The organism is Ensifer sp. 1H6 (assembly GCF_001976035.1).
Taxonomy (GTDB): Bacteria; Pseudomonadota; Alphaproteobacteria; order Rhizobiales; family Rhizobiaceae; genus Ensifer; species Ensifer canadensis.
The window spans coordinates 56,335-114,005 of the sequence record NZ_MOAI01000019.1 but is presented as its reverse complement, the minus strand read 5'-3'; the positions used below and the strand labels follow the sequence as shown (position 1 = coordinate 114,005).

At 59.2% G+C, this 57,671-nt stretch carries 44 protein-coding genes and 8 pseudogenes (2 of these 52 only partly in view); 29 read left to right on the top strand and 23 right to left on the bottom strand.

What is annotated here, in order from left to right; all coding sequences use genetic code 11:
- The 7 genes and pseudogenes from BKP54_RS21875 to BKP54_RS21845 all read left to right on the top strand — a co-directional run.
- A protein-coding gene (locus tag BKP54_RS21875; protein ID WP_084814921.1) for a glycoside hydrolase family 99-like domain-containing protein crosses the window boundary here: on the top strand, nt 1–4,472 show its 3' portion. It extends 946 nt beyond the left edge of the window; the window shows 4,472 of its 5,418 coding nt (coding positions 947–5,418); its start codon lies beyond the left edge, outside the window; it ends in the stop codon at nt 4,470–4,472.
- Between the two features lie 129 nt (nt 4,473–4,601).
- Nucleotides 4,602–4,947: pseudogene (locus BKP54_RS36115) on the top strand (IS3 family transposase); the annotation flags it as partial.
- Between the two features lie 43 nt (nt 4,948–4,990).
- Nucleotides 4,991–5,210 (top strand): annotated as a pseudogene (locus tag BKP54_RS36680) (transposase); the annotation flags it as partial.
- Between the two features lie 120 nt (nt 5,211–5,330).
- Nucleotides 5,331–5,570, top strand: a pseudogene (locus BKP54_RS21860) (transposase); the annotation flags it as partial.
- A gap of 293 nt (nt 5,571–5,863) precedes the next feature.
- Nucleotides 5,864–7,546, top strand: coding sequence for a M10 family metallopeptidase (locus tag BKP54_RS21855; RefSeq protein WP_084814919.1), 1,683 nt, complete (start codon nt 5,864–5,866; stop codon nt 7,544–7,546).
- A 38-nt stretch (nt 7,547–7,584) separates the two neighbouring features.
- Nucleotides 7,585–9,297: a type I secretion system permease/ATPase gene (locus BKP54_RS21850; protein WP_084814918.1), complete on the top strand. Its 1,713-nt coding sequence runs from the start codon at nt 7,585–7,587 to the stop codon at nt 9,295–9,297.
- A gap of 44 nt (nt 9,298–9,341) precedes the next feature.
- Nucleotides 9,342–10,604, top strand: coding sequence for an HlyD family type I secretion periplasmic adaptor subunit (locus BKP54_RS21845; RefSeq protein ID WP_245317880.1), 1,263 nt, complete (start codon nt 9,342–9,344; stop codon nt 10,602–10,604).
- Nucleotides 10,605–10,950: 346 nt separating this feature from the next.
- On the opposite strand, the pseudogene BKP54_RS21840 reads toward BKP54_RS21845, so the two are convergent.
- Nucleotides 10,951–11,371, bottom strand: a pseudogene (locus tag BKP54_RS21840) (IS66 family transposase zinc-finger binding domain-containing protein); the annotation flags it as partial.
- Nucleotides 11,372–11,443: 72 nt separating this feature from the next.
- Nucleotides 11,444–11,620, bottom strand: coding sequence for a transposase (locus BKP54_RS35670; protein ID WP_143347941.1), 177 nt, complete (start codon nt 11,618–11,620; stop codon nt 11,444–11,446).
- 484 nt (nt 11,621–12,104) lie between these two features.
- Between BKP54_RS35670 and BKP54_RS21835 the strand changes: the two genes are divergently transcribed.
- Both BKP54_RS21835 and BKP54_RS21830 read left to right on the top strand, forming a co-directional pair.
- A complete protein-coding gene (locus BKP54_RS21835; RefSeq protein ID WP_084814917.1) occupies nt 12,105–12,563 on the top strand; it encodes a helix-turn-helix domain-containing protein in 459 nt (152 codons plus the stop codon).
- A gap of 292 nt (nt 12,564–12,855) precedes the next feature.
- Complete coding sequence (locus BKP54_RS21830) at nt 12,856–14,925, top strand: recombinase family protein (protein ID WP_084814916.1); 2,070 nt, start codon at nt 12,856–12,858, stop codon at nt 14,923–14,925.
- Nucleotides 14,926–15,448: 523 nt separating this feature from the next.
- On the opposite strand, the gene cysN is transcribed toward BKP54_RS21830, so the two are convergent.
- The 6 genes from cysN to BKP54_RS21795 form a co-directional block, all read right to left on the bottom strand.
- Entirely contained in the window at nt 15,449–17,347 is a 1,899-nt protein-coding gene (cysN, locus tag BKP54_RS21820) for a sulfate adenylyltransferase subunit CysN (RefSeq protein ID WP_084814914.1), read from the bottom strand.
- Nucleotides 17,334–18,239, bottom strand: coding sequence for a sulfate adenylyltransferase subunit CysD (cysD, locus tag BKP54_RS21815; RefSeq protein ID WP_084814913.1), 906 nt, complete (start codon nt 18,237–18,239; stop codon nt 17,334–17,336). The genes cysN and cysD overlap by 14 nt, the downstream gene beginning before the upstream one ends.
- Nucleotides 18,240–18,424: 185 nt before the next feature.
- Nucleotides 18,425–20,563 carry a methylmalonyl-CoA mutase gene (scpA, locus tag BKP54_RS21810; protein ID WP_084814912.1) on the bottom strand — a complete coding sequence of 713 codons (2,139 nt, stop codon included), beginning with the start codon at nt 20,561–20,563 and terminating at the stop codon, nt 18,425–18,427.
- Between the two features lie 178 nt (nt 20,564–20,741).
- On the bottom strand, nt 20,742–22,745 hold the full coding sequence (locus BKP54_RS21805) for an acetyl/propionyl/methylcrotonyl-CoA carboxylase subunit alpha (RefSeq protein WP_084814911.1): 2,004 nt from the start codon (nt 22,743–22,745) through the stop codon (nt 20,742–20,744).
- Nucleotides 22,746–22,775: 30 nt separating this feature from the next.
- Entirely contained in the window at nt 22,776–23,066 is a 291-nt protein-coding gene (locus tag BKP54_RS21800) for a hypothetical protein (RefSeq protein WP_084814939.1), read from the bottom strand.
- Nucleotides 23,067–23,077: 11 nt separating this feature from the next.
- Nucleotides 23,078–24,610, bottom strand: coding sequence for an acyl-CoA carboxylase subunit beta (locus BKP54_RS21795; protein ID WP_084814910.1), 1,533 nt, complete (start codon nt 24,608–24,610; stop codon nt 23,078–23,080).
- Between the two features lie 141 nt (nt 24,611–24,751).
- On the opposite strand from BKP54_RS21795, the gene BKP54_RS21790 reads away from it, so the two are divergent.
- From BKP54_RS21790 to mmsB, 4 genes and pseudogenes are all read left to right on the top strand, one after another.
- A complete protein-coding gene (locus BKP54_RS21790) occupies nt 24,752–26,170 on the top strand; it encodes an XRE family transcriptional regulator (RefSeq protein WP_057218849.1) in 1,419 nt (472 codons plus the stop codon).
- Nucleotides 26,171–26,291: 121 nt separating this feature from the next.
- Nucleotides 26,292–27,433, top strand: a pseudogene (locus BKP54_RS21785) (isobutyryl-CoA dehydrogenase).
- A 12-nt stretch (nt 27,434–27,445) separates the two neighbouring features.
- The gene (locus BKP54_RS21780) at nt 27,446–28,510 is read left to right on the top strand and encodes an enoyl-CoA hydratase/isomerase family protein (protein ID WP_084814909.1); all 1,065 of its coding nucleotides are present in this window, start codon (nt 27,446–27,448) and stop codon (nt 28,508–28,510) included.
- 55 nt (nt 28,511–28,565) lie between these two features.
- A complete protein-coding gene (mmsB, locus tag BKP54_RS21775; protein WP_084814908.1) occupies nt 28,566–29,462 on the top strand; it encodes a 3-hydroxyisobutyrate dehydrogenase in 897 nt (298 codons plus the stop codon).
- Between the two features lie 71 nt (nt 29,463–29,533).
- Here the strand turns inward: mmsB and BKP54_RS21770 are convergent, their stop codons facing one another.
- Nucleotides 29,534–29,944, bottom strand: a complete 411-nt coding sequence (locus BKP54_RS21770) for a 4-oxalocrotonate tautomerase family protein (protein WP_084814907.1) — start codon at nt 29,942–29,944, stop codon at nt 29,534–29,536.
- Between the two features lie 105 nt (nt 29,945–30,049).
- On the opposite strand from BKP54_RS21770, the gene BKP54_RS21765 reads away from it, so the two are divergent.
- Nucleotides 30,050–30,913 carry a LysR substrate-binding domain-containing protein gene (locus BKP54_RS21765; RefSeq protein WP_084814906.1) on the top strand — a complete coding sequence of 288 codons (864 nt, stop codon included), beginning with the start codon at nt 30,050–30,052 and terminating at the stop codon, nt 30,911–30,913.
- 22 nt (nt 30,914–30,935) lie between these two features.
- Here the strand turns inward: BKP54_RS21765 and BKP54_RS21760 are convergent, their stop codons facing one another.
- Entirely contained in the window at nt 30,936–31,685 is a 750-nt protein-coding gene (locus BKP54_RS21760) for an SDR family oxidoreductase (protein ID WP_084814905.1), read from the bottom strand.
- Nucleotides 31,686–31,968: 283 nt separating this feature from the next.
- Between BKP54_RS21760 and BKP54_RS36675 the strand changes: the two are divergent.
- From BKP54_RS36675 to BKP54_RS21735, 5 genes and pseudogenes are all read left to right on the top strand, one after another.
- Nucleotides 31,969–32,637: pseudogene (locus BKP54_RS36675) on the top strand (tyrosine-type recombinase/integrase); the annotation flags it as partial.
- A 264-nt stretch (nt 32,638–32,901) separates the two neighbouring features.
- Nucleotides 32,902–33,465 (top strand): type IV toxin-antitoxin system AbiEi family antitoxin domain-containing protein, encoded by a 564-nt coding sequence (locus tag BKP54_RS21750; protein ID WP_084814904.1) that lies wholly within the window; start codon nt 32,902–32,904, stop codon nt 33,463–33,465.
- Nucleotides 33,455–34,359: pseudogene (locus tag BKP54_RS21745) on the top strand (nucleotidyl transferase AbiEii/AbiGii toxin family protein). The gene BKP54_RS21750 and the pseudogene BKP54_RS21745 overlap by 11 nt, the downstream one beginning before the upstream one ends.
- A gap of 718 nt (nt 34,360–35,077) precedes the next feature.
- Entirely contained in the window at nt 35,078–35,455 is a 378-nt protein-coding gene (locus BKP54_RS21740) for a helix-turn-helix transcriptional regulator (protein ID WP_084814903.1), read from the top strand.
- Nucleotides 35,449–35,697 (top strand): HipA N-terminal domain-containing protein, encoded by a 249-nt coding sequence (locus BKP54_RS21735; RefSeq protein ID WP_348626756.1) that lies wholly within the window; start codon nt 35,449–35,451, stop codon nt 35,695–35,697. Before BKP54_RS21740 ends, BKP54_RS21735 begins: the two co-directional genes overlap by 7 nt.
- A gap of 833 nt (nt 35,698–36,530) precedes the next feature.
- On the opposite strand, the gene BKP54_RS21730 is transcribed toward BKP54_RS21735, so the two are convergent.
- From BKP54_RS21730 to BKP54_RS21720, 3 genes are read right to left on the bottom strand one after another with little or no spacing between them, the layout of a single operon-like run.
- On the bottom strand, nt 36,531–37,310 hold the full coding sequence (locus tag BKP54_RS21730; RefSeq protein WP_158071717.1) for a methyltransferase domain-containing protein: 780 nt from the start codon (nt 37,308–37,310) through the stop codon (nt 36,531–36,533).
- Nucleotides 37,303–38,664, bottom strand: a complete 1,362-nt coding sequence (locus tag BKP54_RS21725; RefSeq protein ID WP_084814901.1) for an FAD-dependent oxidoreductase — start codon at nt 38,662–38,664, stop codon at nt 37,303–37,305. Before BKP54_RS21725 ends, BKP54_RS21730 begins: the two co-directional genes overlap by 8 nt.
- A 33-nt stretch (nt 38,665–38,697) precedes the next feature.
- Nucleotides 38,698–39,696, bottom strand: a complete 999-nt coding sequence (locus tag BKP54_RS21720) for a GNAT family N-acetyltransferase (RefSeq protein WP_084814900.1) — start codon at nt 39,694–39,696, stop codon at nt 38,698–38,700.
- A gap of 361 nt (nt 39,697–40,057) precedes the next feature.
- On the opposite strand from BKP54_RS21720, the gene BKP54_RS21715 reads away from it, so the two are divergent.
- From BKP54_RS21715 to BKP54_RS21705, 3 genes are all read left to right on the top strand, one after another.
- Nucleotides 40,058–41,101: a Gfo/Idh/MocA family oxidoreductase gene (locus BKP54_RS21715; protein ID WP_084814899.1), complete on the top strand. Its 1,044-nt coding sequence runs from the start codon at nt 40,058–40,060 to the stop codon at nt 41,099–41,101.
- Between the two features lie 108 nt (nt 41,102–41,209).
- Entirely contained in the window at nt 41,210–42,340 is a 1,131-nt protein-coding gene (locus tag BKP54_RS21710; protein WP_084814898.1) for a DegT/DnrJ/EryC1/StrS family aminotransferase, read from the top strand.
- Nucleotides 42,330–43,970, top strand: coding sequence for a glycosyltransferase (locus tag BKP54_RS21705; RefSeq protein ID WP_084814897.1), 1,641 nt, complete (start codon nt 42,330–42,332; stop codon nt 43,968–43,970). The genes BKP54_RS21710 and BKP54_RS21705 overlap by 11 nt, the downstream gene beginning before the upstream one ends.
- A 367-nt stretch (nt 43,971–44,337) precedes the next feature.
- Here the strand turns inward: BKP54_RS21705 and BKP54_RS21695 are convergent, their stop codons facing one another.
- From BKP54_RS21695 to BKP54_RS21685, 3 genes are all read right to left on the bottom strand, one after another.
- Nucleotides 44,338–45,114 carry an ABC transporter substrate-binding protein gene (locus BKP54_RS21695; RefSeq protein ID WP_084814895.1) on the bottom strand — a complete coding sequence of 259 codons (777 nt, stop codon included), beginning with the start codon at nt 45,112–45,114 and terminating at the stop codon, nt 44,338–44,340.
- A gap of 130 nt (nt 45,115–45,244) precedes the next feature.
- On the bottom strand, nt 45,245–45,640 hold the full coding sequence (locus BKP54_RS21690) for a VOC family protein (RefSeq protein WP_084814894.1): 396 nt from the start codon (nt 45,638–45,640) through the stop codon (nt 45,245–45,247).
- A gap of 91 nt (nt 45,641–45,731) precedes the next feature.
- The gene (locus BKP54_RS21685; protein ID WP_084814893.1) at nt 45,732–46,640 is read right to left on the bottom strand and encodes a DMT family transporter; all 909 of its coding nucleotides are present in this window, start codon (nt 46,638–46,640) and stop codon (nt 45,732–45,734) included.
- Nucleotides 46,641–47,089: 449 nt separating this feature from the next.
- Between BKP54_RS21685 and BKP54_RS21680 the strand changes: the two genes are divergently transcribed.
- Both BKP54_RS21680 and BKP54_RS21675 read left to right on the top strand, forming a co-directional pair.
- The gene (locus BKP54_RS21680; protein ID WP_084814892.1) at nt 47,090–48,193 is read left to right on the top strand and encodes a DUF475 domain-containing protein; all 1,104 of its coding nucleotides are present in this window, start codon (nt 47,090–47,092) and stop codon (nt 48,191–48,193) included.
- Between the two features lie 116 nt (nt 48,194–48,309).
- A complete protein-coding gene (locus BKP54_RS21675) occupies nt 48,310–48,582 on the top strand; it encodes a hypothetical protein (protein ID WP_057223157.1) in 273 nt (90 codons plus the stop codon).
- A 202-nt stretch (nt 48,583–48,784) separates the two neighbouring features.
- Here the strand turns inward: BKP54_RS21675 and BKP54_RS35280 are convergent, their stop codons facing one another.
- The 5 genes from BKP54_RS35280 to BKP54_RS21655 form a co-directional block, all read right to left on the bottom strand.
- Complete coding sequence (locus BKP54_RS35280; protein ID WP_107028344.1) at nt 48,785–48,952, bottom strand: hypothetical protein; 168 nt, start codon at nt 48,950–48,952, stop codon at nt 48,785–48,787.
- Nucleotides 48,953–49,206: 254 nt separating this feature from the next.
- Complete coding sequence (locus tag BKP54_RS21670; RefSeq protein WP_084814891.1) at nt 49,207–50,724, bottom strand: tripartite tricarboxylate transporter permease; 1,518 nt, start codon at nt 50,722–50,724, stop codon at nt 49,207–49,209.
- Nucleotides 50,725–50,738: 14 nt separating this feature from the next.
- Nucleotides 50,739–51,230, bottom strand: a complete 492-nt coding sequence (locus BKP54_RS21665) for a tripartite tricarboxylate transporter TctB family protein (RefSeq protein ID WP_084814890.1) — start codon at nt 51,228–51,230, stop codon at nt 50,739–50,741.
- The gene (locus tag BKP54_RS21660; protein ID WP_084814889.1) at nt 51,227–52,171 is read right to left on the bottom strand and encodes a tripartite tricarboxylate transporter substrate binding protein; all 945 of its coding nucleotides are present in this window, start codon (nt 52,169–52,171) and stop codon (nt 51,227–51,229) included. The genes BKP54_RS21665 and BKP54_RS21660 overlap by 4 nt, the downstream gene beginning before the upstream one ends.
- Nucleotides 52,172–52,623: 452 nt before the next feature.
- Nucleotides 52,624–53,421, bottom strand: a complete 798-nt coding sequence (locus BKP54_RS21655) for an NAD(P)H-dependent oxidoreductase (RefSeq protein WP_084814888.1) — start codon at nt 53,419–53,421, stop codon at nt 52,624–52,626.
- A gap of 94 nt (nt 53,422–53,515) precedes the next feature.
- Between BKP54_RS21655 and BKP54_RS21650 the strand changes: the two genes are divergently transcribed.
- Entirely contained in the window at nt 53,516–54,430 is a 915-nt protein-coding gene (locus tag BKP54_RS21650; protein ID WP_084814887.1) for a LysR family transcriptional regulator, read from the top strand.
- A gap of 105 nt (nt 54,431–54,535) precedes the next feature.
- Here BKP54_RS21650 and BKP54_RS21645 read toward each other — a convergent pair.
- Nucleotides 54,536–54,742: pseudogene (locus BKP54_RS21645) on the bottom strand (ABC transporter substrate-binding protein); the annotation flags it as partial.
- Nucleotides 54,743–55,005: 263 nt separating this feature from the next.
- Between BKP54_RS21645 and BKP54_RS21640 the strand changes: the two are divergent.
- Together BKP54_RS21640 and BKP54_RS21635 are read left to right on the top strand one after the other, a co-directional pair.
- The gene (locus BKP54_RS21640) at nt 55,006–55,248 is read left to right on the top strand and encodes a type II toxin-antitoxin system Phd/YefM family antitoxin (RefSeq protein WP_084814886.1); all 243 of its coding nucleotides are present in this window, start codon (nt 55,006–55,008) and stop codon (nt 55,246–55,248) included.
- Entirely contained in the window at nt 55,248–55,703 is a 456-nt protein-coding gene (locus tag BKP54_RS21635; protein WP_084814885.1) for a type II toxin-antitoxin system VapC family toxin, read from the top strand. Before BKP54_RS21640 ends, BKP54_RS21635 begins: the two co-directional genes overlap by 1 nt.
- A 125-nt stretch (nt 55,704–55,828) precedes the next feature.
- Here BKP54_RS21635 and BKP54_RS21630 read toward each other — a convergent pair whose 3' ends face one another.
- Entirely contained in the window at nt 55,829–56,896 is a 1,068-nt protein-coding gene (locus BKP54_RS21630) for an ABC transporter substrate-binding protein (protein WP_057218798.1), read from the bottom strand.
- 77 nt (nt 56,897–56,973) lie between these two features.
- On the opposite strand from BKP54_RS21630, the gene BKP54_RS21625 reads away from it, so the two are divergent.
- Complete coding sequence (locus tag BKP54_RS21625; protein WP_025429021.1) at nt 56,974–57,651, top strand: response regulator transcription factor; 678 nt, start codon at nt 56,974–56,976, stop codon at nt 57,649–57,651.
- On the top strand, nt 57,648–57,671 hold the 5' portion of the coding sequence (locus BKP54_RS21620) for a sensor histidine kinase (RefSeq protein ID WP_084814884.1). Its footprint extends 1,356 nt past the window's final position; the window shows 24 of its 1,380 coding nt (coding positions 1–24); it begins with the start codon at nt 57,648–57,650; its stop codon lies beyond the right edge, outside the window. The genes BKP54_RS21625 and BKP54_RS21620 overlap by 4 nt, the downstream gene beginning before the upstream one ends.

Below are 57,671 nucleotides of genomic sequence, written 5' to 3'. Positions count from 1 at the left end.
CCTCAGGAATCGAAAGAGCGGGTAATGAGCTGCTGGCCAGCAGGGATGAAATCAACGCTCTGAACATTCATCTGCATCACGTCGTCACCTCAAAGGACACAGAGATTGCGGCGTTGGGGGACACTTGCGCGGCGCTTCAATCGGATTTGCAGCATCACGAGTCCGAAAACGTCGATCTACATGGAAAGGTGGCTGAACTCTCCAAAACGAAAGGGGCGGAAATTGCAGCATTGCAGGACACTCTTGCCACCCAGCAGCGTCATCTTGAGAGTCTCAAATCCGAGAATACTGGTCTGCATGGACAGCTTGTTGATCTCGCTGCTGCAAAGGATAACCAGATTGACGTGCTTCAGCAGGTTTGCGCGAAACATCAAGCAGAAAGTCAAGCCTATCAATCAAAGAACGCTACTCTCCAGACGCAACTGACGGAGCTTTTCATGTCTCGTTTTCAAGCTAGGCCGACGTCTAGAGCTTCTGCCCTTTCGCGTTTCTTTGGGGCGTCGGCCCGGCGCCCGTCACGCGCGGACTTGGCAACAATTCGGGGGAGTGGTCTCTTTGATGCCACATTTTACCTAACCCGCAACCCCGATGTCGCCGCGGCGAACGTTGATCCAGTGGTACACTATCTCTCCCATGGCTGGCGTGAGGGTCGCGATCCTTCCGTTCATTTCAGTACAATAGGCTATCTCGCCGCATATCCGGACGTCGCCGCCAAAGAATTGAACCCGCTGCTCCACTACTACAAATACGGCAGAGAAGAGAGGCGCGGCACGGGAGGCGTATCCGCGCAACATGATCTAGAGAATGCCGCCGACGTTCGGATCATCGGAGAAAGTAATCTCTTTGATGCAGAGTTCTACCTTGCCCACAATCCTGATGTGGTTGCGGCCAAAATAGATCCCGTGATCCATTATGTTACAAGTGGCTGGCACGAGGGGCGCGATCCCTCTGCTCGCTTCAAGACCACGCGCTATCTGGCTGAGAACCCGGATGTATCGGTCGCCGGCATCAACCCACTCGCTCATTATATTCGGTTCGGACAGAGTGAGGGGCGAGCCTTAGCAAGCGATCAGATTGTCGGCGGGGCACCAAGCATCGAAACATTCGCACCTCGCTCACCTCCAAGCAACGATCGACCGGAAAAGGACATAAGAGAGGAGATTTCGGCCATAGAAGCATCGGGGCTTTTCGATGAAGGCTTCTATGTGTCAATGTATCCGGAGCTGAATATCGAGCCGGGGACGGCAGTTGAACACTACTGCCGACAAGGCTGGCTGGAAGGCCGCAACCCTTCCGATGATTTCGACACTAAGTTTTATCTGGAAAAATACGCCGACATACGCAACGGCTCGGTGAATCCCTTCTTTCACTATGTCGTGGCAGGGACCACAGAGTCTCGCTTGCCTCGCCAGGAAACTGCTGGGCACTACGAGGATGATACTCGCTTCGGCTCGATAGAGACTGACATAAAGCTGCTTGCTTTCTACGTCACCCCGAAATGGGAAGCTGTGCAACGGGCTCGACCGAAATTTCCCGGCCACATTCAACCAGTAAAGCCGCTTCAGGACGGCAGTTATTTTGGCGTCTCCGATGCGGAGACCTTGCGCAAACAGGTGAGCATCGCAAAGGCACATGGGCTTTACGGCTACTGTTTCGAGGTTCCTTCCACCCGCACAAAGAGGCGAGCATCAGCACCTGTAACTACCCTGATGAAGCATCGGGATATAGACATAAATTTCGCGGTAATTCAGCCTGTTGACGCTTCAATTGATTTGGGGGAGGTTGCCGCCGCACTGTCCCGATATTTCCTTGATCGGCGCTATGTTCATGTAGGCAGCCGACCGCTGCTGATTGTTGATTTGCCCAGCGACTATATTAGCTGCCTGGACACGATTTCAGCAATATCTGAAAGAATATCTAAGCATACTGCGGTCAAGCCCTTCATCTTGGCGCGCCCGCTGACGACTGAGCCTCATAAAGCGATGACGGAGTCACTCGCTCACGTGTGCGATGGAGTGCTGGACTCGCCCCTGCGGCCCAAGAATGGCGGGGCAGGTGGTTTCGCGACGAAAACACGCGGTTCGGTAGCAACGGTTCCCTACAACATAGCCGCTCAGAACGGAATGTCGCGTGCGCAAAGTGCCTCGATTTCCGACTATCCGATGTTCCCATGTGTTAGCCTGCCAAAAGATGACAGCGGAGAAGACGTGGAAAGACCGGTAGTCCATACCGGCTTCGATCCGCAAACGTATCGGCGGTGGCTTGATGCGGCGTTCGCCGCTGCACGAAACGCACATGCTCGCGATCGGCGATTCGTGTTCATCGACTCGTGGAACAACTGGAGTGGTGGAACTTACCTGGAGGCAAGCGACACGCAAGGCTTCCTCCGCCTCAACGAAACCACCAGGGCATTGACCGGCCTGGCATCACAACAATTCATGCCTAAGGTGACGGTCATCGTCCCAAACTATAACCATGAAAAATACCTGCGGAAACGCCTGACCAGCATATACGAACAGAGTTACACAAATATTGAAGTCATCTTGATGGACGACAAGTCTTCGGACAGAAGCCGTGAAGTTCTTGATGAATATCACGAGATGTATCCAGATCTGACTCGCAAATTATACAATGAAAAGAATACCGGAAGCCCGTTTCGTCAATGGGCTCGAGGTATCGGCGAGGCCACTGGTGACCTCATATGGATAGCTGAGAGCGACGACTTCTGTGACCGTGACTTTCTCAGCAATCTGGTTGGTGCCTTCAGCGATGAAGCGGTGATGCTTGCCTATGGGAAATCAGTATTCGTAGATCAAAATCAGTCCACGCTACCCCACTTCTTTGAGAATTACGTAGGCGAACTTGAGTGCCGCGACCAATGGAACGGCCCCTATACGAATACCTCATACAATGAGGTGCGATGCGCGCTGGGTTTGAAAAACACGATACCCAACGCCAGTGGAGTGCTATTCCGGACGCCAAAGGAGATATCGCTCCTCTCTGACGATGAATGGCTGTCCATGCGCGTGGCGGGCGATTGGGTATTCTATCTCCACATTCTGCGAGGTGGCAAAATTGCCTACCGACCCGACGCGATTAACTTTTTCCGCCGATACGAAGGAAGTACAGCAGAGGCGACATACCGAAAGGAGATCTTTTACCGTGAGGTCGGCATTGCCAACCGCACCGTGGCCGCTCTTTACGACGTGCCCATGGAAGTTTTGGCACGTTGCAGAGAAAACTACCGCTACTTCTATAGGATCAAAGTGGGGAATGACGATGCACAGTTTGAGAGGTGGTACAATTTCGACAGCGTTTTGAAGGCACGTGAATCCCGGATGGGAAACATCCTAATTCCCACCATGGGATTTTCGCCGGGGGGAGCCGAAATTCTGCCGATCAGACTGGCGAACGAGTTCAAGCGCCAAGGTTACTCAGTGCTTTTCCTAAACGTCGGCTTCTATCCGTTTACGAGCGGCATACGCAAGCTGCTTCGCAACGACATACCTTTGGCAAACGTGTCAGACACCATGCTCAAGAATGTCATCGAGGAATATGGCATCGAAATATTGAACTCACATCAGTGGCATTTCCAGAAATTGCCAATGGCGTATGCTGACATGTTTGATGACCTCAAAGTACATGTCGCAGCGCTGCATGGAATGATCGAACATAACGAGGCATTCGAGACGACTGATGAGCAGCTATTAGCAGCGAATGAGAACGTCACCACTTGGGTCTATACTGCAGATAAAAACATCGTACCTTTCAAGAATTGCGGGATCCTTGATGAACAGAAATTCCGAAAACTTCCAAACGGGATGGAGCCGCCTGTCGTTGTCCCTGTATCAAGAAGCGAACTCGGTATTCCCGACGATGCGTTTGTCCTTTGCTGCGTGAGCCGGGCAATACCGGATAAAGGCTGGGAAGAGTGCGTGGAAGCCGTTGGTATTGCCCGTTCCATCAGCGGTTGTGACATTCGCCTCATCTTGGTGGGGAATGGGCCGATCTATGATGAGTATTCGCAAAAGCCTGCTCCCGACTATGTTTATCCAGTTGGCTTCAGCAAGGATTCGATCGGGTACTACGCGGCATCGGATATGGGGATTATGCTCAGCCGGTTTAAATCGGAAAGTTTTCCCCTCACAATTGTCGACTGCCTTTTTGCAGGTAAGCCTTACATCGGTACAAATGTCGGCGAGATCCCCAATATGCTCACGATAGATGACGTGGATGTCGGTACAGTAATAAAGCTGAATAACTGGAAAATTCCGGTCGAAGATGTTGCGCAGGAGATCGCTGATTTTGCCTCAAATCCGGATCGGTACCAATTAGCTTTGAAAGCTGTACCTGCGGCTGCAAATCGCTATAGAATAGATAACGTCGCATCCCAATATATAAATCAATTTCGGGCGGATATGGGCGGAGATACTATCGGGAAGCGGAAAGTGCTGCAACAGCGTGAACTTTGACTTAATTTGGATTTTCGGCGGGAGTTTGGAGAAACCGGTTGCGAGGCACCGCGATGGCCGGCTAGACGCCTTATTTCAATGCTGGGGTAATCCTCCCGCGCATTAACGGGGTTCAAAAGTAGAACTTTCTCGTTTTGCAAATGGCGAGCTAAGTATGGCGGCATGGATGCGTCGATGATCAGCCAGATGAGGGCTCTGCAGGTTGAGAACCGACGACTCGCGGCCATCTCAACGCCGGGAGATGGCCGGGAAGGCAGTGGCGCTACGCGGGGTGAGCATTGCGCTCGCCTGCCGCACCTTTGGTGTCGGCGAGACTGCTATCGCTACAGTGCGAAGCGGACGACGAGAACGAGCAGATCGCCGATCTGCTGATCGGACGATCGGACTGACACGGGCAAAGAAAGGCTGGGGCTTCGGCCGGTGCTTCCTTTTCCTGCGCAATGTTCGGGGTCATCGCTGGAACAAAAATCGGCTCACCGGACGCTCACCTTTGACATTTAACGTTGAGATCGCTGAATTTGGATCAGCAGCTTGAAGCTTGGCACACAGAGAACGAGGCCAGTCGCAGGCTCGCGCGGATCCCCGGCCTTGGCATCGTCGCAGCCACGGCTGTTGCCGCCACCGTTACCGAGGCGGAACAATTCCGTTCAGGCAGGCAGTTTGCCGCTTGGCTCGGCCCGACGCAGCAACAGTATTCGACCGGGGGCAAAACACAGCAACACAGCTCGGCGGCATCTCTAAGCGGGAGACCGATACTTGCGCAGATTGCTTGTTGTCGGCACGACCGCCGTCATCCGTCATCCGTCACACAAAGAACAAGGCAACACCGCTGCGACCTCGACCGGAATGAACTGTGGAACAGATGGCCCGGGAAAAGCTGGCTCACCGCGTCGGATCCAGGCAGGGCTGCCGACGGAAGCAACGATGGCACATTTTCTGGTCTCCAAATATGCCGATCAAACGCCGCTCAATCGACAGGCACGAATCATGAGCCACCAAGGCATTGATCTCGACCGCCCCACGCTTGCCGACAGGTTCAGTCGCGCAGCCTATCAACTGCATCCTGTGTTCAATGCGCTGATCGCCGACCCGAAGCGCTAGTCGTGAGCCGGAAGCTACACCGTGCTGTAGCATTTCGGGAATGGACTTGATCTGCGACTCAGGGTTAAAAAGTCGGAAATGCAACCAAGAGGGTACTTCAAGCTGCTTTAAACTATTCGATGGGCTCTCAATGAGAGCTTGTCCACACCATGTTGGATCGGCCCGGCTACCTTCGACTTAGTAACCATACGATCACCCTTGACTGCGCCGAGGACTTATAGAACTCGTTGGCCCCATTACTGCGTTTCTATATCTAGCCCCTCAATTTTGTAACGATTTGGAGTTCCACAATGCCGATTGGTCCATTTTTCAATAACGATCAGATTTCGTGGCAACTTACAGATGGCCATTGGCAAGCTGATGGACTGGCGCGTCATGCGTTCGCGCTTTCGGCCGGCAGGACGATCACCGTCGATATGACGGGTTTGACCACCGCTGGGCAGCAATTGGCCCAATGGGCTCTCGATGCCTGGACTGAGGTGAGCGGGATCACTTTCCTCCACGTTTCGACCGGTGCTTCCATCAAGCTTGATGATGCATGGGCAGGAGCATTCACCACGCCTTACTACTCTGGCAACACAACGACTTCTGCGATAGTTAACATCTCAACCGACTGGCTCAATTCGTATGGTACCGGTCGAGACACCTATTCGATGCAAACGTACGTCCACGAGATTGGCCATGCACTCGGGCTTGGCCACGCAGGCAACTATGACGGCAATGCAACCTACGGCGTCGACAATCTGTTTTCGAATGACTCATGGCAAGCCACGGTCATGTCGTACTTCAGCCAAGACGACAACCCCACGACCAATGCCTCGTTTGCCTATGTAGTCACGCCTATGATCGCTGACATTATCGCGATCCAAGATCTCTACGGGCCGGCAGCTTCGCATATCGGGAACGACACTTACGCTTTCCAGGATTCGTTTGGGGTCAATAATACCGCCAGAACCATTTTTGATACGAATGGTATTGACACCTTCGACTTCACCAACGCTTCGCAACCGCAGTTCATTGATATCCGTCCAGAACATTACTCAGATGTTGGCGGCCTGTTCGGAAATCTGGGCATTGCTCGAGGCACCATTATCGAAAACGTCATCGGCGGCAGATCGGCTGACGGGATCATCGGAAATTCTGCAGACAACTGGTTTGACGGGCAGGGCGGAAACGATCTCATATTCGGCGAGGGTGGCCGCGACAATGCTAACTACAATGTTGCCCAGTCGGACGCCTTTGTTTTTCAGTTTGTTGAAGGAGCAGTCGTCTCTTCTGCTTACGGAAACGATATTCTCGTCGATGTCGAGACATTAAGTTTCACTGACGGCGCAAAGGGGCTCGATTTGGCAGGAAGCGGGCATTCCATTCTGGACTATGCCGCGTCGTACGCTGATCTCGCCGCCGGCTACGGTACAGACGAGAACGCGCTCTTCCTGCACTTTGCAGACCATGGCCTAGCAGAGGGCAGGACGATTACATTCGACTCCCAGCTCTATCTTGGAGCCTATGCAGATCTGAGGGCTGGCTATCGCACTGACCTGACCTCTGCGGCCGCGCACTTCATTGAGCACGGCAAGAGTGAGGGCCGTTCCGACGATGCCTTCAGTTCGCTGGAATATATCGCGTCTTATGGCGATCTGATCGTTGGGTTCGGCGCCAACGCCTCTAGGGGGCTTTCTCACTTCAAGCAGAATGGTTTTTATGAAGGGCGTGGCGACAATTTCAACGGGTTGACCTATATCGCCTCGCATTCAGACCTGATTGTTGGATTTAGCGACAATGCTGCTGTCGGCACTGAGCATTACATTGAGAATGGATACTATGAAGGGCGCCAATCCACCTTTGACGCCTACTCGTATCTTCATGCTCAAGGTAACGGAGACTTGCTAGCCTACTTCGGGGGTGACTTCGATGGTGCCACCCGTCACTACATCGACCATGGGTTCTACGAGGGGCGGTTCTTCGTCTAGCCGTCCTTCAGTTCAGCCGCCGACGTAGGGTTTGACGCGTGCCATCCAAAACTGTTGATCGCCGACGACCACTGGTCGCCGCCGCCTTAGGTTCAACCCACCGGGCTTTCGTTGGTGTGGCGGCACTTAGTGCCGTCACCAACCTTCTGATGCTTACCGGCCCCTTGTACATGATGCAGGTCTATGACCGAGTCCTCGCAAGCCGAAGCGTGCCGACGTTGGTAGCATTGTCGATTCTCGCGATCGGTCTTTACCTGTTCCTTGGTTTACTCGAAGTGTTGCGCGCGCGCATCCTGACGCAGATCGGCCAGAGGTTTGAGGAACAACTCGGCGGCCCGACCTTCGACGCGGTGCTCAAGCTGCCGCTTTGCATGTCGAAGAAGGAGGCGATCTCGCAGCCGCTGCGTGATCTTGATCGAATACGGCAATTCATGAGCGGACAGGGCCCGATCGCCCTTTGTGACATGCCGTGGCTGCCGGTCTATCTGGCGATCCTGTTTCTGTTCCACTCCTACCTGGGCTGGCTGGCTGTCGCCGGGGCTGTGGTTCTGATCGTGCTCACGCTCGCCAGCGAGTTTGTGCTGCGCGCGCCCATGCAGCGTCTCGCCCAGTTGGCGTCTTCCAGGGCGGAATTCATCGAGGCCGGGCGCCGCAATGCCGAGGCGCTCCGAGCAATGGGCATGACGGGCGTCTATTCGGACAAATGGCATGCGGCCAACACCGGCTATGTAGACGAACAGCGGCGCACGAGCGATGCGATCAGCAGCTTTGCCACCACATCCAAGATCTTCCGCTTGGGATTGCAATCGGCGGTGCTAGCGCTTGGTGCTTGGTTGGCGATCTACCAGCTTGCCTCACCCGGGGCGATGATCGCATCATCGATCTTGACGTCCCGGGCGCTCGCACCCATCGAGCAAGCGATCAGCCAATGGCGTGGGTTCCTGAACGCGCGTCAGGCACGACGCCGGCTCGAGGACATCCTTGGCACGTTTGCCGAAGGACGCCAGCCGATGCCGTTGCCAAGCCCGAAGCGCACGCTCGATGTTTCCGGTCTTACCGTTCTTGCTCCGGGTACAACCGCGCCGCTAGTGTGTGACATATCCTTCGCTCTTTCCGCCGGCAAGGGCCTCGGCATTATTGGCCCGAGCGGATCGGGAAAGTCGACCCTGGCGCGGGCGCTGGTCGGCGTCTGGTCGCCTGCGCGCGGAGCCATTCGCCTTGATGGGGCCGAACTCGACAACTGGAATCCGGAGGCACTCGGCGCTTCGATCGGCTATCTGCCTCAGGGCGTTGAACTGTTCGACGGCACCATCGCCGAGAACATCAGCCGCTTTGCCGACGCTGCCGACCCGGCGGCGATCATCGAAGCGGCAACACAGGCGGGCGTGCACGCGCTCGTTCTTTCGATGCCAGATGGCTACGATACGCGCATCGGCGCGGCTGGCGCAATCCTCTCGGCCGGCCAGCGCCAGCGCATAGGTCTTGCCCGAGCGCTCTATGGTAAGCCGTTCCTGATCGTACTCGACGAACCGAATGCCAGCCTCGATGCCGAGGGTGAAGCGGGCCTGACCGGTGCGATCATCGCGGCCCGTCAGGCCGGATCAATCGTGGTCGTCATCGCTCATCGCCCCAGTGCGCTTGCAGCGGTCGATCAGGTCCTGGTCATGGCAAAGGGCGGCATAGTCGCCTTCGGTCCTCGTGACGAGGTCCTGCGCAAAACGACCGTGCGCGCAGTCCCGGAGAGTGCATGATGACGGATCAAAAGAGCAAGGCGTCGCGGGCGATCCGACGTTACATGTTGATCTCCGGCGTTTCCGTCGCCGTCCTTCTCCTTGGCGCCGGCGGCTGGGCAGCGACCAGCACGATTTCGGGTGCGGTCGTTGCCATGGGGACAGTAGTCGTCGAGGGCAACGTCAAGCACGTCCAGCACCGGGAAGGTGGCATTGTTGGTGAGATCCGGGTGCGCGACGGCAACCGTGTGAAGGCAGGACAGCTGCTAGTTCGGCTTGACGATACGATCACCCGCGCCAACCTTGCCATGGTCAGCAAGCAGATCGATCAACTGACTGCGCGATCGATGCGGCTGACGGCCGAGCGTGACAACGCGGCTCAGGTCACGGTCCCCGAGGAACTGAAGATGCGCCTCGAGCAGCCGGAGATCGCCGACTACGTTCAATCCGAACGCGCGCTGTTTGTTGCCCGCCGAGAGACGATTGAAGGGCAGAAAGCACAGCTGCAGCAGCGCATCGGCCAGTTGCAGCAGGAAGCCGATGGACTGACTGCGCGTCGGTCGGCCAAGGACGATGAGTTGCGCCTGATCGAACAGGAGCTTGCCGGGATCACGACCCTGCACGAGAAGGGGTTGATGCCGTTCTCGCGCCTTGCTGAGCTTCAGCGCGTGCGCGCGCAGCTTTCGGGCGAGCGTGGGCAGCTCACCGCGGAGATTGCGCGTGCAGCCACACGCCGGACAGAAACCGAGCTGCAGATCCTGCAGCTCGACCAGGATCGCCGCTCCGAAGTGCTGACCGAGCTGCGCGACGTCGACAACAAGCTGGCAGAGCTCACGGAGCAACTGGTGGCGGCGAGCGACCAGTTGAAACGTATCGACCTGCTCGCGCCACAAGACGGCATCGTCCACGAATTAGCTGTGCATACCGTCGGCGGCGTGATCTCCCCAGGGGAAACGATCATGCAGGTCGTGCCGGTCAATGACAGCCTGGTCGTCGAGGCCAAAGTGCAACTAGCAGACATCGACCAACTCCATATCGGCCAAGCGGTGGTCTTACGCTTCTCCGCTTTCAATCAACGCACGACGCCGGAGATCAGCGGCACGATCACGACGATCGCGGCCAACCTCAGCAACGACCCGCAAACGGGCGAGGTCTGGTACAGCGCGCGGATCAAAATTCCCAAGCCGGAGCTCGAGCGGCTTGGAGAGCTAGCGCTTCACGCCGGCATGCCGGTCGAGGCCTTCATCCAGACCGGCGAGCGCACCGCCTTGTCCTATCTCGTCAAACCACTGGCCGACCAGATCACCAGAGCAATGCGGGAGGAGTAGAGGGTGATTCCGATAGGGGGCGAAATAACACCCTCATGAACGATTTACGCTTTTCGGACGCTTTTGAAGTAGCCCCATAAATACCCGTGTGTGGACACCCCTCCGGGAATGCAAGCTGCCGGGTTCACGTCATTCTGCATCGAAAGGCCACCGACGATGTAACGGTTGCCATCAGGCAGCCCTTCCAATCAAGTGCGTTTCAGAAGGGCCAAGGACACCGCGTTCTTCTCGGCGAGTGGCCGGGAGCCACTGTAGCCGTCGACTTGGAGTACGCCGATAAAGTCGTCAGGATGGGTCATCGCCCGCTCGGCCGCTCGGCCTTGCGGTCCGGCGCGTGCAAGGGTAGAGCTTGGACGATGACGTCCTCGCAGGCACGGCAGGCATATTCGGCTGGCGAACGATAACACGCGGAACTGGGCGGGAACGATGTCGAGCTTCTCGCTGAAATCCTCGCCGATCCGGTGAGGCGGATGTTGGCAGCAGGGGTGTCAAATGGGTTGGAAGCGAACCTCGATTGCTCCGTCGTCTTGCCGCCCGCGCCCGACGCTCCGAGATAGAGGCTCGCACCGTTTCCTCTTCGATCTGCTCGGCCTCTTCAAGGCCAAGCAGGAGCTGGTCCTCGGGTAAGGTCTCGGCTCGGCGGCCGAAGCGGTGGCGCTGCAACTCCTTGATGGTTGGCCGCAGCCGCTTGTTCCCGCCTCGCGCGAAAGCACCGTCGCCTTCAGCGTCTCCAGGTCGTCGGGAAGCTCGGCCGCCGTCATCGCAATGAGGCGCGGCAAAGCATATTCTTGGGCGCAAGGGCAGTGCCCGAACGCCCCGGGTTCAATTGGTCGCGGCCCTCAGTGGGGTGCTACAGGAACACGCTTCGGCTCCCTGGCGTGGACGCGTTTCCAATCCAGCCCCTCGAACAGCGCCGAGAATCCGAGAATTGCGCCGCGGTCAGATGCATGATGCATGACGCCATCCTGCATCTTCAGCCAGCGGAACTCGCCTTCCTCGAGCCGCTTGTACCTCATCTGAGAATGCAGCCCCGACCAGCGCAGGTCAGCAGTTAGTGCGGGTCATGCACCCGTTTCATCCCCTTTATGGACAACAGCTTCCTTGCGTCGGCGAGCGAGCTAACTCGCAGGGCAAACGTTTGCTGTTGCAGACCGAGGATGCCACCGTTTGGTCCGTTCCCCCGCAATGGACTGACCTTGTGAGCCCAGATCCTGAAGTTGTCATGGGTAACGGACGGCCGCTCTTGCGGGTCGCCGACTTAATGGAATTGGCCGCCTTGGTGGAGCGCCTTTCCAGAGCACGATGATGTGCAGGAGTTGTAAAGACAAATATGCCGCACATGTAAAGCTGATTATGCCGCATAGGTCCTATTTTGATGGAGTTATCACCGCAATTACAAGGGATGCATGATGCTAAACCATGAGGATTACCTTGACGAGACGGCAAAACGCGTCATAATTAACATTACGATTACGTCGCTTCATGTCCTCGGAGCCATCGATGTCTGCGAAGTACGACAGCAAGCGCGCAAAGACGGATGTCCTCATCGAAGAGGGTACGTTCAATCCCACCCCCGAGAAGGTGCGCGATCCAAAGTTTCGGGGCAGCGAGTTCTTCGATCCGCACGACGCCGTGCAGGTCAAATACGAGATGCTGCGTCGCGTCTCCATCGACAAGGTGTCGGTGACGGAGGCCTCCGACGAGTATGGCGTTTCCAGGCCGACTTACTACCAGGCCAAGGTGAACTTCGATATGGCCGGCATTGCCGGACTGGTGCCGACAAAGCCGGGGCCGGGCCCCCACAAGATCGACGACAAGGTCGTGGCATTTCTGCAGGCCCAGCTCGCTCCAGGAGAACCCGTTCGCGCCCGGGAACTTGCCAAGCTGCTCCGCCAGGAACTCGACATCGAGCTTCATCCCAGATCGATCGAGCGGGTTCTAAAAAAAAGCGGCAGGTAAACCTTGCCGCGACGGCGGCATGCCCGATCCTACCGTCGACCATCGCGTCCCAGTACGAGGTCTTGCGCAAGGCTGCTCTCGGCGCAGCGCTGCCGCTTATGGCCCGTAGCGGCCTGATGCTCTTTTTGCGCCGGGGTATGTGGGGATGGGCTCAGACGCTGACCGCAACAGCAATCACCCCGCGAGAGCAGAATTACCCATCGTCAATTGCTTGGCCGCTGCACCGCGGACACAGCGCCGTCGTTCACGTCCTTGCGACAATCGCCATGAGCATCAACGATCGGAGATCACGATGAATGTACATCTCAAAGTCCAGCCTCATCACCTCGAACGCAGCGCCTACCTCTACATCCGCCAATCTTCGATGCGGCAAGTCATCGACAATACCGAGAGCGCCATGCGGCAATATGCGCTTCGCGGGCGCGCTATCGCCCTTGGTTGGCGTGAGGAGCAGATTATCGTCATCGATAACGATCAAGGTGAATCCGGCGCATCGGCGGTCTGGCGTGAGGGATTTCAGCGGCTGGTCAGTGATGTCGGCATGGGACACGCCGGGATCGTCATGGGCCTGGAGGTCTCCCGTCTGGCGCGCAACAATGCCGACTGGCAGCGTTTGCTGGAGATCTGCGCCCTTGCCGACACCCTGATCCTCGACGAGGACGGCGTCTACGATCCGGCAAGTTTCAACGACCGCCTCTTGCTGGGCCTGAAGGGAACGATGAGTGAAGCCGAACTGCATGTGATCAAGGCAAGGCTGCGCGGCGGCATCCTCAACAATGCGCGGCGCGGCGAGTTCCGCTGCCCCCTGCCAACCGGGCTGGTCTATGACCACTCCGGCAATGTGGCACTTGAACCAGACATGCAAGTCAGAGAGACGATCGTCCATTTCTTCGAGACGTTCTCTCGCGTTGGATCCGCCTCCCAGACCGTCAAGGCCTTTCGTCAGGAAGGCATTCTCTTTCCCTCACGCCTGCACGACAGCCAGACGGTTTTTCGGCCACTGACGCCTTCGACGGCGATGCGTGTGCTGCACAATCCACGTTACGCCGGAGCCTATGCCTATGGCCGCCGCCGCTATCGACGCACCATTGATGGCAAGAGGATTGTGCGTGAACAAGATAATGATGATTGGACGGCATGTATTCCAGATGCCCATCCCGGCTACATCAGTTGGGAGCAGCATCAGGAGAACCTGAGGATTCTGAAGTCAAACATCTGCCATAAATGGAACGCGGCGGTCGCATCACCGCCGCGGGAAGGCCCGGCGCTGCTGCAGGGGCGCGCCGTGTGTGGGCAATGCGGCAGGCATTTTCACATGCGCTACGCTGCCCGACGTGGTCGGCAGGAAGCCTGGTACGTTTGTGATCGCGCCCGTACCAATCGCGGTGAACCCCTATGCCAGGCGATCGCTGCACCTCCTGTTGACGAAGCCATCGGCATGCTGATCGCCGAGCAGATGACGCCGGCAGCCATCGAACTGGCGATTGAAGTCCGCAAAGAGATCGAAGCGCGACATGAAGAGGCGGACCGGCTGCGCTGTCGCGCAATCGAGCGCGCGCAAACGGAGGCCGATCTCGCCCAGCGCCGTTTCATGCTCGTCGATCCCAATAACCGCCTCGTCGCCGACACGCTCGAAGGCGAATGGAACGAGAAGCTCCGCATCTTGGCTAATGCCCGCGAAGAGCGCGAGCGCGGCCGGGAGCACGATCAATTCATCCTCGATAAGGCCGTCCACGAGCGGTTGGTCGCAATGACGGCGGACTTCAAAAAACTCTGGACCAACCCAGAGACCCCGAACCGCGAACGAAAGCGCTTGCTTGCCCACATCATTGAGGACGTCACCCTCCTCAAACTACCGAAGAGAGGCACAACCAAGGCTCATATTCGCTTCAAAGGCGGCAAAACCCAGACACTCGTCACCATCAGCCCAAAATCGCCCAGCCAGCAGGTCAAGACGAACCCCGACATCATTGCACTGATCGATAAACTCCTCGACGATCATATTTTTTCCGAGATCGCCGACATTCTCAACGATCAGGGATACCGTCCGGGCTCGGTGACGCGCCGTGACCAGCGCAACGCCCGCTTCACAACCAAACGCGTCACCTATCTTGTTCGCGAATACAAGCTGAGATCACGCTATGACCGGCTCCGGGATCGTGGGATGTTGACAAAGAAGGAGGCGGCTGCACACCTCAATATCCATGAACATACCCTCGCCAGATGGGCTGAACATGGCCTCGTCACCAGCCATGCCTACAACGGACACTACTACCTGTACGAGCTTCCGAAGACAGATTTACCGCAAAAGCAATGCAGTCGATGGAACCAGCTCGTCGATCGCGTCGCCGCGCGTCAGTAAAATGCCAGCCAAGCCAAAACCTTCAACTGAATGCGAAAGAGAGATGCAGTATGAATGCAGATCGTTGGCGACGAAGCACATGCCGGTGCGATCCCAAAAGATCAGCTTGATCCGGTCGGTCCGCTTTGTACGGAAGACATAGACCTTGCCGCAGAATGGAGCCTCCCATTTCCGCCTTTACCAGCGTAGCCAGCCCTTCCACCCCCTTCGGGAAGTCGACCGACCTGGTGGCAATCATCAGCCGGAGGGCACTCGACGGCCCGATCACGCATTGGCCTCAGCGCTTGGATGACCGCTGCGATCGGCGCTACATCGATGCCAGCCGTAATTCTGATCGTTGCTTGGCCAATTTCCAGTTCGATCGCCGCTCACGGGGACGCGGTCTTGGGTGCTATCTTCCGGGGCGGCCCAGCCGCAATGGTAACGCAGCGCAGCCCGCCGCTATCACCCACATAACCGCAACCAACACCGTTGAAGCGAATTCAACGCTAGCTAAAATTTTGTGGAGACAGTGGGACCTGGGTCAGACCTGCTCCAGATAGCATTGGATATTAACGGCAATTTCCACCGCATTGACGCCGAGCGTATTTACATGAAACTCCGGATTTTCTGGTGGTTCATAGGGAGAATCTATGCCCGTAAAATTGCGAATTTGACCCGAGAAAGCCTTTTTGTAGAGGCCTTTGGGATCTCGGCGGACACATTCTTCCAGTGGCGTGTCAACGAAAATCTCGATGAATTCGCCAGGTTCCATCAGGTCGCGCGCCAGTTGACGCTCGGACCTGAACGGAGAAATGAATGCCACGATGACAATCAGCCCGGCGTCTGCCATCAATTTTGCAACTTCTGCCACTCGGCGGATATTCTCGACGCGATCAGCCTCCGTGAAGCCTAGGTCGCGGTTCAGGCCATGACGCAAGTTGTCCCCATCGAGTAGAATTGTGTGCCGACCATTGGCATGCAGCAGTTTCTCGAGATGATTGGCAATAGTGGATTTGCCCGACCCCGAAAGACCCGTGAGCCAGAGAACAGCAGGTTTTTGCCCCAGGAGTTCGGATCTGGAGCGCTTGCTCACCTCCAATGCCTGCCAATGGATATTTTCAGCGCGCCTCAGGGGGAAGTCGATCATTCCCGCGCCGACCGTCTTGTTAGAAAACGGATCGATGAGGATAAAGCCACCGGTAGCCCGATTGTCCCGGTAGCTGTCAAAAGCTATGGGCAAATGCAGCGAAAAGTTGCAGACGCCGAATTCATTCATCCTGAGAGATGAGGCCGCAGATTTAACGAGACTTGGTATGTCTATACTATATTTTAGGCTGCTGACATTGGCCGTGGTATTGTCGCATTCCGTCTTGAGAATATAATTCCTTCCGGGAAGGAGGGGTGTGTGGTCAAACCATATCACCTGAGCCTGAAATTGATCGGAGACGCTTGGGTAGTCATCGGGTGGGGAGAGAATGTTGCCCCGTGAGACATCGACCTGTTCGGTGAGAACGAGAGTAACGGCTTGCCCCTCACGCGCTTCCGCGAGATAGCCGTCCATTGTCACAATCTCCTTCACGCTAGACAAACTCCCGGATTTTGCGACTCTTACGAGATCTCCGACGCGAATGCTTCCTGACGCGATCTGTCCCGCAACACCCCGGAATTCCATGTTTGGTCTGCAGATATACTGAACTGGAAACCTAAATGGGCGTTCAAGACCATCATGGTCAATGGGAATGGTTTCCAACCGCTCAAGAAGCGTGGGACCGAGGTACCATGGCATCCGTTCTGAACGTAGGGTTACGTTATCGCCAAAGCGTGCGGAAAGAGGGATTGATTTTATCGTGGCAAAATCGAGATCTTTGCAAAACGATTCGTAACTTTCGGAAATTCTGTCAAATATATCCTGATCGAAATCGACCAGATCCATTTTGTTGACGGCAAGGATAACATGCTTAACCCCGAGCATCGATGCAATGCAGGAATGTCTGAGAGTTTGCGTTAAAATCCCTCGACGTGCGTCTACAAGTAGGATGCCAAGATCCGCAGTCGAGGCTCCTGTCGCCATATTGCGGGTGTATTCTTCATGGCCCGGAGTGTCTGCCACGATAAATTTGCGCTTGCTCGTGGAAAAATAGCGATAGGCGACATCTATTGTGATGCCTTGCTCGCGCTCGGCTTCCAACCCGTCAACCAGCAGTGCCATATCGAGGTCTTCGCCGGTTGTGCCATACCTAGCGTTTTCATTTTTCAGTGCCGCGAGTTGATCCTCGAAAATCTGCTTCGTCTCGTATAGAAGCCGACCTACCAAAGTGGACTTGCCATCATCAACCGAGCCGCAGGTGAGAAATCTTAAAAGGGATTTCTCGTCTTGGTTGAGGATGAACTCGTAAAATTTGCTCTGTTTACTGGGCCCGATTCCATTAAAAATATCCATCTTTTTTCTTCTTCTCCATCGAACCGGCCTGATCCTTGTCGATAATGCGCCCTTGACGCTCAGAGGTTCGGGAAACCAGCATCTCGGCGATTATTTCTTCGACCGTTTCGGCAGTCGACTCAATCGCGCCTGTCAACGGGTAGCATCCAAGCGTACGGAAACGGACAGTCCTTTCCTCAATGACGTCTTCGGCGCCGACGGGCATGCGTTGATCATCTACCAAAATCCACATGCCGTCTCGTTTGACGACGGAGCGCGGTTTTGCGAAATAGAGCGGCACCAAAGGGATATTCTCTTTTAGAATATATTGCCAAATGTCGAGTTCTGTCCAATTTGACAGAGGAAAGACACGGATTGATTCTGCTGGCGCAATCCGCGTGTTGTAAACCTTCCACAATTCGGGGCGCTGGTTCTGCGGATCCCACGCATGTTGACTGTTGCGAAAGGAAAAGACGCGTTCCTTTGCCCGCGACTTTTCTTCATCACGCCTGGCGCCTCCGAAAACGGCGTCAAAACGGTGTTTGTCGAGAGCCTGACGCAAAGCCAACGTTTTCATCACATGCGTATGGCGGCTTGAGCCATCGGTGAACGGATTGATTTTTTGCGTGATACCGTCTGGATTAATGTGGACCAAGAGGTTTAGGTCCAATTCCTTGGCGATACGGTCACGGAATTCGATCATCTCATGGAATTTCCACATTGTATCTACATGCAGCAATGGGAATGGCAAAGGGGCCGGATGGAATGCCTTCATTGCCAACCGTAACAGAACCGAGGAATCCTTTCCGATCGAATACAAGATAACCGGCTTGGTGAAGCTGGCAGCGACTTCCCTGAAGATGTGTATGGATTCAGCCTCAAGCCGTTCTAGATGAGTCAGTCTCAAAATCATTTCCTCTCTGCGGCGCGAAAAGCCGGGAATGATATTATTCACGTCCTGCTCGACTACTCCGTCTATTAATGCTGCGCCTTATCAAGGTCTAGATCTCAGGCTGGATGTCCAAGGCCGGGCGTAACGACAACCGTCGAGGCAAAACGAGCAATGCCATCGCAGCTTCGTTCGCGGCCATCGCGGTATCAAATGTTCCGCCGCTTACCCTCGATCAGGTCGAGCACCGCGCGGGCGGCATCGAGCACATTGGTGCCGGGGCCGAAGACGGCGGACACGCCATTGTCCATCAGATACTCGTAATCCTGCCGCGGGATGACGCCGCCGCAGATGACGATGATATCCTCGCCGCCGCGCTTTTTCAGCGCATCGGCAAGCTGCGGCATCAGGGTCTTGTGGCCGGCGGCAAGCGATGACACGCCGATGACGTTGACCTTGCTGGCAAGCGCCATGTCGGCCGCCTCTTCGGGGGTCTGGAACAGCGGGCCGGCCAGAACGTCGAAGCCGATATCGCCAAAGGCCGAAGCGATCACCTTGGCCCCCCGGTCGTGGCCATCTTGGCCGAGCTTTGCCACCATGATCTTCGGCTTGCGGCCGAGCTTGTCCGAGACCTCGCCCAGCCGTTCGGTGAGCACGGCAAGTTCAGGCTCACCCTCATAGGCCTTGCCATAGATCTTGCTGACCACCTTGGGTGTTGCGGCATGGTCGCCGAACGCCGCGCGCATCGCGTCGGATATCTCGCCGACGGTTGCCCGGGCACGGGCCGCCTCGACCGCGGCGGTCAACAGATTGCCGTCGCCGGTGCGGGCAAATTCGGTAATAGTGGCCAGTGTCTTTGCCACATCCTGCGAGTTGCGCCGACGCTTGGTTTCCTCGATCCGGCGGATCTGGGCGGCACGCACGGCGGTATTGTCGATCTCCAGGATGTCGATCGGCTCTTCGTTGTCGAGACGGTATTTGTTGACGCCGACGATCACTTCTTCGCCCTTGTCGACCGCCGCCTGCCGGCGGGTGGCCGCCTCTTCAATCAGCCGTTTCGGCAGTCCGGCATTGACCGCCTCGGTCATGCCGCCCATCGCCTCGATCTTTTCGATCAGCGCCCAGGCTTTTTCCGCCAGCTCGTTGGTGAGGCTCTCGACGTAATAGGAGCCCGCCAGCGGATCGACGACCTTGGTGACGCCCGTCTCATGTTGCAGGATCAGCTGGGTATTGCGGGCGATGCGCGCCGAAAACTCTGTCGGCAGCGCAATCGCCTCGTCGAAGGAATTGGTGTGCAGCGACTGGGTGCCGCCAAGGGCTGCCGACATCGCCTCGAAGGCGGTGCGGATGATGTTGTTGTACGGATCCTGCTCCTGCAGCGAAACGCCCGATGTCTGGCAATGGGTGCGCAGCATCAGTGACGACGGCTTCTTCGGCTCGAACTCCGTCATGATCCGCGTCCACAGCAGCCGTGCTGCGCGAAGCTTGGCGGCCTCCATGAAGAAGTTCATGCCGATGGCGAAGAAGAAGGAGAGGCGACCGGCGAACTCGTCGACGTTCAGGCCCTTGGCAAGGGCGGCGCGCACGTATTCGCGGCCATCGGCGAGCGTGAAGGCGAGCTCCTGCACCAGCGTCGCGCCCGCCTCCTGCATGTGATAGCCCGAGATCGAGATCGAGTTGAACTTCGGCATCTCCTTTGCCGTATACTCGATGATATCGGCAACGATGCGCATCGAGGGTTCCGGCGGGTAGATATAGGTGTTGCGGACCATGAACTCCTTGAGGATGTCGTTCTGGATGGTCCCCGACAGCTTGTCGCGTGAAACGCCCTGTTCCTCGCCGGCGACGATGAAGGAGGCGAGGATCGGGATCACAGCACCGTTCATGGTCATCGACACCGACATTTCCTCCAGCGGAATGCCATCGAACAGGATCTTCATGTCCTCGACGCTGTCGATCGCCACACCCGCCTTGCCGACATCGCCCTCGACGCGCGGGTGATCGCTGTCGTAACCGCGGTGGGTGGCAAGGTCGAAGGCGACAGAAAGGCCCTTCTGGCCGGCAGCGAGGTTCTTGCGATAAAAGGCGTTCGAGGCTTCTGCCGTCGAGAATCCCGCATATTGCCGGATCGTCCAGGGCCGGCCGGCATACATTGTCGCGCGCGGGCCGCGCAGGAAAGGCGCGAAGCCCGGTAGGGAACCAAGGTGGCCGATGCCGTCGAGATCGTCAGCCGTGTAGAGCGGCTTGACGGCGATGCCTTCCGGCGTCTGCCAGGTAAGATTTTCCGGCGCCGTCTTGAGTTCGCGCTCGGCGAGGTTTTCCCAATCTTTCACGGTCTTATCGCTCATCGGTAACTCCTTGGCCCAAAGGGCACCTTTCGGACCTCATCCCAGTGCCTGTCACAGGGATCCAGTCACGCGAAGTTCTTCGCGTGAAGAAATGATCTCGTGCACCGCGCACGCGGCGCTGCTGGATTCCTGCGACAAGCACAGGAATGAGGGTGAGGACTTGATTGCTTGGCAACCATCATTCGAATTCCATGATCAATTCGTCGACCGCGAGGCTTGCGCCGGCGGTAACGGCCACGCGCTTGACGGTCGCGCGCTTCTCGGCGCGCAGGATGTTCTCCATCTTCATCGCCTCGACAATTGCCAGCGACTGGCCCGCTTCCACGGTATCGCCGGCCTTGACCGAGACCGAGGTGATGACGCCGGGCATCGGGCAGAGCAGCATCCTGGAGGTGTCAGGCGGCAGCTTCTTCGGCATGAGTTTGGCAAGCTCGGCGACGCGCGGGCTCCTGACCCGGGCAATCACGTCGATGCCACGCCAGCGCAGCCTGATCGCCGTACCCGTCAGTTCCACCTTTACGCTCATCGGCTGATTGTCGATGTTGAAGGTGGCGAGCGTGCGGCCCGGCGTCCAGTCGCCGGCAATCGAGGCGGAGGTGCCGTCTTCAAAGCGGACATAGGCGCCGTCGGCCGAAGCGCCTGACGTCAACGCAAAGTCCATGTCGGCAAGATTGACCACCCAATCGTAGCCGACGATGCGACGATGATTGCCGATGGTGCCGGAAATCTGGCTGGCGCGTTCCTGCAGGACCTGGTTGATCGAGACGGCGATCGCCGCCAGCTTGCGCGCCGACGCTTCATCCGGCGTCACGCCATGGAAACCGTCGGCGAATTCCTCGGCGATATAGGCGGTCGTCAGGCGGCCGTCGCGGAAGCGCTGCTGCTGCATCACGGCGGAGAGGAACGGCAGGTTGTGACCGATGCCTTCGACCTCGAACTGGTCCAGTGCTTCCGCCATGGCCTCGACGGCCATCTGGCGGTCCGGTCCCCAGGTGCAGAGCTTGGCGATCATCGGATCATAATACATCGAGATTTCACCGCCCTCGAAGACGCCGGTGTCGTTGCGGATCACCGTGCCGTCGTCGTTTGCACCTTCCACAGGCGGGCGATAGCGCGTCAGCCTGCCGATCGAGGGCAGGAAGTTGCGATAGGGGTCTTCGGCGTAGAGACGGCTTTCGATCGCCCAGCCGTTGAGCTTCACGTCCGCCTGGCCGAAGGTGAGCTTCTCGCCGGCCGCAACGCGGATCATCTGCTCGACAAGATCAAGGCCGGTCACGAGTTCGGTGACCGGGTGTTCCACCTGCAGGCGGGTGTTCATCTCGAGGAAATAGAAGTTGCGATTGCCATCGACGATGAACTCGACCGTGCCGGCCGAATGGTAGCCGACGGCCTTTGACAGTGCCACGGCCTGTTCGCCCATGGCCTTGCGGGTGGCGGCATCCAGGAACGGCGAGGGGGCCTCCTCGATGACCTTCTGGTTGCGGCGCTGGATCGAGCATTCGCGCTCGCCGAGATAGAGCGTGTTGCCGTGCTTGTCGCCGAGCACCTGGATTTCGATATGGCGCGGTTCGGTCACGAATTTTTCGATGAAGATCCGGTCGTCGCCGAACGAGTTCTTCGCCTCGTTCTTGGAGGACTGGAAGCCTTCGCGGGCCTCCTGGTCGTTCCAGGCGATGCGCATGCCCTTGCCGCCGCCGCCGGCCGACGCCTTGATCATCACAGGATAGCCGATTGATCCGGAAATTTTCACGGCCTCGTCGGCATCCGCAATCAGGCCCATGTGGCCGGGCACGGTGGAGACACCGGCCTCGGCCGCAAGCTTCTTCGAGGTGATCTTGTCGCCCATCGCCTGGATTGCGCCAACCGGCGGGCCGATGAAGGCAACGCCTTCCTTTTCGAGCGCTTCGGCAAACGCAGCATTTTCCGACAGGAAGCCGTAGCCGGGATGAACCGCATCGGCGCCGGTCTTGCGGATCGCCTCGATGATCTTGTCGATGACGATATAGGACTGCGCCGAGGGCGAGGGCCCGATATGAACGGCCTCATCCGCCATGCGCACGTGCATGGCATCGCGGTCGGCGTCGGAATAGACGGCAACGGTGGCGATGCCGAGATTCTTCGCTGTTCTGATGACGCGGCAGGCGATTTCGCCACGGTTGGCGATGAGGATCTTCTTGAACATGCGTTTCTCTTTCAAATCCGTGGTGTCGCGTCAGCGTTTGAATTTGCGCCGATAGGGCAGAAGTGCGATCGATGATGCCGCAACGGCGCCGCCAAAGAGCAGCGCAAACGGCACGACGACCATGGCCGTGGCGAGGATGGGGCTGCTGGAGCGGGCGATATGGGTGCCGACCGCGCCGATGTTGAGCCAGATCAGCACGCCAGCGACGGTCGCGCCGGTCGCAAGGCCATAGAGCGCGTTGACGGCCAGGTAGCGCAGCATCTCGCGATGGTCGCGGCGGGCCTCTTCCGGTGTCATGATGCGTTCGCGTTCCGGCTCCATGATTGCCTCCATCACAACGGGATCGTGTCATGCTTGCGCCAGCGGACATCGACCTGCTTGTTGCGAAGCGAGGCAAAGGCGCGCGCGATGCGGCGGCGCGAAGAGTGCGGCATGATCACTTCATCGATGAAACCACGTTCTGCGGCGACAAACGGATTGGCGAAGCGCTCTTCGTATTCCTTCGTACGCGCCGCGATCTTCTCGGCGTCGCCGAGTTCGGAGCGGTAGAGGATTTCGGTCGCGCCCTTGGCGCCCATCACCGCGATCTCGGCGGTCGGCCAGGCATAGTTGACGTCGGCGCCGATATGCTTGGAGGCCATGACGTCATAGGCGCCGCCATAGGCCTTGCGCGTGATCAGTGTCACCATCGGTACGGTTGCCTGACTGTAGGCGAAAAGCAGCTTGGCGCCATGTTTGATGACGCCGCCATATTCCTGGGCGGTGCCCGGCAGAAAGCCCGGCACGTCGACGAGGGTCAGGATCGGGATCGAGAAGGCGTCGCAGAAACGGACGAACCGGGCGGCCTTGCGCGAACTATCGATATCGAGGCAGCCGGCAAGGACCATCGGCTGGTTTGCGACGACGCCGACGGTCTGGCCTTCCATGCGGATGAAGCCAGTAATGATGTTGCGGGCGAAACTCTGCTGCAACTCGAAGAAATCACCCTCGTCGGCAAGCGCAAGGATGAGTTCCTTCATATCGTAGGGCTTGGCAGCGCTATCGGGGATGAGGCTGTCGAGCCTGCGTTCCAGCCGCGACGGATCATCGTGGAATGGCCGGACCGGTGGCTTCTCGCGATTGTTGAGCGGCAGGAAATCGAAGAGCAGGCGCACATGCTCAAGCGTCTCGATGTCGTTTTCGTAGGCCGCGTCGGCGACGGAGGATTTTTTCGTGTGCGTGCCGGCGCCGCCAAGCTCTTCGGAGGTGACGATTTCGTTGGTGACGGTCTTCACCACGTCGGGGCCGGTGACGAACATGTAGGATGAGTCACGCACCATGAAGATGAAGTCGGTCATCGCCGGCGAATAGACGGCGCCGCCGGCGCACGGGCCCATGATCACCGAGATCTGCGGGATAACGCCCGATGCCTCGGCATTGCGGCGAAAGACCTCGGCATAACCTGCAAGTGAGGCGACGCCTTCCTGGATGCGCGCACCGCCTGAATCGTTGAGGCCGATGACCGGCGCGCCGTTCCTGACTGCCATATCCATGATCTTGCAGATCTTCTGCGCGTGAGTTTCCGACAGCGAGCCGCCGAGCACCGTGAAGTCCTGGGAGAACACATAGACCTGCCGGCCATTGATCGTTCCCCAGCCGGTGACGACACCGTCGCCGGCGACCTTCTGGCTGTCCATGCCGAAGTCGACGCAGCGATGCGTGACGTACATGTCGTATTCTTCAAAGGAATCTTCATCGAGCAGAACCTCGATGCGCTCGCGTGCCGTCAGCTTGCCTTTGCCGTGCTGGGCGTCGATGCGCCGCTGGCCGCCGCCGGCTCTTGCCTCCGCCCGGCGAGCTTCGACCTGTTCAAGTATGGCGCGCATAATTCCCTCCCGGTTTTTCCGTGATTGTGCAGAGGCGTTTGTCGCTTCGCAATAGCCTCGAAGGACGGATGGTAAAACGCCCGTTCATGTGCAAATGTGAAATAGAGAATATTGCGAAATGTAAATTGCAAAGTTGTGAACATGGCGATCGGCAAACTCTATATCGGCCGCAAGGTCAGGGAGCTTCGGGATGCAAACCGGGCGACGCAGGGGCAGTTCGCCGAGCGCATCGGCATCTCCACCAGCTACCTCAATCAGATCGAGAACAACCAGCGGCCCGTATCGGCTTCCGTTCTTCTGGCACTTGCCGAAAAGTTTCAGATCGATATTGCCGAACTTTCGACCGGGGAGGGTGACAGGTTGCTTTCGGCGCTGTCGGAAGCCTTGAGCGATCCGCTGTTCGAGACCTATTCGCCGAGCCTGCAGGAATTGAAGCTGATCACCCAGAATGCGCCGGGGCTAGCGCATGCGCTGATCAGTTGTCACCAGGCCTATCGCCGCAACAGCGAGCAACTGGCCAGCATCGACGATACCATCGGCCGCGGCGGGTCTTCGGTGGAGACGACGCCCTATGAAGAAGTTCGCGACTTCTTCCACTTCGTCGACAACTATATCCACGACATCGACGTTCTCGCCGAGCGACTCGCAGGCGAACTCGGGCTCGGTGAAGGCGACAACCATGCAGCATTGGCCGCCTATCTCGAGCAGCGCCACGGCGTGCGTGTCTTGCGGGGTGCGGCCGGCGACGAGGCGATCCGGCGCTACGATCCGCGTGCCCGTCTGTTGACGCTGAACCCCTATGCCCCGGCCGCGACACGCGATTTCCAGATTGCACTGCAGATCGCTCAGTTGCACGCCCGAGAAGAGATCGACCGGGTGGCCGGCGGCGCCGGTTTCCGCACGGAGGAAGCCTACGAGATCTGTCGCATTGGGCTGCAAAACTATTTCGCCGGTGCGCTGATCCTGCCTTACCAGGCCTTTCACAAGGCGGCGCGCGAGCTCCGGCACGACGTCGAGCTGCTGGCGGCGCGTTTTGGTGCGTCGCTCGAGCAGGTCTGTCATCGGCTGTCGACGCTGCAGCGTCCGGGCCAGAAGGGCGTGCCGATCTTCTTTGCCCGTATTGATCGGGCCGGCAACATCACCAAGCGCCATAGTGCGGCCAAGCTGCAGTTTGCCCGTTTCGGTGCGGCATGTCCGCTCTGGAACGTGCATCAGGCGTTCGAAACGCCCGGCCGCATCATTCGTCAGCTCGCTGAGACGCCTGATGGTGTGCGCTATCTTTGCCTTGCAACGCAGATCACCAAGGGTGGTGGCGGCTTCCGCGCCGCACAGCCGCGTTACGCCTTGGCGCTCGGTTGCGAGATCTCCTATGCTGACGCCTTCGTCTATGCCGACGATCTCGATCTCGGCAACCGCGCGGCGTTCGATCCTATCGGCATATCCTGCCGGATCTGCGAGCGCACGAAATGCGCCAGCCGCGCCGTACCACCATTGAAGCGAAGACTGATCGTCGACCATGACTTGCGCGGCGCTCTGCCGTATCGTCTGAGTGAAAGCTAATGGACTTGGCAGGGTTCTGTTCGTTTTTGAACAGAACCTGTGAGAAGTTGCACCTGTGCCTGTACGGAATTTGGTGTAACTAGCCCCAATCGTTCAATATGCGGTCAGGGAGGACATGCATATGGATTTTCACCTGTCAGAGGAACAGGAAGCCATCCGCCAGATGGCGCTTGACTTCGCTCGCGACGAATTGGCGCCTAACGCCATTGAGTGGGACCAGGAAAAGCATTTCCCGGTCGATAAGCTGCAGGCCGCAGCCGCCCTCGGCATGGCAGGCATCTATATCAGCGACGATGTCGGCGGCACCGGCCTGACACGGCTCGACGCCGCCATCATCATTGAGGCACTGGCAACCGGCTGCCCGGCGGTTGCCTCCTTTGTTTCCATTCACAACATGTGCGCCGGCATGATCGACCGCTATGGCACCGACGAGCAGCGCCATCGGTTGCTGCCGAAGCTGCTGACCATGGAGACGCTGGCGAGCTACTGCCTTACCGAGCCGGGATCCGGTTCGGATGCGGCAGCACTCAAGACCAAGGCTGTCAAGGACGGTGACAGCTACGTGCTGACCGGCCAGAAGCAGTTCATCTCCGGTGCCGGTGTGTCCGGCCTCTATGTGATCATGGCGAGAACCGGCGAGGACGGGCCGAAGGGCATCTCCACCTTCGTGGTGGAAAAGGATGCGGCCGGCCTCACCTTCGGCGCGAACGAGAAGAAGATGGGGTGGCATGTGCAGCCCACCCGCGCCGTGATGCTCGACGGGGTGCGGATCCCCGCTGAAAACCGCCTCGGTGCCGAGGGTGACGGCTTCAAGATCGCCATGGGCGGGCTCGACGGCGGCCGGCTGAACATTGCCGCAGCCTCGCTCGGCGGTGCGCAGGCCGCCTTCGACCGGGCACTGGCCTATGTCCAGGAACGTCGCGCCTTCGGCAAGGCGATCGGCGAGTTCCAGGCACTGCAGTTTCGCCTCGCCGATATGGCAACCGATCTCGAGATCGCCCGCACCTTCCTCTGGCGCGCGCCTCGGCACTTGATGCTGGTGACCCCGAGGCCACGAAACTTTGCGCCATGGCCAAACGCTTCGTCACCGATCGCTGCTTTGCCGTCGCCAACGACGCGCTGCAGCTCCATGGCGGCTATGGCTATCTCGCCGACTACGGCGTCGAGAAGATTGTCAGGGACCTGAGAGTGCACCAGATACTCGAGGGTACCAACGAGATCATGCGGCTTATCGTGGCGCGCTCGATCTTCGGCCGGAAATAGGAAGGGCTTTTCATGGAAATGCAGGCGGTAGCACCGGAAGTCATCGTCGAACGCCAGGGCGCAATCGGCCGCATCCGGCTCAATCGCATGAAGGCGTTGAACAGCCTCAACGTTCCGATGATCCGGTTGATCGCCGAAGCGCTGACCGAGTTCGAGAGCGATCCTTCTGTCGCGGCTGTGATGGTGACGGGTGAAGGCGAGCGCGGGCTTTGCGCCGGCGGCGACATCCGTATGATCTATGAGAGCGGGCGCGAGCGGCCGGCCGAAGGTGCGCAGTTCTGGCGCGAGGAATTCGTCGTCAACAGCCGGATTTCCGCTTACCCGAAGCCCTACGTCGCCATCATGGATGGTATCGTCATGGGCGGCGGTGTCGGCATCTCGGCACATGGCAGCCACCGTGTCGTCACCGAGCGCACCCGGCTTGCCATGCCGGAAACCGGCATCGGCTATTTCCCGGATGTCGGCGCCACCTGGCTGCTGCCTCACGCGCCCGGCGAATTCGGCACCTATCTCGGGCTTACCGGCCGCGACATCGGCGCCACTGATGCAATCCATGCGCGCCTTGCCGACCATTATGTGCCGACCGCCAAGCTCGATGAGCTGTTCTCGACCCTTGCCGCGCTGCCGCCTTCAGCCAAGGCCGCGGATGTCGATGCCGCAATTCAAGGGGTGGCCGATGAGGTTCCGCCATCGCCGCTCGCGGCGCATCTCAAGGCAATCGACCGGTGCTTCGCCTTCGATACGGTCGAGGAGATCCTTGCCGCGCTCGAGGCGGAAGACAGTGACTTCGGCAGGGAAACGCTGGCGCTGCTTCGCTCGCGTTCGGCGCTGAGCATGGCACTAACGCTCGATCTCCTGCGTGCCGGACGCAAGAGCGCCTCGCTCAATGAATGCCTCGAGCGGGAATACTCGGCCACGCTCGGCATGCTTTCCAATCCCGATTTCTATGAGGGCGTACGTGCCGCCGTCATCGACAAGGACCGCAACCCGAGATGGTCGGTGGGCCTTTCCGATGTGACGGAAGAGAAGCGCGCGCAATTTACGAACCGAGATCACCTGCCATTGTTTGTCGCCTGAGGGAGCCAGTCGCTCCGGTTGGCGTCGGTCGAATTGCAATTCAGGAGGAGTGAAGATGACGAAGATCGCCTTTATCGGGCTTGGCAACATGGGCGGCCCAATGGCCGCCAATCTGGTGAAGGCCGGCCACGCGGTGACCGGCTTCGATCTGTCGGAGGCATCGCGCAACGCTGCGGCAAAGACGGGTGTTTCGGTTGCAGGTTCGATCACGCATGCGGTGCGCGAGGCGGAATGCGTCATCACCATGCTGCCGGCTGGCGCGCATGTGCTCTATGTCTGGGATGAACTGCTCGGCTTCGTCGACCCCGGCACTTTGCTGATCGATAGTTCGACCATCGACGTCGACAGCGCCCGCAAGGCGCATGCGCTTGCCGACAAGGCCGGATGCCTGTCGCTGGACGCGCCCGTTTCGGGTGGCACCGGCGGGGCCGCCGCCGGCTCGCTCACCTTCATGGTCGGCGGTACGGATGATGCCTTTTCCCGCGGCAAGCCGCTGCTCGACGCCATGGGCAAGAAGATCGTTCATTGCGGTGACGTCGGTGCGGGCCAGGCGGCAAAGATCTGCAATAACATGATCCTTGGCATTTCCATGGCCGGCGTCTGCGAGGCCTTTGTGCTCGCCGAGCGCCTCGGTCTGTCGCATCAGGCATTGTTCGATGTTGCGTCGACGTCGTCCGGTCAATGCTGGTCTCTGACGACCTATTGCCCGGTACCAGGGCCGGTGCCGACATCACCTGCCAACAACGACTATAAGCCCGGTTTTGCAGCAAGCCTGATGCTGAAGGATCTGAAGCTGTCGCAGCAGGCCGCCAGCACAAGCGGCGCCTCGACGCCGATGGGCGCCCAGGCAGCGCAGCTTTATTCCATGTTCGAGAAACTCGGCCATGGTGGCGAAGACTTTTCCGCGCTCATTCATCTGCTGCGCGGCAATGAGGAAGCAAAGCCCGGCTGACCGGGCGAAACAGGCATACGGCGTCGATGCGAGCCGACGCCGTATACTTTTGGCCATCCCAGACGTGGCGGCTAAACTGCCGCTTTGAGCTGGTTGCTGATGTAGCGAAACTCCTGCGTCTTGCCTTCGAAACCATAGGCGGCAGCCGAGACTTCGTGCACGAGGATATAGCTTTCCGGATGCACGTTGCCGAGCAACTGCTGAAAACCGGCGAAGACCGCTTGAAGGTAGCTTGCCATCTCCTGCTTGGTGTTGGTGCCGTCCACAACCTTGATATCAAGCCAGAAGCTGTTGGTGCCCTGTTCTGCAAGCGAGCGGCCGCCGGCGAACCAGTGAAGCGGATCGGCATAGTTGACGACGATGGCCGTTATCGTCGGATCCTTGCGCAAATGCGTGGCCGTCAACTCGCTGACGAGGGTGGCGATGCGCTGGGACAGGGCAGGGTCGGCCTTGCCGGTGACGGTGACATTGATGATAGGCATGATTGGCTCTTTCAAGTGTCGGTTGGTGTTGAAGCCAATCTCGCATTTCCATTGGTGTAATTAAATCGAATTGTTTTTGACTAATAGTTCGATTATTGTGAAGTTATGCAGACGCTTGATCCTGACCTGTTGCGTACATTCTTGGCCTTTGCCGAAAGCGGCTCGCTGGCGCATGCCGCAACGGTCGTCGGTCGAACCCCTTCGGCGGTCACCGCTCAGATGCAGCGGCTGGAGGCTCTGATCGGCGAGGCGTTGCTGGCACCATCCGGGCGCGGCCGGGTGCTGACGCCAGCCGGTGAAGATGTCGTGGTCCACGCCCGCAAGATCCTCGACGCTCACCGTGACGCGTGGCTCAGCCTCAAGGGGGCACGTACCGACGGGCGCGTGTCGCTCGGCTGCACACAGGATTTTGCCGACAGCACGTTGCCGACGCTGCTGCAACAGTTTGCGCGCGCGCATCCGCGGGTACAGCTGGATCTGCGGGTCGGCCGTTCGAAAGAGCTCGTGGCCCAATATGATCAGGGCGCTGTGGACGTGATGATCGTCATGCGGCAAAGCGCGGCGAGCGACGAAGTCGCAGTGTTGCGCGAACCGATGGTCTGGCTATCAGTGTCGCCGGACGTCCTGCCTGACGACGAGCAATTGCCGCTTGCCGTGCTCGATCCGCCCTGCGGTTTCCGCTCAGCCGCCGTCGATGCGCTTGAGGGAAGTGGCCGGCCCTATCGGATAGCAGCGACAAGCCCGAGCCTCTCCGGGCTTCGTGCCGCGGTTCGCGCTAGCATCGCGCTGACGGCGCGAACCGAACGCTTCGTCGGCGAGGGTGTGGCGATTGCGCCCGAAAGGTTGGCGCTGCCGGCCTTGCCCGATGCCGAGTTCAGCCTGCGTCTCAAAGCCGGCGCCGAAAAGCCCGCGACCACGCTTGCGAGCCTTCTTGCCGACGGACTTTCAAAAGCGGTTTCTGCGCGCTGACAGTTGCTTCGAGTGCCGCGGCTTACATTTGAACCGTCATGCCGCCATCGACCGTCAAGGTGATACCGTTGACGAAGCTCGAGGCTGGTGACGCGAGGAACACGGCGGCAGGTGCGATTTCTTCCGGCCGGCCCCAGCGCTTCAATGGGATGCGGACATCGACGAATTGCTGCAAAACGGGATCGGCGGCCAGCGCGGCATTGGTTTCCGTTGCAAACCAGCCGGGCGCGATGGCGTTAACGGTCAGGCTGTCAGAGCCGAGTTCCACGGCAAGCGATCGCGTCAATGCGCCAAGTCCGCCCTTTGCCGCGGTATAGGCGGGGTCGCCGGCGCGGGCTGCAAAGGCCGCAATTGAGGTAACGAAGATCAGCCGTCCGGCGTCCGATTGTCGAAGATAAGGCAGCGCTGCCTTCGCCATCCCGTAAGCAGCAGTGAGATCGGTGTTGATGAGGGCCGCAAAGCCGGCAGCATCCATCTCGTGCGTACCACGGCGGTCGCGCTCACCGACGGCGTGGATCAGAATATCCAGCCTTCCGGTACTGCCTGTCGCCGCGGCCAGTATCTCGTCTACATCTGCCGCCACGTCGCCGGGCGCGGTCTCAAGCGTGATGCCTTCACTCGCGGCCCGATCGCGTGCCGCCTCCAATGCCGAGCGATTGCGGCCATTGATCGCCACCGACGCGCCCGCCTTGGCAAGTGCCTTTGCCATCTCAAAGCCAAGTCCACGGCCACCGCCGGTGACGAGAGCTGATTTGCCGTTGAGATCGAACATATATACCTCGTGACTTGTCATCGCGGTCGAAACAACGCCAAGTCTCGACATCCAACGTTTAGCGCGTGTTGCCGTGTCAGCCAACCTGGAGGTTTGACGGCGACAAGGTGCGTCGCCGGTCAGTGCCCGATCGAGCGGTGCGGGCTTTCACGGATACGGAGTGCACGGTCATTGGGGAATAACAGATGATCGACGCGCCCGTTTGCTAATGCCCAGCATATATTGGTGGCAGTCTGCTATTTTCTATTTCCGGATAAGAGCGTGTCAGTAATATGGGCTCACCGGCGCTCTGGCTGACAGCACGCGCTCCATCTTCGAGCGAGAACTTCTGCCGGCATGGCGCAATCGTCTCCTGACGGAGATCACGCCCGACGATCTACGAGCCCATTGCGGGAAAATCGCTGAACGCGGCGCTCCGGCGACGGCCATCCACGTGCGAGACATACTGTGAAGTAGATCTACGGATTTGCCATCCTGAACGGAGAGAAGGTCGCGAACCCGGCAGCCGAAGTGGGACCAGCGTCGATCACCACTTTCGTGCCGAAAAACCGCGCGCTCTCATCCTCCGAAATTCGAGTGATGCTGAAGCAACTCGACCACATCGCCACGCTTCCCACTATCCGTTTGGGAATGCGGCTCTATCTCCTCACGGTGGTTCGCAAGAGCGAGCTGCAGAACGCGTATGGGACGAGGTCGACTTCGAGAATGCGGTCTGGACGATCCCCAGAGCGGATCAAGCGCTCCAAGGCGAATAACGCCTGTCGCGCCAGGTACGACATTATGATCGCCCTGAAGACCTGTGTAAGGGAATTCAAGATATCTGCTGCCGTCGCGGCATCACGCGGATGCTCCGATGTCGCGCGCCACCTTGAACCGGGTGACCTACGCAGTCGTCGAACGGGCGAAAGCGGAAGGTTTTCCACTGGAGCCGTTTACCCACGTTCTGGGAAGGGGACATGCCGCTAGGGCTTGATGGCTGACGTAGTGGCGGGCTCTGACCGCACGTTCGTTCTTGACCTCCAGGGACGGGCACGTAATGTTCTATATTCGTTCTAGTTTGGGGTAGAAGTCAAGGAGCAGGTGAGCATGGGTGTTTTTCAGAGGCGAATGTGTTAAAACCTCTGCTGGTATGATTTTTAGCAGAGGAAACATCACGGAAGTGGACACGGCTGGCACCCAAGGGGCTCGCGCACTGGAACTCCTGAAAGCCCGGCATATGCTGCGGCTGAAGGATTTCGCCGCGCACGGCATTGGCTCAGAGACGCTCGCGCGCCTGATACGAGATGAAGAAGTCGTTCGTCCGGCGCGCGGCCTCTACCAGCTTCCCGACGCTACGGCCGACGCACGACATGCCCTAGCCGAGGCATCGGCGCTTGTGCCGAGAGGGATCGTCTGCCTGATCTCGGCGCTGCAGTTTCATCAGCTGACGCTGCAAATGCCGTCGGCGGTCTGGATGGCCATCGATCGAACGGCTTGGCGCCCCAAGATCGACTATCCGCCTATCCGTTTCGTACGCTTCACCGGCACCGCTCTCGCCGAGGGTGTCGAACGGCATCGCATCGAGGGGGTCGACGTGCCGATCACAAATCCGGCGCGTTCGATCGTCGATTGCTTCCGTTATAGGACGAAAGTCGGCCTCGATGTTGCGATGGAGGGGCTGCGCGAGGGGCTCCGGCGGCGCAAAACCACAAGCGACGAACTCTGGACATATGCGAAGAGGGCCAGAATCTGGTCGACCATGCGACCCTATGTCGAAGCGACGGTGGCTGATGGCGCTTGAACCGAAGAAAAACGTCGGGGCATCAGTGCGCGCCCGGCTTCTGGATCGGTCCCGCGCGGAGCGCACGGACTTTCTGATCCTGCTGACGCGCTACGCGCTCGAAAGGCTCCTGTACCGGCTGAGCCTATCCGCGCATCGCGACCGCTTCATCCTATAGGGCGCGATGCTGTTCGTTACATGGGTCGCCGACCCGTTTCGGCCGACGCGTGACCTCGACCTGCTGGGTTATGGTGCGAACAGCCCGAAGGCCATCGCCGAAACCTTCCATGCCATTTGCACGCAGCCAGTCGACGATGATGGCGTCGTTTTCGATGTCGATGCGCTCGAAGCCGCGCCGATCCGTGAAGAAGTCGAATATGGCGGAATTCGAGTCCGCACCACAGCCACCATCGCGGCGCCCGCATCCCGATTCAGGTGGACATCGGCTTCGGGGATGCCATCACACCCGGACCGGTCGAAATAGAATATCCATCATTGCTCGATGCTCCGGCGCCGCACCTGCGAGCCTATCCGGTCACAACCGTGGTCGCAGAGAAGTTCGAGGCGCTGGTGACGCTAGGCATGGCGAATAGCCGCCTAAAGGATTTCTACGATCTTTGGCTGATCGCCGAGACGTTCGAGTTTGAGTGGTCCACCCTCGCGAAGGCCGTGCGCCAGACTTTCGCTCGAAGGGGGACGGACTTTCCGAAGGAGAGGCCGATGGGTCTCAGCGATGCCTATGCCGAAGTATGGGATCGGCAGTGGCGGGCGTTTCTCGGTCGCGAACGTATGGCGGTCGCGCCGCCAGGCTTGGCCACGGTTGTGGGGGACCTCGGACGCTTTCTGCTGCCCCTCACTTGGGCCCGTGAAGGAAATTGGCTTTGGAAGCCGCGTGCGGGATGGATTCAGCTGTAAGGCCGCGCCGTTGACGCGAGTGCCGGTCGTGGCGCTATATGGCGCGGTTCGGTATTCCGGCGGCCGTCACTGTCCTTGTCGGAGCAAGCCCGCTCACCTGGTTCGACAAGATGCCGGCTCTCGCGAGCTACACGCTCGGCGGATGGAGAAAATCACTGTCGTCAAGGCCGTCATGGGAGTGCTGATCGTCGTATTCGCCATTCAGCAACTGTGACCGCGTTTCCAGATACTGGCTTTCCTGTTGCACTGGCTGCCACTTGGAGGCGTGCTGTCGGAGTAGCGGTCTCTCCGGCAATCATGGGGCACTAGGTTCCGCCTTTCTGCTGAACACCGGCCTGACGAAGGAGGCGTTCGTCGCCACGGGCGTCCTATCCGAGCAGCTTATTCAGTCGTAGCAACTGCTTGCGCCGGTTGCAGTGGGCACGGTTTGGGCGTTCACCGGATCGTTCGTGGGCAAGCGTGTCCTGCAAAAGATCACATTGCGCACCGTGCAGATTATCCGTGGCGATGCTGCTTATTGGAGCCGGACCGGCGTCGGGTCTTATTTAGCCCTGACTGGTCCCAGGCAGGGACGCATCGACCGGGAAGGAAGCGCTCAGGCACGTCGCCTAGTCGGCCGCCAAATCGAGCCACTGCTCTATGGCACCCTTGTTGAATTCCACAATTAGTCATATATGACGTGATACGGCTATTTTATCATCGTATCTGGATCATTGCTATGGGATCGTCGAAATCAAAGTCCGCCCTAGAAAGACTTGGACACGACGTGCGCGGCGCTCGTTTGTGGCGCGGCATCGCCGTGGCCGATCTGGCGGTGCGTGCGGGCACGTCACCGAGCACCGTCTCGCGCCTCGAGAAGGGGGATCCCGGTGTCGGAATCGGCACGCTCGCCGATATCCTGGTTGTGCTTGGTCTTGTCGACCGGCTGGCCGACCTGATCGACATCCGCAAGGATGATCTGGGTCTAGCGTTGACCGCCGAACGCCAGCCGCGTCGCGGACGGTCTATTGCGACCACACTGCGCAGGCAGAAGGCCAAGGGTAAAACGGCACTGGATGATCCTGATGCCGTCGATCCGGACGGCGCGTCATTCTGAAGCCCGACGCCAACGCCCATGTCGTTCTCGGCGAGAGCCTGACACCCGTTGGTCAGCTGCGTTTCACGCAGGCCGGGCCGCGGCAGTTCTCGACTTTTGCCTATGATCCAGCCTGGATCGACAGTCCCCGCGCCTTTGCCGTGCAGCCAACCTTTCCGCTTGAAGCTGGGCCGTTTCACACATCTGGTCAGCCCGGAAACATGCGCGGTGCATTGGCGGGCGTCTGCCGCCGCGCCGGATAGTTGGGGCCGGAGGCTTCTCGAACGTACCTATGGCAACGGTTTTTCATCCCACCGCTTCAATTCTGCGGTTGTCGGCTGATGCAAGGCTTTTTCGGACTGTTCCTCCAGGCCGAACGCAATTGATTCATTCTCGACAACGAGCACCCGTCCTCGGTTGCCTTGGACAAATGGCCTTGAGTTTCTGCAAGAGCGAACAACTGCCTTCGGACGCGAATTCCCCGTTCAATGGAAGTCGGAGCGATTTTGAGAGGGACAACGCCCTTGGACCGAATGATCGCGAAGCCCTGATCGTCCGGACGCGTTTTCGAGATCGCGCGCCTTGTGGCGGCGAGAGACAGCGGTTCAACGATGCTGGGCGTCGGTTCCGACGCAGCGACCAGCAGTGGATTAGCCGCGGTATGCTTGTCGAGCCTATCTCGTCTTCAGCCCGAACCTGCGCGCCTTCGCCCAGCGCGTCGATCCTTGTCGAACGCAAAGTGTTCGTCAAGGATCGAAAGACAAGCGGAGGCCAGCCTCGATCGAGGTCGTGATCGCGATGAGTCCGTTGATATCAATGGCCGCCCTTCGCCTCACTTCAGCTTGTCCCGAGCATGATCTTGGACCGGCCGTCAAGAACAGCACCGTAGCGAATGCGATCTGCCCTGCCATTGGCAGCCAGTACGCGCTCGACAAGGGCAATCCAGGTCGAAAGGTTCTCCAAGCCTATGCCAGGTTGGAGACGATCTACACCGGTCCCGTGGTCGTCGGATCTATCAGTATCTGCCCGCCAAATCGGTTGGCATCGGCGACCTCGTGCGGTGACCGCACGTTGTCTGCTTACTGCCAACGTATTGCTAAAGCTTGCGGGCGAAGATCGCGATCTCTGCAGCGTTCTCCGGGAAACGTTTGCCTAGCCGGATCAGTCCTTCGACCGTGTTGTTGCCGACGATGTCGAGCACCTCGCGCATCTGGCCGTTGGAGAACGGCTTGAACATGTATCCGGAGAACGCGAGTTCGCCGAAGCCTGCATCAATTACCATTTTCTCCAGCGTCTCCCGATGGAAGACATTAGGTTGCCCGAGTTCGATGTTTCGTTCGGAGAGTTGTGTTGGCGATTGCATCAGGCCCATTTCGACGCCGAGCAGGCGATGAAAAGACATGGCATTCGGCACGCTGACCAGAAGCGAGCCGCCGCGCCTCAGAAGCGCGTTGGCGGCCGACAGCATGGTCTGAGGATTGGTTGTCTCGTGCAGCAGGCCCGATAGCAGAACGGCGTCAAATCCTTCCGGCATTCTTGTCCTTGCCGCTTCGACCCTCTCTTCGAGATAACCGCGTTCAAGCTCAAGCTTGTCGATGGACGCCCGTTTTTCCTCGATCAGGTCGGCATAGAACGAGGGTTCTATCACTAACCAGCTTCGGATGGACGAACCGGCGAGATCGAAGCGGTTTATCAGCAGATCGGGACCGCAGCCCACCTCTACGACAGACGTTGGGGCGAGTTGCCCGAGGAACTCCAGGCAGTTGTCCTGACGGGCGGTTATGAGATGCCGCTCGAACGCCATGTCGATGAGATACTTCTGGGCATACTCCTCGGCGCCAATCAATTTGGACGCTGTGGCAATGGCGTCAGGCATAACTTTCGGCTCCGATCGTTGTTTTGATTGCCAATGAGGCCTCCTGGATGATTCCATCGAGGAATGGCGTGCCCGCCGAGCGCCCGACAAAGCGCAGATTGGGAACGCGGTCGAGCGTATCCTGCTTCAACTGCGCGGTTGCTCTGCCGTAGTCCGAGGTGGGAACAGGAATGATGTTGCGATAGAGATCGCTGTGACTGCCGAGAACGGTGGCCCCGGCATCAATGATGCCGCATCGCCTGCATTCATTCAGCGCTGCACCTGCAAGGTCCGCCGGCAAGAGTTCGTCAACGAGATGCTCGAAGGTGATGATGTGGCCGCCGGCCGGGATATCACCGATGTTGTCGTGGAAGATGGCGCGGAAGAAGGCCGGGTGACGGTTGAAGTTCAGCGCATACTCGGCCTGATGGGTAACAGGCCGGTCCACGAGTGCGTGGGAGATCTGCAAATGGCGGAACCGCGGCAGGGCGCCGGGGGACACGGCCATGGCGCGAGCGACGAGCGCGGGCGCGATCGTGCTGATCACGCCTGCCGGGCGGATGACCTCGCCAGACCGCAGCACTATGCGCTCCAGACGCTGCGTGACTGGCGCACGATGAATCTCCTGCACTGCGTCGTTGAAGAGGAACGTCACGCCGTCTGCGGCGAGGCTCTGCTGCAGGGCATTGATCCAGGTCGAAATGCCGCCACTCTGCGGCCGCAGGAACTGCCGCGCAGCGTTTTTGGGCAAGTCGCTGTAGCGTGCATGCGCGATGCGCCCGGCGAGAGCCTCGTCGTCCAGCAGTCTCGAAGTTGCCTGATGGTCCCCGGCGATCATGCGGCGCGGCAGGAACCACGTGACGGCATTCGGCGCCAGCTCAGACAGTTCCGTCTCAAAGAGCCCGAGCACGGCGTCGCGAACGAGGCCGTTCGTCAACGTCGGCCCGAACCAGTTCAGGCTGTAGTCCTCGGCATTGTCGGCATTTTCGACCGGTCTCGTTGCGCGCATTTCGTCGAGCGCAACGTTTAGCTGCGTCCCCAGGACGGTTGTGTCGAGACAGGAGCTTTCCGAATTGAAGCTGTCCGCAGTGATGGCGCTCTCGCGTGGCCAGCCGTCATAGTAGACCCAGGAAAACTGGAAGTCGGGGCGGTGAAAGATCGCATCGTCGATCGACTTCGTTCCCGAAAGAACCGGGAGCCGCAGACCGGCATCAAGCCTATACGACTGCCCGCCGAGGTCGACGGCGGTCGACTTCCACAGGCCTCCTGCCAAAGCGCCGGCCTCGACCACGGTTACCGAAGCGCCTTGCGCCCTTGCAAGCGCCGCGCATACGAGCCCTGCGACGCCGGCTCCGATGACAACGAGTTCCGTCATGTCAAACCTTCCAGATCCTGAGCTACATTGTCCTTATGCAAAACCCGCATCCCCATTCGCCAGTTGCTCCAGATCGACGTCGAAATGCCAGTGCACCGCGACGCCAGAGCCGAAACGCAGTTTCTGCTTCAGCAGATTGGTGTTGATCGCGTATCCATCGGATAGGGTGTTGATGCCGAACGACATCACCTTGAAGCTGCTGGCCGCTGTCGCGTCGATTACGCCGGCCAGCAGGTAATCCACGGCGCCAAGTTCTCGCCCGCGAGGATTGGAGGCGATGTATTGGGTGTGGAGCGTTTCGGCGTTGTAGGCAAAGCACCATGTCCCGGCAAGAATCTCGCCGTCCGACCCGTATGCGAGCCATAGCTGGTTTTCGCCTTCGAGGCGACGGCGCAGATCTAGCATCTCGGCGAGGTTGTGCACCGGCACAGTCGAATGCCGCTCCTGCAGGTTGCTGCACAGCAGCGTGTGGAAGGCCACCCAATCTGCCTCTTGTTGGGCTTGCCGTAGCTGCACGCCTTTGCGTTCGGCGGCTTTGATGGAGGCGCGCCTCTTGGCTGAAAAGGCATAGGCTCTGTCGATCCGGATGAAACTCCAGAGATCGGCACGGCGCACCGTTCCTGTTCTCAGCAGCAGCCTTAGATCACTTTCATCGAATTGTTGTCCGAAGATCGCGGGCACAGTCTTGTAGACGAGCTTGCGATATCCCCGCTCAAGCAGCGTCCCGGCGACCGCCGAAAGGATGCTGGCTCGCTCCGAGGGGTCGATCACGTTGGCAATCATGCCGCCGAAAGTGCTTCCCGGATGAGAGGCCACGACGTCCGTGGTGTTCGGTGCGCGCGCCAGCGCAATGGCCGCCTTCAGCCGAACGCCGGGGTCGCTCCAGACGCACAGGCTTTCGTCTTCGAAGCGCTTGCCATGGTATTCGAGAAACCGGCGGCTGTGCATGATCGTGCCGGCCTGCGTCGTGGGCACGAAATCATCCCACGCTTGTTTGGCGCTGGCGTCGTAGGACGTGATGTGATGAACCATGCGTAGTTTCGCCGCTATAGAGTTTCCGCTGACCTCGGCGCTTGGTTCGCGGCATCGGTCGGTGGGTGGTGAAATCCGACGAGAAGCGAACGGCGATTCTCAGCCGGCTCGCCAACCCCGTCACATTCTCCGAAATGTTTCCAATCCGGAATATTGCTAGTCAATTCATTGTCTTGGTGCAGCAACGACGATTGCTTTTCGAGGTCGACCGCACTCGTGTTGTATTTGGGCAATCTTTTGCCAGGCTTTCCGTCGCTGAGTATTCGGTCAGCGATCATCTATTGGGAAATTAGCCGCGTTCAGGCCGGGACAAGCTTTGTTGTCCAGTTTGGGCCGAGTAGTTTTCTTGATGGATGGGGATATGATCAAGGTCGCATTGTTTGGAATGGGGTATTGGGGCCGAAACCTGTTCCGGGTGATTTCCAACAATCCCGGCCTTCAACTGGCCGCTGTCGTTGATCCTGCGCCCGGCCTGCAGGAAAGACTGGCGGCATCTCACCCGAACGTCAAAGTCTACCCCGACGCGGCACCGGTGATGGCCGACAGTGACATTGATGCTGTTGTGATCGCGACGCCGGTCGCGTCGCACTACGATCTCGCGCGCGCTGCCCTGGATGCCGGCAAGCATGTCATGGTCGAGAAGCCGATGTGCAGCTCAAGCGACGAAGCCGCCGATCTCGTTTTCCGGGCTGCTGCTCGCGGCCTGACGCTGATGGTGGATCACACGTTCCTCTTTCATCCGGCCGTCATGAAGCTCGCCGAGCTCGTGCACTCCGAGGCGCTTGGGCGCATCTCCTATTTCGATTCGCAACGCGTCAATCTCGGCCTGTTTCAGCCCGACGTGAACGTCCTGTGGGATCTGGCCCCGCACGATCTCTCGATCATCGATTACCTCTTCCAGCACGAGCCGGTCGAGATCGAGGCAAGCGGGTACTGCCACGTCAATCCCACCTCTCCTGATATCGCCTACCTGACATTCCATTACCCCGGATCAATGGTTGCGCATCTCAACCTGAGCTGGATGTCTCCGGTCAAGGTGCGGCGCATCGCCGTCGGAGGCAGCGCCCAAATGGCAGTCTGGGACGATCTCAATCGTGAAGAGCCGCTCAAGGTCTATGATTCGGGCATCACCTTCCAATCGGAGCAGGAGCGCCACATGATCCTGCCGAGCTACCGCATCGGCTCGGTCCATTCTCCACGCCTTGCGGGCTCGGAACCGCTGGTGGATGTGCTCGAGCATTTCCGCCGGGTCATGCTGGGGCAGGAGCGATGCAAGACGGATGGTCGCCTGGGGCTACGGGTCGTGCGCACCCTTGAGCAGGCGCAGGCGAAACTGGACTTCAGCCTGCTGCGTGTTCGCAACGGGTTGGCCGCTCAGCAAGGCAGCGTCGTCGCGGCGGAATGAGATCCGTTTGACCCTGTACCTTTAGCCGAAACATTTATCAGCAACGTTCACTTTCCCAATCGTCGTGCGTGTGGGCAAGGAGTTCGAATGCAAGGGAAAGAGACTTAGATGAACGCCCATTCCACAGTGCCCTTCGTGGACCTGTCGATACAGTGGAACCAGATACGCAGCAGCGTATTGCCGGATATGGAGCGCCTGTTCGAAGCAAGCGCCTTTTGCCTTGGCCCTTGGGCCAAGGACTTCGAGCAGCGGATTGCCGAATACCTCGGCGTGCGCCATGCCGTGGCTGTCAGCAGTGGCAGCGCCGCGTTGCATGTCGCGGTGATCGCTGCGGGAATTGTTCGGGGCGACAAGGTCCTGGTTCCGACCCACACCTTTATCGGGACGGTCTGGGGTCTGATCTATGCCGGCGCCATTCCGGTGTTCTGCGATGTGGAGGCAGGCGCTGGAACGATCGATGTTCGCGACGCCGAAAGCAAGCTGGACGAAAAGGTGAAGGCGATCATACCGGTTCATCTCTACGGGCAGCCCGCGGACATGGCGGCGGTCCTGGAGTTCGCCCGGCGGCACAAGCTGCTGGTGATCGAGGATGTCGCGCAGGCGATCGGCGCCCGCTACGATGGGCAGCCGCTGGGCTCTCTCGGAGACTTTGGCTGCTTCAGCTTCTATCCTGGAAAAAACCTTGGCGCAGCCGGCGAGGGTGGTCTTGTCGTCACGAATGACGATCGCAGCGCCGACGCGATGCGGGCATTGCGCGATCACGGTCAGGCACAGCGCTACGTCCACCAGATGATCGGTTACAACTATCGTATGGATGGTATTCAGGCGCTGGTGCTCGGCCACAAGCTCGCACATCTCGACGATTGGACGAACCAGCGGCGGCAGATCGCCTTGCGCTATGCGGAAGGCCTTTCAGGGCTTCCCTTGAAGCTGCCGGAGGTCGTCCACGGCGATCACGTGTTCCACCTCTATGTCGTTCGCACATCGCATCGCGATGGGCTCAAAAGCTATCTCGAAGGACACAGCGTGCAGACTGGACTGCACTATCCAATCCCGCTTCATCGACAGCCATGTTTTGCCGACATGGCATCGGCCCAAGGCAATTTCCCCGTCGCCGATGACTATGCCGGCACGGCACTATCGCTGCCGATGTTCGCCGGCCTCACTCCGGACCAGCAGGACCGAGTCATCGATGCAGTAAGGGGCTTCTTCGAGCGAGGTGACGAGAATGACCAGTAAAGCGCCCCGTAGGCGGGTCCTGTGTGTCAGGCCGACTCTCAATCCGGACGCCGGCCCATTGCTGCGCAGGATATCCAGCGAGTGGGTGGATGCGCTTGCGCTGCATTGCCATGTCGACACGATCGATCAGGATTTCGACTTCGAACAGGCTTGCCAAAAGCTGAAGCCCGATTTGATCGTATTTGATGCCGTCCATTGGGTCCGCCCTCAACGGCTCAATATCGCCAATATCGATGCGTTCCCAGAGATCCCGCGGGTCTTGTATCTCAATTGCGATCCCCATGATCCGATGAGACCGCTTCTTTTCGGCATGCTGGAAACCTATGGCGTCGAGACCATATTCTGCGGCATTGAACACTTGCAGCACACGCCGGAGCTGGAGCGTTTTACCTGCCACCTCCTGCCGCTGTTTATCGACAGCAAGATATTCAGGGACTACGCTGTCGAAAAGACGATCCCGGTCACGATCTTCAGCGGCCATTTGTTTCCCGCCTTTTACCCGTGGCGAGCGAAGATTACGCAGGAGATACAGCATTTCCTGCCAACGCTGGTCTACACGCATCCGGGCTACCAGTCCGGCACGCCAGCACCTTTTGAAGTTCGTGACGAAAAATATGCCCGGCTGATATCGCAGAGTTACTTCTCGATCGCCGATACGACCCGGCTGGATTATGTGGTGCGAAAACACCTGGAGATACCGGCCGCCGGCGCGATCCTCGTTGCGCCCGACTCCGAGGTCGTCAAGAGATACGGCTTCGTCGATCTTGAGAACTGCATCCTGGGCAGCGGCGAGGAACTCTATGCCAAGATCGTTGCGGTATCCTCGAAGCCTGACGCGTACAACCGCATCAAGAAAAGCGGTTACCGGCTGATACAGGACAATTTCACCCGCGAGAAATGGACGTATCTGCTCGACTGGTACGAGTGCCGCATGGCGCGCAAGCCAGGTGAGATGACGCAGCAAACGAGACAGTTCGGACGGTTCAGGAACGTGCCGGCCAAGCCGGATATGCCTGCGATCGCCGATTTTTCGCTTCACGACAACCCGATGTCTGCCATCCTACGTGATGCCCGCGACGCGATTCTGACCGGAGACGATTTGGGGCAAGCGCAGGCCGCGCTCACCGACGCGTGCCAATGGATTGGTCATATTGCCGAGCCGCCATTCATGCTGGGCATACTGGCGATGCTTCAGGGGCAGCTTGAGGACGCGATCGTGCTCTTTACCCGCAGGGGGAACGCACAAGGCCGGCTCAGTCCGAACATGGGTCGGCTGGATCCTTGCGAGATCGCATGGCTCCTGCTGCTGTCGGCATTGTTGAACGACGCAGATCTGCGCGAAATGATGATGCGGCAGGCAGAAACCGTGCCTCATGTCAGCATTCGTCGCGCCATGTGGCTGATATCCGGACCGGTGCAGTGCATCGATTTCGAGAAGGCCGGCCTGGAGGGCCTGATGCCTGGGGATTGCCTCTCCATTCATTGGTTCGGCCAGGAAGATTTTTCCCAATGGCTGGCGCTCATGGAACGGGTCCTGAACGGCTGCAATCTCCCCGACCAGGCCGCGATGATCCGCGTTTTGGCTGATGGCCTTTCCGGTATCGCCTCGGCGAAAGCGATAGCGGTGTAACCAGAAAGTCTGGTCAGCCTAAGTTTCCAAAGGCATATCTGCTATCGGTGGCCGCGGCCGGAACTATGCGGCTATGGCTGCGGCAAAGGAAGCCTGCTCGCGTACTTGCGCGGGCCGGGCTGCGCCTTCGCCGAGATCCACGCCACACTGAGATCGACAACGCCGCAAGCCTTGCTTGTTTTCGACGGTGCGACTTCGTAGAGTTCGCGGAACAGGACGACGACGAGTTTCGCTTGTTGATCTGGCGTCCCGGAGCTTAGGCGCTGCAATTTTTCAGGACTGCGCGTTGCTGTGGCCAAGCACGCACATTGTGCGCGACAACGCATCCCCGACCGCCACTATGGCGGCCGGTGAATGCACGTTTGGCCTACTTCATCGTATAGACGTCGACAGTGAAGTACTTGTCGTTGATCTTCTTGTAGGTGCCGTCGGCCCGGATTTCGTCGAGCGCCTTATTGAGCTTCTCGCGCAGGTCGTTGTCGTCCTGACGCACGGCAATGCCGACGCCTTCGCCGACGAACTTCTTGTCGGTGATCGGTTCGCCGATGATTTCGCAGCAAGTCTTGCCGTCATCGTTCTTCGTCACCCAATCGAGAAGCGGCAGCATGTCGCCGACCTGCAGGTCGAGACGGCCGTTGACCATGTCGAGATTGGCTTCATCCTGGGTCGGATAGAGCTTGATCTCGGCGTCCGGATAGGTGGCGGTGATAAAATCGGCCTGCGTGGTGCCCGACTGGGCGCCGATCACCTTGCCCTTGAGGGCTTCATTGGTAAAGGTGGTGATGCCAGCGCCCTTCGGCGCCACATGCGTCATGGCCGCAAGATAGTAGGGATTGGTGAAGGCGACTTGCTTCTTGCGTTCTTCGGTGATGAACATCGAGGCGATGATGAGGTCGTATTTCTTGGCGAGCAGACCGGGGATGATGCCGTCCCAATCCTGCGCGACAACCTCGCAGTCGGCCTTCATGCGCTCGCAAAGCGCCAACCCGATATCGACATCGAAGCCACCGATTTTGCCGGCGGAATCGACGAAGTTGAAGGGCGGATAGGCGCCTTCGGTGCCGATCTTGATCTTGTCAGCGGCTGTCGCCGCCGTTGCCGTCGCCATGACAGCCAGCATCATTGCTGCAATCTGTTTCTTCATCCGTGTTCCCCTTGTTAGCGCATCATTCTTGATGCTTCCGGGAGAACACTAAGTCCGGTCCGCCTATAAGCGAAATAGATAGGCGCGATAATTGGTATTGTTTCGATTGATCATGATCGATCTCAGACGATCACTTGTACCGGCCGCGGCGCTGCAGGACCTCGATCTTGTAGCCGTCCGGATCGGTGATGAAGAAGAACCGCGCCAGAAGTGCGCCGTCGCGATTGAACTCGACGATCTTGTTCGGACCAAGCCCAGCATCGGTCAATCGCTTGTGCTCGCTGTCTAGATCGCTCACCGACAAAGCGAGGTGGCCGTAGCCGTCGCCGAGCGCATAGGGCTCGGTGCGGTCCTTGTTGATTGTCAGCTCGAGCTCGAACTCGCTCTCTTCATTGCTGAGATAAACAAGCGTGAAGGTTTCGAAATCGAGCCGCTCGGCTACGGAAAGCCCGAATGCCACTCTGTAGAAATCCAGGGATTTCTGCTCGTCGAGCACCCGGATCATCGAATGGATTGCCTTGGCCAAGTGAGCCTCCTTCAGCTTTGAGACGCGTGCGAGGTAGCAGAGGACGAAGAAGGATGAAACCCTTCGTCCAGAAGTTCCGATCGCCCAATGGCTAGATGGTTCGGCCCCGCTTCTTCAGTTGTTGTTCGCGGAAGAAGATGAAGAGGCCCGAAGCAACAATCAGCCCGGCGCCGATGATGACGGTGGGACGCGGCGTGTCGCCGAAGAACCACCAGCCGAAGACGACGGCCCAAAGGAGCAGCGTGTATTGCAGTGGCACCACCGTCGCCGCATCCGCGAGTTTCAGCGCACGGTTGACCAGAATGTGCGCGAGCATCGCGACGATGCCCAGCATGCCGAGCTGAAGGATCGCCTCGCCATCGACGGGCGCCCAACCGGCTGGGTTGGCGGCAACGCCGACCAGCGAAAAGACCAGCGCGCCGATCACCTGCCAAAAGACCAGTGTCGTATCCGGGGTCGAGCGCAGCGTTCGGCCGAGCATCAGCGCAAAGGCGAAGGCGGCGCTGCCGACAAGGGCGATCAGCGCCGGCAGGCTGAAGGTGTCCTTGGACGGTTCGAGTGCGATCACGACGCCGGCAAAACCGACAAGGATCGCCGTCCACCGCCTCCAGCCGACTTTCTCGTCGAGCAGGAACGGCGAGGCGGCGGCAACATAGATTGGCGCTGCCAGCCAGTAGGTCATGGTGTCGGCGAGCGGCATATAGGCGACGGCGAAATAGAAGGCCGATGCGTCGACGGCAAAAAGCAGCGAGCGCAGCGCCTGGAGCCACGGCCGCTCGACCTTCAACATCGAACGCAGCCCGCGTTTCAGGATGAACGGCGAAAGCACGAGCAGGGCTGCAATGCTGCGAATGACCATCAACTGGCTGACTGAATAGGTCGCCACCAGCCATTTGCCCATGACGTCGTTGAGCGAGAACATCAACATGCCGAGAAGCATGATGATGACACCGGTCCGAGCGGCATTCGGCGCAGTTGCGGAGGCGGCTATTATAGTCATGGGAGCGGCTTTCAAACGTGTTCGCGTGCCTTTGACACATTCCGGCACGCCGATCCATCGCGCTCTTCGAATGGGACGATAAGTTTTACGAATGATTCCGGCCGGGCCGTCCGTCAATCTGCTTGGGATGATTTCAATCTTGGAACACCAGTTCACTCTGTGAGAGATGGCGTTGCCTCTTGACGTAACGCGCGGCGCTGCTACTTAAGGGGTGATCCTGCCGTCCAGACATCGGACCGCGGGATGAACACTGGTGCCGGGCCCCTCTGGCGAGAGTTTTTACGGCGCTCTCGTGATGTCGGTACCGCCAGCAAATTAGCCGGCGGATTAGCTACCATGAAAACTGATCTCATGCCTAACGCATGTGCCCTTTCGGCCGTGCGTGTTTTCGTTTCCAAACCCCATTTCTTCTCAGAACCGGGTGTCGTGCGCGCGAAGGAGGTCCGTCAATGACGCAGCCTCAAACGCACACGACCACCATTGGCTATTTCAAGTGGGCATTCATCGTCACCGCGATCGGCCTGGTGCTTGGCGCCTGGCTCGGCTGGCAGTCGACCGGCACGATCGGCGGTATGGCCGCGGTCTTCTTCATCTGCACCGTGTTGGCCGTTCTCGAAATCTCGCTGTCCTTCGACAACGCGATCGTCAATGCCAACAAGCTGAAGGACATGACCCCGGAATGGCAGCACCGCTTCCTGACCTGGGGTATCATCATCGCCGTCTTCGGCATGCGTATCGTCTTTCCGCTGCTCATCGTCGTCATCGCGGCGGGCATCGGTCCGATCGATGCGATCGTTTTGGCGGCAAGCAAGCCCGAAGAATATGCCCGCATCATGAATGATGCGCATCTGCCGATCGCAGCCTTCGGCGGCACCTTCCTGATGATGGTGGGCCTCACCTACTTCTTCGATCATGAGAAGGATGTGCATTGGATCTCCTGGGTCGAAAGCAAGATGGCGCGTTTCGCCACGATCAAGGGCATCGAAATTGCCTTCGTGCTGGCGCTGATCCTTGGTTTCTCGACCCTGCTCGATCCGGCAGACGCGCATACTTTCGTCTATTCGGGCATCTACGGCCTCTTGACCTTCCTCGTCGTCGAGGTCGTCGGCGGTCTGCTCGACGCGTCGCAGCAGACGATGAGTGCAGCGGCAAAGGGTGGCTTCGGTGCCTTCCTTTACCTCGAAGTGCTTGATGCGAGCTTCTCGTTCGACGGCGTTATCGGCGCCTTCGCGTTGACGCAGAACCTCTTCGTCATCGCCATCGGCCTTGGCATCGGCGCGATGTATGTGCGCTCGATGACGATCATGCTGGTGGAGAAGGGTACGCTCAGCGAATACCGCTACCTGGAACATGGCGCGTTCTACGCCATCCTGATCCTCTCGGTGGTCATGTACTTCCAGACGCTGGTGCACATCCCTGAAGTGATCACCGGCCTCGGCGGCGCTGCCCTGATCGGTATCTCGCTGTGGTCCTCCATCCGCTACAACAAGCGGGAGCGTGAGGCTGAGTTGGGTGGTGAAACCAACCACGGCCACGCTCGCGTCGAGGCATAAACGCCTTCGACCATAGGCGCTCTTAAAAAGGCCCCGGTGCAGGCGCACCGGGGCCTTTTGCATGGAAGTGCCGGGCTGGCATTGCCAAACGGCCATCATCCCTGGATAACCGGTTGATGATTTCAGGCGATCTGAAGCGGGTCTTGGAAGAGGTTTACCGGGCGGGCGCCCATCGGGTGCCAGCCGACGATATCGATTGGCCGCAGGAGCTTCATGCCGCCGTCTTTCGCGCCTTGAACATGCAATACATCACCAGACGCGAGATCGACGGTAGCGTCCGCTTTTCGCTGACGCAGGCGGGATACCGGGCAATCGATGCGGAGGTGCCATGGGGCCGCATCCTGCGGCAGCGCATGCGTGACTTGATGCGCATGGCGACGGGGCGTTAGATCGCTACAGCCTTATGCGCAGTCACGGAAACGCTCTTCTCTTTTCGCAGGCATTTCTTGCCGGAAAACCGCCGGGCACTTCTCCTGCAAATGTGCCGCGACCGAGTGGCCAAAAAACAACGGCCCGCCATCTCTCGATGTCGAGCCGTTTCATCCTTGGGAGGATAAGGCGCCCCGTCGCGACGGGCGCTGGAAATCTCTGTTAGCTGCGGCGTGCGTCCGGGAAGTTGGCCGGATCGATGCCGAGCGTGCGCAGGTCGCTCGCCTTCGGGCGGCGGTGGCCTTCGACAGCAGCGGCAGCGGCGCTAGCGGCGCCGAGAACTGCGAATGCGCGGCCGATGAAACCGTTGCGGTAAGTTGTGGTAGCCATCTCTTTGCTCGCTTTCGTTTTCTCTCTGATGAGCAAAAGATGGGGTTTGTCATGTCTTTTTGCAATGCACAATTGGACACTCCAGCCATGCAACGGAAGCAGGCCCGGTCGACTATCCATCGACCGGGCCTGCTGATTGAGACTTGGGAGGCTCCTGCATAATTCGCCAAATCGGAGACGATTTGAGGAAGATTATGCCGAAGGTCTAAGCATTGCTGCACTGCACCCGAATGGGTGCGACGCGGCGGGGCTATTTAGTCTTCGTTGGCGGCGAACTGTGCCAGCACTTCGCCACGTCCGCGGGCCCTGAGGATAAGCGGGATGATCAGTGCCGCAGCGGCAATGACCAAGAGCACGGCGGCGATCGGCGATGTGAAGAGGACGCTGACGTCGCCCTGGCTGATTGCCAGCGCCCGGCGGAGCTGCTGCTCTGCGAGCGGCCCGAGGATCAGGCCGACGACGACAGGGGCAATCGGATAGCCGAACACCCGCATGGCATAGCCGAGCAGACCAAAGGCGAGCAGCATGCCCAGTTCGTAGACCGACGGGTTGGCGCCGATGGTGCCGAGCGTCGCAAACAGCAGGATGCCTGCGTAAAGCCAAGGCTTTGGAATGGTCAGCAGCTTAACCCAAAGGCCGATCAGCGGCAGGTTCAGGACCAGCAGCATGAAGTTGGCAATCAGGAGGCTGGCGATCAGACCCCAGACGAGCTGCGGGTTGGTGGCAAACAACAGCGGACCGGGCTGCAGCCCATACTGCTGGAAGCCGGCAAGCATGATCGCCGCTGTCGCCGTCGTCGGCAGGCCGAGCGTCAGGAGCGGCACGAGCGTACCGGCAGCGGATGCATTGTTGGCAGCTTCCGGTCCGGCAACGCCTTCAATGGCGCCGTTGCCGAACTCTTCCGGATGCTTGGCCAGACGCTTTTCCGCTGCATAGGACAGGAAGGTGCCGATCTCGGCGCCGCCGGCCGGCATAGCGCCGATCGGGAAACCAATAACCGTGCCGCGAAGCCAGGGCTTCCACGAGCGCGCCCAGTCGGCCTTGCTCATCCAGATCGAACCGCGCACGGCCTCGACCTTGTCCGGGCCCTTCTCGCCTTGTGCAGCAATAAACAGTGTCTCGCCGATCGCGAACATTGCCACTGCAAGCGTCGTGACCTCGATACCATCAAGCAACTCGGGAACACCAAAGGAAAGGCGCGCCTGTCCAGTCAACTGGTCGATGCCGACGACGGAAAGCGCCAGGCCGACAAAGAGCGCTGTCAGGCCGCGAAGCGTGGAATCGCCGAACGCAGATGAAACGGTCACGAAGGCGAGAACCATCAGCGCGAAATATTCGCGCGGACCGAAGACCAGGGCGAGCTTGACGATATAGGGCGCGATGAAGGCAAGGCCGAGCGTCGCGATCAGGCCGGCAACGAACGAGCCGATGGCGGCAGTCGCAAGTGCAGGTCCGCCCCTTCCGGCACGCGCCATCTTGTTGCCTTCGAGCGCGGTGACGATCGAGGCGCTTTCGCCTGGCGTATTGAGCAGGATCGAGGTGGTCGAGCCGCCATACATGCCGCCGTAATAGATACCGGCGAACATGATCAGCGAGCCGGCCGGATCGAGCTGGTAGGTGACAGGCAGCAGAAGCGCAACGGTCAGGGCCGGGCCGATGCCGGGAAGAACGCCGACGGCCGTTCCCAGTGTCACGCCGATCAGCGCGTAAAGCAGGTTCATCGGCTGGGCAGCAACCCATAGTCCCTGCAACAGGAATTCAAAAGTAGCCATGGTCTACGGCCCTCTTAGAAGAACAGATGTTCAAGCGGCCCTGCGGGCAGCGACAACTGCAGGAGCTTGGCGAAAATCACCCAGACGGCAAAACAGAGCGCGATACCAACTGGCAGGGAGAACCAGAGCTTGCGCTTGCCAAACCCGCGCGCGGTGAGCGCAAAGAGAATGCCGGTGGCGATCGAAAAGCCTGCGACGTTCAAGAGCAGCATCTGCGCTGCAAGCCCGGCGACGATCCAGATGACCGGTGAGATTTCCTGGTGCTCGCGGTCGGGGAAATCGTTTCGGAATGCGGCAAAGATGGTCCAGACGGCGAGGGCCGCAAGACAGCAGGCGATCGCATAGGGGACCGTCGTCGGTCCGACCTGGGAGTAACCGGCAGCGCCTGCCAGGCGCGACACGTCCCAGAAAATGAGGCCAGCGATGGCGGCCAGCACGGCCGCGATGAAGAGCGCCGCCCGATCCGGGCGACGCGTTGTGGTCGAAGGGTTGAGCCCCTTGGTCATTTCACCAGTCCAATGTCTTTGAGGACGCCTTCGGTGGCCGAAACGTCCTTTTCGAGCTGGGCGGCGAAAGCGTCGCCTGCGAGGTAGCTATCCTGCCAACCCTTTGTCTTCAGGACTTCCTGCCAGCCGGCCGACTTGGCGAGCTTTTCGACGTCGGCCGAAACGGCTGCCTTCTGTTCGTCGGTGAGGCCGGGTGCTGCTGCAACCATGCGCCAGTTTTCAACGACGACGTCGAGGCCGGATTCCTTCAGCGTCGGCGCGTCGATGCCGGGGAGGCGCTCGCCGCTCGATACTGCGATCAGGCGCAGCGTGCCGGCCTTGACCTGGGCTTCGAACTCGCCGTAGCCGGAAATGCCGGCCGTAACCTGGCTGCCGAGGATGGCTGCGAGGGCCTCGCCGCCGCCGGAATAGGCGATGTAGTTGATCTTGGTCGGGTCGACACCAGCCGCCTTGGCAATCAGGCCAACGGCGATGTGGTCGGTACCGCCGGCAGAGCCGCCAGCCCAGGAAACGGCGCCCGGAGCCTTCTTGAGGGCTTCGACGAGGTCAGCCATTGTCTTGATCTCGGACGCGGCCGGAACGACGATCGCTTCATATTCGCCGGTGAGGCGTGCGATCGGAGTGACATCCTTGAGGGTAACCGGCGACTTGTTGGTCAGGATGGCGCCGACCATGACGTAACCGCCGACGATCAGGGCGTTCGGGTTGCCCTTCTGCTGGCTTGCGAACTGGGCGAGGCCGATGGTGCCGCCGGCGCCCGGTACGTTCTGAACCTGAACGTTGCCGGAAATGCCTTCCTGCTGCATTACGGTCTGGAGCGAGCGAGCCGTCTGGTCCCAGCCGCCGCCCGGATTTGCCGGAGCGATGATGGTGTAGTCAGCCGCATAGGCCGGCAGCGCCATTGCGCCGGCGAGAATGGATGCCAGGAAAAAGTGTTTCAAGGTGAGTCCTCCATGAGGCGCGATTTTCCACGCGCACGTTGTTTCTGCGTGCGAACGGGAAGACGCGACGGTGCCCAAAGGACCCTTGTCGCTGACCGGATTGGTGACTTCCTCCCAGTGCGCAACCGGCGAGCCCGCCTCCACGGGGCGCCAGCGACTGCTAAGCCATCATAGAAAGCTGACATTAAGCTGACATCAAGTCCTCATTGCGAAAATGAAGCGTAGTGTTTACGGAATCTTAGCCGCTTCTTGCCCTCCGACGCTGGTCGGTAAGGCAAGAGAGAGGCGACGGTCGCCCGAAACACCGCAGATAACGTCATCGGCGCTGCTAGGCAGCCAGAATCAGTTCATCTCGATCGTTCCCGTGGCGGTCAGATCGGCCGCCGACGATCTGCATCCCGCGGAAGGTTCGCTTTCGGCGACCGATCTGGAAATGTGTTCGAAACGCTGTTCTAACCCGCTGTCGCGATGCCGTTGAGATGAAGCGAGAAGCCAGTTGCGGTCGGTTCGCCCAGTCCGGGGCGCAATTCGAGGCTCGGGATGAGATAGTCGCCGCCGTTCTGACGCCGGTAGGGGATAGGCGGCGTGGTCGAAAGCGTCCTCATCCGCCCGCGCAGGCGCTCGGAAAGATCTTCGAAGCCGGCCTCGTCGATGCGATCGACCCGGTAGGCCACGAACGGTGGCAGCACATCATATCCGGGATAGTAAAGGATACCGTGGTTGATGGGAAACAACAGGTCGTCGATCGGTCCGTTGACCCCGCGGGCCGAGTAGTGTTCCTGCCAGCCGCCGGTGGTGACGATCAGCATCGCTCGCTTGCCCTTGAACGTGCCCTGGCCAAACCGGTCGCCCCAATAGGTGTCGTTGTGTTCGCCGACGCCATAGGCAAATCCGTAGGCATAGACCCGGTCCACCCAGCCTTTCAGGATCGCTGGCATTGTGTACCACCAGAGCGGAAACTGCAGGATGAGTGTATCCGCCCATAAGAGCTTCTCGTGTTCCTGCTTCACATCCTGCGTCAGGGTATCGGTCGTGAAGGCCTCTTTCGAGGCGCGGCTCGGCTTGAACTGCGTGTCTGCTGCAAGCGAAGGAAAGTCGGCCCGATCGACTTCGGATTTCCAATTGTCGGCATAGAGGTCGGAGACACGGACCTCGTGACCCTGGGCTTCGAGTTCACGGATGGCGACGTCGCGGAGCGCGCCGTTGAGCGAACGCGGTTCTGGATGGGCGAAAACAAGCAAAACTTTCATGGTCAGTATTCCTGTGATGAGAAACCGACCCCTGATGTAGACGACACCCAAGCGTTTCACTATAACTTGGGAATGCATATGATTGTGCCGAAAAATGGATAAGTCCGACATCACGCTCGAACGCATGCGGACATTCGTGCGCGTTGCCGAGCGTGGCAGCCTGTCAGCCGTTGCGCGGGAACTCGAGCTCGGGCAGTCGACGGTCACGCGGCATTTGCGCGAACTGGAGGAGGCGCTGGGCGTGCCTCTCATCAGCCGCACGACCCGGCGCGTGACGATGACCGACGAGGGTAGCAGGTACTATGCCAAAAGCGTCCAGATCCTGCGCCTCGTGGAGCAGGCCGGTGACGAGGCACGCGGCACCCGTGGTGCCTCGGCCGGCACGATCCGGGTCTCCTGCACCGCGGCTTTCGGCGTTCTGCACGCCACGCGACTGATCTTTGCCTTTCAGGAGAAATACCCGGATATCGGTGTTGATCTCAGCCTGACGGACGAGCGCATCGATCTTGTGCGGGAGGGCATCGACATCGCGCTCCGCCTGGGGCCGCTCAACGACAGTTCGCTGAAACTGCGGGCACTGGGCCAAAGCCAGCGTCTGCTGGTCGCCGCGCCGGACTATCTCGCCAGGCGAGGGACACCGGTCGTTCCCCGGGATCTATCGGACCATGAGGGCATTCGCATGTCGAATGTGGCGGGCAGCGATATGCTGGAACTTCACGGGAACACCGGTGAGCAGCATATGGTGCCCTTTCACGGGCGTCTCCGGGTTGACCATGGATTGGCGGCCCGCGAGGCGCTCGTCGCCGGCCGCGGCATCGCCCCCGCGCACCGTTGGTTGGTCGACGATCTGCTTGCTGATGGCCGACTGATGCCCATCCTTCCGGACTATGTTCTGCCGGCCGTGCCCTTGAGCATGCTGATCGTGCCGGAGCGGGCAGGCATTGCCCGTGTGCGGTTGCTTGTTGACTATCTCGCGGAACGGATCAGCGACATTCCGGGTCTGGAGTAACCGGGTTGCGCTGACACACGACCGTCCATGGACGCAGACACGTTTGAGCGATCCCATATTGATCGAGGCCAACGAAACAGATTTCACCGGGTTGAACCGTTGGAGCTAGTGGAGCCGCAGAACCTCGTTCCAGCGGGCGATCAGCCGGGACCGCTTGACCTGATCGAGATAGACCATCAGCCCGGGGCTGACGGGCATCGGACGCAACTGGGCGCCGAGCATTTCCTGCATGGTGTTGGCGGTGGTTTCGCCAGCGACATCCGGGCTGACGGCGGGGATCTGCAATTGCCGCGCCATAATCGTCTGGCCTTCCGGCAGACGCAGCGCCACCGTCGCGAGACCCGTTCCGATCAGGTCTATGGGGGCGACGGCAACTGGATGAGCATGCCGCCCACTTGTGAAGTGAAATTGCTACCGAGCTGCGCGCTTTGGCCTCAAATCTGCAGAGAAAGCACTCATCGGCATTGTATGGTGGCACGGTGCTGTGCAAACACAGGACGTCTAAGCCCTTTGGCTCTCGCTAGGGAGCGTCGATGCGACAATATGACTACTGTGGTCATTATTTGGAGGCCGACATGAAAGAGATCCAGCTCAAGGATGCCAAGGCAACGCTTTCTGCTGTTGTCGATCAGGCGGTTCAAGGCAATCCTACGATCATCACCCGGCACGGCAGAAAGGAAGCAGTAGTGCTTTCGTTCTCGGAGTATGAAAAGCTGAAACAGGTTCCGAGTTTTGGACGGCTCCTAGCTTCCTATCCAGGTGATGAGGACGATATCCCACTGCGCGGTAACAAACCGAGCCGGATCATTGATCTCTGATGTTTCTGGTCGATACGAACGTGATATCTGCGCTTGCCCCGTCCAAACGTCAAAGTTCCGATCAGCTTGTCGAATGGCTCGATAAAGCCAGTTCGCAGCTGTTCCTATCTGCTATTTCGGCCGCTGAGGTTAATTCAGGGATCACGAAGGCGGAACGAGAAGGTGCGACTACCAAGGCGCAGCGGTTAAAAGATTGGTGGGAAATCATAGAGTATCTGTACGCGCAGAAGCTGCTGCCGTTCGATCAGCAATGCGCGCGTGCAGCCGGGCAGATTCTAGATGACGCTCGTGCCCAGCAGTCGGGTTTCGAGGATATTGTGATAGCTGCCACAGCCCAAGTGCATGGCCTGACTGTTTTGACACGCAATCTGCGTCTTTTTGGACCGTTAGGCGTTCGAGCACTCGATCCCTTCGAGGCACTGCCGGAGTTACAGGGTAGGGCTTTTCTCTTATAGCGCTGCGGCTTCCGTGAATTGATGCAGAAACGCTCTCGTTTCGGCCGCGCCGAAAGTCCAAGGTGCTGTCGTCGGCTGCTAGGCACCCAACCTCTGCCGGTGGGCACCCGGTCGAAACGCTGGAACTAGTGGAGCCGCAGAACCTCGTTCCAGCGGGCGATCAGCCGGGACCGCTTGACCTGATCGAGATAGACCATCAGCCCGGGGCTGACGGGCACCGGCCGCAATTGGGCACCGAGCATTTCCTGCATGGTGTTGGCGGTGTTTTCGCCGGCGACATCCGGGCTGACGGCGGGGATCTGCAATTGCCGCGCCATGATGGTCTGGCCTTCCTTGGACATGAAGAATTCCAGATAGCGACGACCGAGGTCGGGAGAAGCGGACGCCTGCGGCACGAGACCGATCCGCGACATCACTACGGTATAGTCCTTGGGCAGGACGATGCCGACATCCGGGTGTCGGGCTGCCCAATCGGCGGCGTAGGAGCCGAGGATGTTGTAGCCGAGCACGAACCGCCCGTCGGCGACCCGTTCCAAAATGGCCTGGCTGGTAGAATAGAGTTTGACGCCGGCAGCGCCCATCGCCTGGATGACATCCCAGATGTCGCCGAACTGCTCCTGGTCGCGCGACATGAAGAGAAAGCCGACGCCGGAGCGCTCGATGTCATAGGTGCCGATCCGGCCGAAGACATCGGCGCCCTGACGCTTGAGATAGGCGACGAATTCGGCGCGGGTCGAAGGCGGCGCTTCCTTGGTAAAGCTCGGCTTGTGATAGACGAAGACCGCCGGTTCGAACGTCAAGGCATAGGCGGTATTGCGCCAATTGGCCCAGGTCGGCCAGCGGCCGCTCATCGGCAGGTCGCTGCGCTGGGCATAGCCGTCGTTGCTCAACTTGACTTGCAGGTCCATCGCAGATGAGAAGGCGAAGTCCGCGGTCTTCAACCCCGCATCGGTTTCCTTGACGATCCGGTCGTAGATCTCCCCCGTCAGCATATCCTCATAGCGCACCGCGACATCCGGATTGGCTTTTTGAAAGCCGAGGATCATTGGTTTTGCGAGCGGCTCGTCGAGCGAGGAATAGACGACCAGCGTCCTGGCGTCGGAGGCACCTGAAAGCGCCGGAAAAATGACCGGTGCGGCCAGAAGCAGCCGGGGACAAAGAACCAAAAAGAGAAAAGAAATCAAGTACCGCATAAATCTACAATGCCTCAGCGCGCCACCGTTCACAAGCAAGGCAACGGCGGATAGAGTGAAGCGGGGAGTGAAGACAATTGCGCATATTGCTTGTTGAAGACAATCAGGTCCTTGCCGAGGGTCTGTCGGCCATCCTGCGTGGTAGCGGCTATGCCGTCGACGTCGTCAGCGACGGCGCGTCGGCCCACGCGGTTGCCGCGGCCGAGACGTTTGATCTGGTGATCCTCGACCTCAACCTGCCCGAGATGGACGGGCTCGATGTGTTGCGGGCGATGCGTGCCCGGCAAAACAGCGCGGCAGTGTTGATCTTGACGGCGCGGGGCACGCCGGAGGAGCGGGTGAAGGGCCTCGATCTCGGCGCCGACGATTACATGATCAAGCCGTTCGATATCGGCGAGTTTGAAGCGCGCGTGCGCGTACTGCTTCGCCGCCAGGCGGGATTGCGGGCGTCGACTGTTAGCTACGGTAACGTCTCGCTCGACCTCAATGCGCGCAGCTTTTCATCAGGCGGCGTGCCGATCGAAATTCCGGCCCGGGAGCTCGGGCTCCTCGAACTCCTGTTCATGCGCGCCGGCAAGGTCGTCGCCAAGGAGGCGATCATGCAATCGCTGACCGGCTTTGACGACGATCTGAGCCCGAATGCGATCGAACAATATGTGAGCCGCCTCAGGAAACGGCTTGCGCCACACGGCCTGACGGTCAGAACGGCGCGCGGTATCGGCTACTATCTCGACAAAGCGGCCGGGCCGGAATGAGGGCGGCGGTCTATTCCCTT

Bases quoted from the DNA above. Each gene is read 5' to 3' on its own strand.
- BKP54_RS21695 (WP_084814895.1), bottom strand. From the start codon at position 45,114: ATGAAGAAACAGATTGCAGCAATGATGCTGGCTGTCATGGCGACGGCA.
- cysN (WP_084814914.1), bottom strand. From the start codon at position 17,347: ATGGATATTTTTAATGGAATCGGGCCCAGTAAACAGAGCAAATTTTAC.
- BKP54_RS21740 (WP_084814903.1), top strand. From the start codon at position 35,078: ATGGGATCGTCGAAATCAAAGTCCGCCCTAGAAAGACTTGGACACGAC.
- BKP54_RS21650 (WP_084814887.1), top strand. From the start codon at position 53,516: ATGGATAAGTCCGACATCACGCTCGAACGCATGCGGACATTCGTGCGC.
- BKP54_RS21835 (WP_084814917.1), top strand. From the start codon at position 12,105: ATGTCTGCGAAGTACGACAGCAAGCGCGCAAAGACGGATGTCCTCATC.
- BKP54_RS21725 (WP_084814901.1), bottom strand. From the start codon at position 38,664: ATGACGGAACTCGTTGTCATCGGAGCCGGCGTCGCAGGGCTCGTATGC.
- BKP54_RS21805 (WP_084814911.1), bottom strand. From the start codon at position 22,745: ATGTTCAAGAAGATCCTCATCGCCAACCGTGGCGAAATCGCCTGCCGC.
- BKP54_RS21780 (WP_084814909.1), top strand. From the start codon at position 27,446: ATGGAAATGCAGGCGGTAGCACCGGAAGTCATCGTCGAACGCCAGGGC.
- BKP54_RS21630 (WP_057218798.1), bottom strand. From the start codon at position 56,896: ATGCGGTACTTGATTTCTTTTCTCTTTTTGGTTCTTTGTCCCCGGCTG.
- BKP54_RS35670 (WP_143347941.1), bottom strand. From the start codon at position 11,620: ATGAGGTACAAGCGGCTCGAGGAAGGCGAGTTCCGCTGGCTGAAGATG.
- BKP54_RS21710 (WP_084814898.1), top strand. From the start codon at position 41,210: ATGAACGCCCATTCCACAGTGCCCTTCGTGGACCTGTCGATACAGTGG.
- BKP54_RS21715 (WP_084814899.1), top strand. From the start codon at position 40,058: ATGATCAAGGTCGCATTGTTTGGAATGGGGTATTGGGGCCGAAACCTG.
- BKP54_RS21855 (WP_084814919.1), top strand. From the start codon at position 5,864: ATGCCGATTGGTCCATTTTTCAATAACGATCAGATTTCGTGGCAACTT.
- BKP54_RS21665 (WP_084814890.1), bottom strand. From the start codon at position 51,230: ATGACCAAGGGGCTCAACCCTTCGACCACAACGCGTCGCCCGGATCGG.
- BKP54_RS21655 (WP_084814888.1), bottom strand. From the start codon at position 53,421: ATGAAAGTTTTGCTTGTTTTCGCCCATCCAGAACCGCGTTCGCTCAAC.
- BKP54_RS21675 (WP_057223157.1), top strand. From the start codon at position 48,310: ATGATTTCAGGCGATCTGAAGCGGGTCTTGGAAGAGGTTTACCGGGCG.
- BKP54_RS21750 (WP_084814904.1), top strand. From the start codon at position 32,902: ATGCTGCGGCTGAAGGATTTCGCCGCGCACGGCATTGGCTCAGAGACG.
- BKP54_RS21685 (WP_084814893.1), bottom strand. From the start codon at position 46,640: ATGACTATAATAGCCGCCTCCGCAACTGCGCCGAATGCCGCTCGGACC.
- BKP54_RS21730 (WP_158071717.1), bottom strand. From the start codon at position 37,310: ATGCCTGACGCCATTGCCACAGCGTCCAAATTGATTGGCGCCGAGGAG.
- BKP54_RS21765 (WP_084814906.1), top strand. From the start codon at position 30,050: ATGCAGACGCTTGATCCTGACCTGTTGCGTACATTCTTGGCCTTTGCC.
- BKP54_RS21830 (WP_084814916.1), top strand. From the start codon at position 12,856: ATGAATGTACATCTCAAAGTCCAGCCTCATCACCTCGAACGCAGCGCC.
- BKP54_RS21635 (WP_084814885.1), top strand. From the start codon at position 55,248: ATGTTTCTGGTCGATACGAACGTGATATCTGCGCTTGCCCCGTCCAAA.
- BKP54_RS21800 (WP_084814939.1), bottom strand. From the start codon at position 23,066: ATGGAGCCGGAACGCGAACGCATCATGACACCGGAAGAGGCCCGCCGC.
- BKP54_RS21680 (WP_084814892.1), top strand. From the start codon at position 47,090: ATGACGCAGCCTCAAACGCACACGACCACCATTGGCTATTTCAAGTGG.
- BKP54_RS21720 (WP_084814900.1), bottom strand. From the start codon at position 39,696: ATGGTTCATCACATCACGTCCTACGACGCCAGCGCCAAACAAGCGTGG.
- BKP54_RS21770 (WP_084814907.1), bottom strand. From the start codon at position 29,944: ATGCCTATCATCAATGTCACCGTCACCGGCAAGGCCGACCCTGCCCTG.
- BKP54_RS35280 (WP_107028344.1), bottom strand. From the start codon at position 48,952: ATGGCTACCACAACTTACCGCAACGGTTTCATCGGCCGCGCATTCGCA.
- BKP54_RS21845 (WP_245317880.1), top strand. From the start codon at position 9,342: ATGTTGATCTCCGGCGTTTCCGTCGCCGTCCTTCTCCTTGGCGCCGGC.
- cysD (WP_084814913.1), bottom strand. From the start codon at position 18,239: ATGATTTTGAGACTGACTCATCTAGAACGGCTTGAGGCTGAATCCATA.
- BKP54_RS21790 (WP_057218849.1), top strand. From the start codon at position 24,752: ATGGCGATCGGCAAACTCTATATCGGCCGCAAGGTCAGGGAGCTTCGG.
- scpA (WP_084814912.1), bottom strand. From the start codon at position 20,563: ATGAGCGATAAGACCGTGAAAGATTGGGAAAACCTCGCCGAGCGCGAA.
- BKP54_RS21670 (WP_084814891.1), bottom strand. From the start codon at position 50,724: ATGGCTACTTTTGAATTCCTGTTGCAGGGACTATGGGTTGCTGCCCAG.
- BKP54_RS21705 (WP_084814897.1), top strand. From the start codon at position 42,330: ATGACCAGTAAAGCGCCCCGTAGGCGGGTCCTGTGTGTCAGGCCGACT.
- BKP54_RS21760 (WP_084814905.1), bottom strand. From the start codon at position 31,685: ATGTTCGATCTCAACGGCAAATCAGCTCTCGTCACCGGCGGTGGCCGT.
- BKP54_RS21795 (WP_084814910.1), bottom strand. From the start codon at position 24,610: ATGCGCGCCATACTTGAACAGGTCGAAGCTCGCCGGGCGGAGGCAAGA.
- mmsB (WP_084814908.1), top strand. From the start codon at position 28,566: ATGACGAAGATCGCCTTTATCGGGCTTGGCAACATGGGCGGCCCAATG.
- BKP54_RS21640 (WP_084814886.1), top strand. From the start codon at position 55,006: ATGAAAGAGATCCAGCTCAAGGATGCCAAGGCAACGCTTTCTGCTGTT.